The organism is Bradyrhizobium sp. JYMT SZCCT0180 (assembly GCF_018130165.1).
GTDB lineage: Bacteria > Pseudomonadota > Alphaproteobacteria > Rhizobiales > Xanthobacteraceae > Bradyrhizobium.
In genome coordinates this window covers 1-57137 of sequence record NZ_JAFCLZ010000022.1, presented here as the reverse complement: position 1 = coordinate 57137, position 57137 = coordinate 1, and the positions used below count along the sequence as shown (strand labels likewise).

The following is a 57137-nucleotide window of genomic DNA, read 5'->3' as shown; positions in this document are numbered from 1 at the left end:
GCCGCGGGCCCCGATATGCGCTGGTTGGAGCGATAAGCCGTTTGGGAGGCCGAAATATCGCCCAAGGCGGCAAAAAGTCCCGAAAATTAAGGCTTTTCGGCAATGTTTGACGGCTTAAGGGTTGCCGCAGCGGCCCCCCTGCCTTACCTAGAACCTATTCTGCACCGATTGATCGGAACGAGGCTCCAGCGCTCGTTTTGACGCGTTTGCCGCAGATAAGTCTACGCAATCTGCGTAAACTTGATTGCATCGCGATCCGCTGCGCAATTCGCTCGAAACGCCATAGAAGCCATCATGAAATTTCTTGACGAAGCAAAGGTCTATATCCGCTCCGGCGACGGCGGCAACGGCTGCGTGGCGTTCCGCCGCGAGAAGTTCATCGAGTTTGGTGGCCCCTCCGGCGGCAATGGCGGCCGTGGCGGCGACGTCGTCATCGAAGTGGTCGATGGTCTGAACACGCTGATCGACTATCGCTATCAGCAGCACTTCAAGGCGCAGAAGGGCACCAACGGCATGGGCAAGGACCGCCATGGCGCCAACGGCAAGTCGATCGTGCTCAAGGTGCCGGTCGGCACGCAGATCTTCGATGAGGATCGCGAAACGCTGATCCACGACTTCACCACGCTCGGCGAAAAGTTCGTGCTGGCCGAAGGCGGCAATGGCGGCTTCGGCAACGCGCATTTCAAATCCTCCACCAACCGCGCGCCGCGCAACGCCAATCCCGGCCAGGAAGGCGAGGAACGCTGGATCTGGCTGCGGCTGAAACTGATCGCGGACGCCGGCCTCGTCGGCCTGCCCAACGCCGGCAAGTCGACCTTCCTCTCCGTCGTCAGCGCGGCAAAGCCGAAGATCGCGGACTATCCCTTCACCACATTGCATCCGCAGCTCGGCGTCGTGAATGCGCAGGGCCGTGAATTCGTGCTGGCGGATATTCCGGGCCTGATCGAGGGCGCGCATGAAGGCGCCGGCCTCGGCGACCGGTTTCTGGGCCATGTCGAGCGCTGCCGCGTGCTGCTGCATCTGATCGATGCGACCTGCGAACATGCCGGCAAGGCCTACAAGACGGTCCGCACCGAGCTCGATGCCTATGAGGGACATCTCGCCGAGAAGATCGAAATCGTCGCGCTCAACAAGATCGATGCCGTGACGCCGGACGAACTGAAGAAGCAAAAGGACCGGTTGAAGCGCGCGGCGAAGAAGACGCCGCTGCTGATCTCGGCGGTGACCGGCGAAGGCATGCCGGAAGCGCTGAAGGCGCTGGTCGAGGTGATCGGCGAAGCCCCGGTTTCGCTGAAGGCCAAGGGCGGCGCGGCACAGGCCGAGCCCTGGACCCCGGCGACGCCGCAGAGCTGAAGTTTCCGGCACAAGGCGGTTTGCAATCGGCCGTTCGATATTGCAGCATCGGACGATTGAAATCGTACCCTGTGTGAAGCATGCCGCAGCCGAAAAACGTCCTCTGGATCATGTGCGATCAGCTTCGCTATGATTATCTGGGCTGTACCGGCCATCCGACGCTGACGACGCCGAACATCGATGCGATGGCGAAACGCGGCGTGCGCTTTTCAAAAGCCTATGTGCAGTCACCGATCTGCGGCCCCTCGCGGATGTCGTTCTACACCGGCCGCTACATGCGCTCGCACGGCTCGCACTGGAACGGCTGGCCGCTGCGGGTGGGCGAGCCCACGCTCGGCGATCACCTGAACAAGATCGGCGTCCGCAACGTGCTGGTCGGCAAGACCCACATGGCGCCTGACATCGAAGGCCTGAAGGCGCTCGGGATCGCGCCGGATTCCATCATCGGCGTGCATGTGTCGGAATGCGGCTTCGAGCCCTACGAGCGCGACGACGGCCTGCATCCCGATAACCGGCCCCGCCCGCGTTACGACAATTATCTGCGCGAACAGGGATACGAGGCCGCCAACCCCTGGGAGCATTGGGCCAATTCAGGTGCTGATGACGACGGCGCGCTGCAGAACGGCTGGCTTTTGGTGCACGCCGACAAGGCGGCGCGCGTCCCGGAAGAGCATTCCGAAACGCCTTACATGACGCGCCGCGCGATGGATTTTATCACAGAAGCCGAAGCGGACGGACGTCCCTGGTGCCTGCATCTATCGTACATCAAGCCGCATTGGCCCTATATCGCGCCCGAACCCTACGCCAGCATGTACAGCGCCGCTGACATACTGCCCGCGGTGCGCTCGGAGAAGGAGCGCCAGGAAGCCCATCCGGTGTTCGCCGCCTACATGGACATGCGCTACTCCCGCAACATGGCGCGCGACGAGGCCCGGGAAAAAGTCATCCCGACCTATATGGGCCTGATCAAACAGATCGACGACCAGATGGGCGTCTTGATGCAGTTCCTGGAGAGCCGCGGCCTGCTCGACACCACGATGATCGTGTTCACCTCGGACCATGGCGACTATCTCGGCGACCACTGGATGGGCGAGAAGGATCTGTTCCACGATCAATCCGCCAAAATTCCGCTGATCGTGATCGATCCGTCGCGCGAGGCCGACGCGACGCGCGGCACCGTGTGCGACGCGTTGGTCGAAGCGATCGATCTGGCGCCGACCTTCATCGAGTATTTCGGCGGCAAGGCGCCGGATCATATTCTCGAAGGCCGCTCCCTGATGCCGCTGCTGCACGGCGCAGCGCCCGCCGATTGGCGCAAGGTGGTATTTTCAGAATATGACTACTGCATGCAGGACGTTCGGCTGAAGCTGAACCAGCCGATCGAGCAATGCCGCCTGTTCATGGCGTTCGACGGCCGCTGGAAATACGTCCAGGCCTCAGGCTTCCGCCCGATGCTGTACGACCTCGAAAGCGACCCACAGGAATTCGCCGATCGCGGCGAGGACCCCGCATGCGCTGCCGTGATCGCGCGGCTGCAAGCGGCGCTGTTCGACTGGGCGCTGCATCCCAAAATGCACATCACCACGCCCAACGCGAAGATCGCCGCCTACGCGGAGAACCAGCTTCAGGTCAAGAACGGCGTCCTGATCGGCATCTGGGATGAAGCGGAATTGGCCGCGATCCGCAAGCGGATTGCAACGCAGTAGCGCCGGGAGGCTCTCCCATGCATGTCCTCGCTGTCCTGCTTATCGCGCTCGTGACTGCACTGCCCGCCTTCGCCCAGATCGCCCCGACCGAGACGGAAGTGCGCGCCTATAGTGGCCTGCATGCCGCGGCTGCCCGCGGCGACATCGCCAAAATCGAAAAACGCATCGCCACAGGTGAAGCCAAGGAAGCGGTCGACAGCCGGCAGCGAACGCCGCTGCACGTTGCCGTCTACCTGAAAAAGCACGATGCCGCCCGCGCCCTGATCCGGCTCGGCGCCGATCCCAATAAGCTTGAAGCCGACCGTTACGACATCATCACGATCGCGGCAGTTGCCAACGATGTGCCGATGCTTCGAATCGCGATCGAAGGCGGGGGCAACGCAAAGGCCGTCACCAGCCGCTACGACGGCACGGCCCTGATCGCGGCAGCTCATCTTGGCCATGCTGAAGTGGTGCGAATGCTGATCGCCGCCAAGGCGCCGCTGGATCACGTCAACAATCTGAAATGGACCGCGCTGATCGAATCCATCGTGCTTGGCGACGGCGGCAAAAACCACACCGAGACGCTGCGCGCCCTGGTCGAGGCCGGCGCCGACGTGAACATTCCGGACGGCAGTGGCGCGACACCGCTCAAGCTCGCGAAAGGTCGCGGCTATCGCGAGATGGTGGCCATCCTGGAAAGGGCCGGAGCGAAGTGAGGGGCAGTCCTGAACGAATCCTGAGGCCGATATCCGTGCGCCAGCCTCTAATTCGTGATCTTGTAACCCGTCGCCTTCACGATCGGCTGCCAGAATGCAGTGTCAGCCGCGAGCGCCCTGGTCAGATCCTCCGGGGTCGAACCGACCGGAATCAGCGAGACGGCGTTGAGCTTCTCCTTGACGTCAGGTTTTGCCAGCACTTCCGCCGCGGCGGCGCTCAGCTTCTTGGCGAAATCCGGCGAACTGCCTGCCGGCAGCCACATGCCGTACCAGCCGTCAGCCACCAGATCGACGCCGGCCTCCTTCAGGTTCGGCACATCAGGCAGGAAGGGCGAGCGCGCCGGGCCGCTCACCGCCACGATGCGGATGCCGCCGGCCCGATGCTGCGTGATGGTGTCCGAAAGCGTCGTGACGGCGAATGGGATGTGCCCGCCGACGAGATCGGTGATGATCGGCGCCGAGCCGCGATACGCCACACGCGTCATGGAAAGGCCGAGCGCCTTTTCGAGCTGCCATCCCGTGAAATGCGGAATGGTACCGCTCGACGGCACGCCGTAACTGGCTTTCGAGGGATTGGCCTTGATCCAGGCCACCAATTGCTTGAAGTCCGTCACGCCGATCGAGGGGCTCACCACGACAACGAATTCGAAGCGGGCAATCTGTGAGACCGGGATGAAATCCTTCGCGGAGTCGTAGCTCGGCTGGTTCTCCACCATCGGCAGCAGGTACATGGTCGGGCCAGTGGTGACCAGGACGGTGGTGGTGTCGGGAGCGGCGCCCTTCACGGCCCGTATGCCGATCAGCCCATCGCCGCCGGTACGGTTCTCGACGATGACGCTGCGGTCGATCAGCGGCGGAAGATATTGCGCCAGCTGGCGGCACAACATGTCGCCGCTGCCACCGGCCGCGAACGGGAAGATGATCCTCGTCAGGGGACCGGACTGGGCAAACGCCTCACCGGCACCAGCTGCCAACGACCATCCGATGCTTCCCGCCAAAAAACTGCGACGATCCATGACCTTTCCCCCGCAAGATTTGCCCCATTACACCAGACTGCGGCCACCATTGAAACATAGCTCATACGGTGCCGGGTCGCTTGCACCGGCCCCCGTCCTGCTGCAAAACAGCCTCCTTCCACAGCATTCGAAGACCTGATCCATGGCCCGCCCCGCGCTCAAGAATTTTCGCCGTATCGTCGTCAAGGTCGGCTCGTCGCTGCTGATCGATTCAGACGCCGGCGAGGTGCGCTCGTCCTGGCTATCAGCGCTGGCCGCCGATATCGCCAAGCTGCATGGCGAGGGCCGCGACGTGCTGGTGGTCTCGTCGGGCTCGATTGCGCTCGGACGCAGCCGCCTCAAGCTGCCGCGCGGGCCGTTAAAACTGGAGGAAAGCCAGGGCGCGGCGGCGGTCGGACAGATCGCGCTGGCGCGGATCTGGTCGGAAGTGCTCGGCGATCACGGCATCGGGGCCGGCCAGATCCTGGTGACGCTGCAGGACACCGAGGAGCGCCGGCGCTACCTCAATGCCCGCTCGACCATCGCCAAACTGCTGGAATGGCGCGCGGTGCCCGTGATTAATGAGAACGACACCGTCGCCACCAACGAAATCCGCTACGGCGACAATGACCGCCTCGCCGCGCGCGTCGCCACCATGGCGAGCGCCGATCTCTTGATCCTGCTGTCCGATATCGACGGCCTCTACGACGCACCGCCCGGCGCCAATCCCAATGCCAAACTGGTTCCGGTCGTCGAATCCGTCACCTCGGAAATCGAGGCGATGGCGGGGGCTGCCGGATCCGAGCTGTCGCGCGGCGGCATGTACACCAAGATCGAAGCGGCGAAGATCGCAACCACCGCCGGGACGCACATGCTGATCGCCTCGGGCAAGATCGAGCATCCGCTGCAGGCCATCGCCGACGGCGGCCGCTGCACCTGGTTCCTGACGCCGGCCAATCCCGTCACCGCGCGAAAGCGCTGGATCGCGGGATCGCTGGAGCCCAAGGGCACGCTGACCATCGACGCCGGTGCGGTCACTGCACTGCGCGCCGGAAAAAGCCTGCTGCCGGCCGGCGTGATCCGGATCGACGGCCAGTTCGCCCGCGGCGACGCCGTGGTGGTGCGGGGCCCGGATACCCATGAGATCGGCCGCGGGCTTGTGGCCTATGACGCCGAGGACGCCGACAAGATCAAAGGCCGCTCCTCTCCTGATGTGATGGCCATTCTGGGCATCAGCGGCCGGGCCGAGATGATCCACCGCGATGATTTGGTGGTGGGGCCTGCCGGGGCCATTCCGGCCAAATAGGCCAGTGGCCGACTTCTCCGCCCCTCCCCGGCCACCAGCCATGCCGGTTCCGCACCTCGCAAAAGCGGGATTTCCGTGCTAGGACATGGCCTTAACCTGATACCCCCGGAACCACCATGACCGCGCCCCTCAAGGCCATCGACGGCAACGCCGATTTGCCCGCTTTGATGACCGAACTCGCTTCCCGCGCGCGCGCTGCTGCGCGGGTGCTGGCGCTCGCCTCGCCCGAACAGAAAAACCGGGCGCTCGACGCCATTGCGTCCGCGATCCGCAGCCATGCGCCTGATATCCTCGCCGCCAATGCCGATGATGTCGCCGAAGTGGCGGCCGGTGGCGCGACCTCGGCCTTCATCGATCGCCTGACGCTGACGCCGGCCCGGGTCGAGGCGATGGCTGAGGGTGTCGCGACCGTGCGCGGGATTGCCGATCCGATCGGGGCCGTCACCGAAAGCTGGCAGCGCCCCAACGGCATGACCATCCAGCGCGTGCGGGTGCCGCTCGGCGTCATCGCCGTGATCTTCGAAAGCCGTCCCAACGTCGCCGCCGACGCCGGCGTGCTGTGCCTGAAGTCCGGCAACGCCGTGATCCTGCGCGGCGGCTCCGACAGTTTCCGTTCCTGCCGCGCGATCCATGATTGCCTGGTGCAGGGTCTTCGCGAAGCCGGTCTGCCCGAGGCCGCGATCACGCTGGTGCCGACCCGTGATCGCACGGCTGTCGGCCTGCTGCTGACCGGCTTGAACGGCGGCGTCGACGTGATCGTGCCGCGCGGCGGCAAGAGTCTCGTCGCGCGCGTCGAAGCCGAAGCGCGCGTGCCGGTGTTCGCGCATCTCGAAGGCGTCAACCACGTCTATGTCGATCACACCGCCAAGCTCGAAATGGCAAAGTCGATCGTGCTCAATGCCAAGATGCGCCGCCCCGGCGTTTGCGGGGCCGCCGAGACCTTGCTGGTCGATCGGGCCGGCGCGTCAGTCAGCCTGAAGCCGCTGGTCGAAATGCTGATCGATGCCGGCTGCGAAGTGCGCGGCGACGCCGCCGTGCAGCGCGTCGACAGCAGGGTGAAAGCAGCCTCCGACGAGGACTGGGACACCGAATATGAGGACGCGATCATCGCGGCGAAAGTTGTCGATGGGCTCGATGAAGCGATCGCGCATATCCAGAATCACGGCTCGCACCACACCGATGCGATCGTGACGGAAGACGCCGATGCCGCCGAGAAATTCCTGAGCGAGGTCGACTCGGCGATCGTGCTGCACAACGCATCGACGCAATTCGCAGATGGCGGCGAATTCGGCTTCGGCGCCGAGATCGGCATTGCCACCGGCAAATTCCACGCCCGCGGCCCTGTCGGCGCCGAACAACTGACCAGTTTCAAATATCGCGTGCGCGGCACCGGGCAGACGCGACCGTGACCCTGACAACGCTTTCGAGCAAATCCCCGCGCGCGCAGTGGCGGCATTGATGCCGCCGCAATCCGCTTCGCAAGCGATCCCGTTCCACACCAACGGCATGCGCGTCGGCCTGCTCGGCGGCTCGTTCAATCCGCCGCACGCGGCGCACCGCGCCATCAGCCAGTTCGCGCTCAAGCGTCTGAAGCTCGATCGCGTCTGGTGGCTGCTGACACCGGGCAATCCGCTGAAGGATAATGGCGGGCTGCATGGCCTGTCCGAACGCGCCGCCGCTGCGCGCAGGGTCGCCGACGATCCGCGCATCGATATCAGCTGTCTCGAAGCTGTCATCGGCACGCGCTATACTGTCGACACGATCATCCATTTGCGGCGCCGCGTCTCCGGTGTGCATTTCGTCTGGATCATGGGCGCTGATAATCTCGCGCAGTTCCATCGCTGGAAGGATTGGCGGCGCATCGCGTCCGAGGTGCCGATCGCTGTGATCGACCGCCCCCCACAGAGTTTCCGGGCGCTTGCCGCCCCTGCCGCACAGGCGCTGGCGCGGTACCGGGTGCCCGAGAATCAGGCTGCCCGGCTGGCGGAGCAGCGCCCGCCCGCCTGGGCCTTCCTTACCGGCATGAAACTGAACCTGTCTTCGACCGGCCTTCGGAACTCGGACGGAAGCTGGAGGACGAAGTGAGGGTGGGGTCTCACTGGAATGTTGAAACCGTTAACCCCACATGCCTAATATAGCCCGTGGACACCAAGATTCGGCGTTCGCGATACAGTGAAAGGAATGGTCCCTGGCCACATCTGTATTGTCCAAGTCTGTTTTGCCCAAGGTTTCCAAGACTTCTGCTGCAAAGCCAAAAACCGCGCGCAAAACATCGACCAAAGCTGCGGCCTTGAAGGCGCAACCCGACGCCGACAAGACGCTGAATATGATCCTCTCCCGCCTCGACGATATGAAGGCGGAAGAAACGGTCACCATCGACCTTCGCGGCAAATCGGCTTTTTCCGACTACATGATCGTCACCACGGGCCGGGCCAACCGGCACGTCGGCGCGATCGCGGAAAACGTCACCAAGGCCCTGAAGGAAACCGGCATCAAAGGCATTCATGTCGAGGGCTTGCCCAATTGCGACTGGGTGCTGATCGATTCCGGCGATGTGGTCGTGCACGTATTCAGACCCGAGGTGCGCGAATTCTACAATCTGGAAAGGTTGTGGACGCAAAACCCGGCGGCGGCTGAGGCGATCTGAGTTTTTGAGCCGATGCGAATCGGCTGCAGCGCATGTCGCGTGCGCGCGCCGTTGGCGCGCGAGTAAACGATTTGACGCTTTTTCGGCGCGGCATGCTTTGAATGAAGATCGTCGTCGTTTCAATCGGCCGGCTGAAACAGGGCCCGGAGCGGGAACTGGCCGAACGCTATCGCGAGCGCTTCGAGGACATCGGCCGCAAGCTCGGCTTTCGCGGCCTCGAGATTCATGAAATTCCGGAAAGCCGCGCGCGCGACGCCGCGACCCGGATCGCCGAAGAGGCGGCTGCGATTGCAGCGCTGATCCCGGAGAAATGCGTGCTGGTGGCGCTCGACGAACGCGGCAAGAGCATCGACAGCGCAAGCTTCGCCCAGCAGCTCGGCCGCTGGCGGGATGAGGCGGTCGCCAACACAATTTTCACAATCGGCGGCGCGGACGGACTTTCGCCCGATTTGCAGCGCAGAGCCAAACTGCGCATTGCGTTCGGCTCGGCGACCTGGCCGCATCAAATGGTCCGCGTCATGCTGCTGGAACAGATTTACCGGGCCGCGACTATTCTGTCGGGCCATCCCTATCACCGCGCTTAGGCACGGTAGCGTGAATAGAGAGCGCTGAATAACTGGATGCACACAACACGGGACATTCAAGTACGCCCTGACGCCATCGGCCATGATGGTCCGTTGGCGTCGCGTGTTCCGCTTTGCGTCGTGCTGTTGTCCGCAAGCCTGATCGGTCTTTCGCTTTCGCCGGCAGCCGCGCAGGTGACGGCGCCCGCGCAGCCGGCGCCATCCCAACAAGCGCCTGCCCAACAATTGCCTGCCCAGCAAGCCGCCGCGCCCTCCCCCGAAGCCATCAAGGAACGCGAGCAGGAACTGGAAGCCGCGCGCGAGCAGCAGAAGAAGGCCGCCGAGCTGCAGCAGAAGCTGAGAGCTGATATCGCAGCGATCGGGCAGGACCGCAGCAAGCTCAATGCGCAGCTGATCGACATCGCCGCCCAGGTGCGCGGCGTGGAAACGCGCATCGGCGACGCCGAAGCGCGGCTGCGGCCGCTCGACAGCCGTGAGCAGCAGATTCGCAGCTCCCTCGACTCGCGCCGCACCGAGATCATCGAGGTTCTGGCGGCGCTGCAGCGTGCCGGACGGCGCACACCGCCGGCGCTGCTGATCCGCCCGGAGGACGCGCTGCAATCGCTCCGCACCGCCATGCTGCTCGGAGCTGTTGTGCCCGAACTGCGCGGCCGTGCGGAGAGGTTGGCCAACGATCTCGGCGAACTCGTCGCGCTCCGCAAGACCATCGCCACCGAGCGCGATGCGCTGGCGCTCGACCGTGACAAGTTGAAAGACGATCAGATCCGGATGGCGGCGCTGGTCGAGGAGCGGCAGCGCAAGCAGAGCGCGATCGAAAAGGACATGGATGCGGAAGCCGCCCGCGCCATCTCGCTGTCCAAACAGGTCGACAGTTTGCAGGGCCTGATCGCCAAACTGGAGCAGGACCTGAAAAGCGCCGCCAAGGCGGCCGCCACCGCCAGCCTGAAGGGGGCGCCGGTGCCCCCCGGCGGCAAGCCCAATCTGGGGGCTTTGAAGGATCCCGCCCGGCTCAGCCCGGCGATCGCCTTTGCCTCCGCCAAGGGATTGTTCGCCCTGCCGGTCAATGGCCGCAAGATTCGCGATTTTGGCGGTTCCGACGGCGCGGGTGGCGTCGAAAAGGGCATTTCCTTGGCAGCCCGGGCCGGTGGCCAGGTCACAACCCCGTGTGACGGCTGGGTTGTTTACGCCGGGCCGTTCCGCAGCTACGGACAACTCTTGATCCTCAATGCCGGTGGCGGGTATCATGTCCTGATCGCCGGGATGGAGCGCATTTCGGTTAACATCGGCCAGTTTGTACTTACGGGGGAACCGGTCGCCACCATGGGATCGACATCCCAGGTTGCATCGATTCTCGCCACCACCGCGAGTCAGCCCGTGCTCTATGTTGAGTTCCGTAAGGACGGCACTCCAATCGATTCAGGCCCATGGTGGGCCGCAAATGAAGGCGAAAAGGTTCGCGGATGATGCGCAAGACTTCAGTAATTCTCCTCAGCGCCGCCACCGGCGCAGCATTGACGCTCTTCGTGACGCAGCCCCGTTCTGTGCTGATGGGATCGGTCGCGCGTGCGGCGACCTCGGACACCTATCGCCAGCTCAATCTGTTCGGCGATGTGTTCGAGCGCGTGCGCAGCGACTACGTCGAGAAGCCGGACGATTCCAAGCTGGTCGAGTCCGCCATCTCGGGCATGCTGGCCGGTCTCGATCCGCATTCCAGCTACATGGACGCCAAGAGCTTCCGCGACATGCAGGTGCAGACCCGCGGTGAGTTCGGCGGCCTCGGTATCGAAGTCACGATGGAAGACGGCCTGATCAAGGTCGTGTCCCCGATCGACGACACGCCGGCGTCGAAGGCCGGCATCATGGCCAACGACATCATCACCAATCTCGACGACGAAGCCGTGCAGGGTCTCACCCTCAACCAGGCCGTCGAGAAGATGCGCGGGCCGGTCAACACCAAGATCCGGCTCAAGATCATCCGCAAGGGCCAGGACAATCCGATCGAAGTCACGCTGGTGCGCGACAATATCCGCGTCCGTTCGGTGCGCGCCCGCGTCGAACAGGACGACATCGCCTATATCCGCATCACGACCTTCAACGAACAGACCACCGAGGGCCTCAAGCGCGAGATCGGCAATCTGACGAATCAGATCGGCGCCGACAAGCTGAAGGGCTTCATCATCGACATGCGCAACAACCCCGGCGGCTTGCTGGAGGAAGCGGTGACGGTTTCCGACACCTTCCTCGAGCGCGGCGAGATCGTCTCGACCCGCGGCCGCAATGCCGAGGAAACCCAGCGCCGCGCCGCGCATGTCGGCGACCTGACAAAGGGCAAGCCGGTGATCGTGCTGATCAACGGTGGCTCCGCCTCCGCTTCCGAAATCGTGGCGGGCGCGCTGCAGGACCACAAGCGCGCGACGCTGATCGGTACCCGCTCGTTCGGCAAGGGCTCGGTCCAGACCATCATCCCGCTCGGCAGCGGCAACGGCGCGCTGCGTCTGACCACCGCGCGCTATTACACGCCGTCGGGCAAATCGATCCAGGCCAAAGGCATCGTTCCCGATATCGAGGTGCTGCAGGACGTTCCTGACGAGCTGAAGTCGCGTACCGACACCAAGGGCGAAGCCTCGCTGCGCGGCCATCTGAAGAACGACGGCGACGAGAAGACCGGCTCGCAATCCTACGTGCCGCCGGACGCCAAGGACGACAAGGCGCTGAAGACCGCGGCCGACCTGCTGCACGGCATCAAGTCCACCGCGGCGCCGGCGACCGGCGACAAGGCGGCGATCGACAAGCCCGCCACCAAGGCGGCGAACTGATCGAACCACGCCAATTCCCGTGAAAAGGGCGGCCTTCGGGCCGCCCTTTTTTGTTGCCGGTGCCAGATCCTTGTTTCAACGCGTTTTCTACCGCAGATAAGTCTACGCAATCTGCGCACGCTTGATTGCTATGCGAACCGGGTCCCACTTCGCTCGAAAACGCTATATCCCCGCGCCATCCCGGGGTGGACCGCTTTCGAGCGGGTCGCGAGCGCTCGAATCAGGTCCATCGTGGTATCGTCGGCGTGGTTGATTCGGGGAGGTTCATGACGGAAACGGCCGACGAGCTGAGCACGCCGCTCGGACAGGACACCAAGCGCAAGAAGCGCCGGTTCCGGCTGCCGTTCACCGCGATGCAGGCGCTGGCCGTGCTGCTTGGCCTGTTCCTGGTCGGCTTTGCCTCTATCGCCCTGTTTACGGACAATCCCTTTGGCGGCGAGCCGGTCGCGCACGTCGCCATGCGCAAGACGCCGGTGGCTGACGAGAAAGCCACCGCAGCCGCGTCCGGTCCCGCCGGGCAGGCTGCGACATCCGCGCCCAAACAGGCTGCGGCCGGCGAGAACAAGACCGTCACCATCATCGACGGATCCAGCGGCAAGCGGCAGGACGTCGTGATCGGCGGCGATGCCGGCAACAAGAACGATGCGGAGACAGCGCCCGCAACCGCGATGGCCGGCATCGATCCGCGCCTGTTGGAGAAGTCGCGCTACGGCATGATCCCGGTGGTTGCCGACGGCCTGAAGCCATTTACGGTCTATGCCGCCGACGCCGACCGCGCCAAGGCCGCCAAAATGCCGGTGGTCGCCATCGTCGTCGGGGGCCTCGGTGTCGGCGCCGCCAAGACGGTTGATGCCATCATGAAGTTGCCGCCCGCCGTGACGCTGGCGTTCACGCCCTACGGGGCCGACCCGACGAAACTCGCCGAGCGCGCGCGGGCGCAACGCCACGAGATCCTGCTGCAGGTTCCGATGGAGCCGTTCGATTATCCCGACAACGATCCCGGCCCGCAGACCCTGCTGACGACGCTGGCGCCCGAGCAGAATATTGACCGCCTATATTGGCATATGAGCCGTATCCAGGGCTATGCGGGGATCGCCAATTTCATGGGCGCGCGCTTCGTGGCGACGGACGCCGTGATGCAGCCGATCATCCGCGAGGCGGCCAAGCGCGGCCTCGGCTATCTCGATGACGGCTCCACCCCGCGCAGCGCCGCCCCCGCATTGGCGGCGGGGCAGGCGATGCCCTTCACCAAGGCCGATTTCACCATCGACGCGGTGCCGACCTCGGCCGAAATCGACCGGACGCTGCTCAAGCTCGAAACCCTGGCCAAGGAACGCGGCCTGGCCGTCGGCGTAGCCTCTGCCCTACCGATTTCGATCGAACGGCTCGCCGCCTGGATCAAGACGCTCGAGACCCGCGGCATCCTGCTTGTGCCATTGACAACGGCGATGCTGAAATCAAAATCAGGCTAGGGATCAACCTGATGGCGCCGATCCGGCATTGCCGGATTGCGCCGCCCGATCGCTCGAATTGTGTGTAGGAAACCTGCAAGGAAAAACGACGGAATGGCGCGCTACGAAGACCTGCCTTACCGGACATGCGTCGGCATGATGCTGATCAACGCAGCGGGGCTGGTCTTCATCGGTCGTCGCGCCGGCGGCATCGAGCATGTCGACGAAACGCACGTCTGGCAGATGCCGCAAGGCGGCGTCGATCCCGGCGAGGACACCTGGGCGGCGGCAAAGCGCGAACTCTATGAGGAAACCAGCGTTCGATCGGTGGAGAAACTCGGCGAGGTCGCCGACTGGCTGATCTACGACATTCCGCGCACCGTGGCCGGCCGCACATGGAAGGGCCGGTACCGCGGGCAGCGCCAGAAATGGTTTGCGGTCCGCTTCACCGGCAAGGACAGCGAGATCAATGTCGCGAGCCCCGGCGGCGGCCATAAGGCCGAATTCATCAGCTGGCGCTGGGAACCGATGAAGAATCTTCCGAGCCTGATCGTGCCGTTCAAGCGGCCGGTCTATGAGCGCGTGGTGAAGGAATTTTCCGGCCTCGCGGGCTTGTAGTTGTCTAGTTTTGACGCGTTTTCTCAACGCGAACCAGTGCCCACTTCGCTCGAGAACGCCATGTCAGACAAACCCTACCGCCCCAATGTCGGGATCGCCTTGTTCAACGCCGCCGGTCAGGTGCTGATCGGCCGGCGCTTCCGCGACGATGGACCCGAGATCATCCTCCCCGGCCTCGAATGGCAGATGCCGCAGGGCGGCATCGACGCCGACGAGAACCCGCGCGATGCCGTGATGCGCGAACTCTGGGAGGAGACCGGCGCGGTCAGCGCCGAGCATCTCGGTGAAACCGACTGGATGACGTACGAATTTCCGCCCTATGACGGCCCTCCCTCGCATCGCCTTGCCAAGTTTCGCGGCCAGCGGCAGAAATGGTTCGCGCTGCGCTACACCGGGCGCGATGACGAGATCGACCCGCTGACACCGCGCAACGGGCAGCCGGCCGAATTCGACCAATGGCGCTGGGAACGGCTCGACCGCGTCGCCGGTCTCGTGGTGCCGTTTCGGCGCGAGGTGTACATGGCCGTCGCCACGGCGTTCGCTCGATTTGCAGCCACGCCTACTTGAGAAAGTGCCGATGCCTATCCGTGCAATATTTTTCGACGTTGGCGAGACGCTGATCGACGAAACGCGCCTGCTGCACGGCTGGGCCGACACCATGGGCGTCGATCGGGCCGAGTTTCTGACCGTGCTCGACGATATCATCGCCAAAGGCGAAAATTACCGCCTGATCTTCGAGCGGCTGCGGCCGGGTTTTGACGTCCGCGCCGCCGCCGCCGAGCGCAAGCGAACCGGAACTGATTTCAGGATTGAAGCGCGCGATCTCTATGCCGACGCCAGGCCGTGCCTGTCCGAACTGACGCAAGACGGCTGGTTTGTCGGTATCGCCGGCAATCAACCGCCCACGGCCAAGGCCGCGCTCGAATCGTTCGGGCTGGAGGCCAGATTGATCACGACATCGGCGGAACTCGGCGTCGACAAGCCTTCGCTTGATTTCTATCGCAAAACGCTCGCGATGACTGACCTTGATCCAGCGGAAGTGCTCTATGTCGGTGACCGTCTCGATAACGACGTCATTCCGGCACGGAATTTTGGCATGAAGACCGCCTTACTTGAGCGCGGGCCGTGGGGTCGCAACCATGTGCGCTGGCCCGATGCCGCGCTCGCCGATTTCATACTGAAAGATCTGGCCGGATTGCCGGCCTTGTTGCGTGGGATGAAGCGCCAAGGCTGATATAAGCCGCTAGTTGGGCCCGACCGTAAACGGCCCGACCGCGACCACGCGACAATCGCTGTCGCGCTTGGCACAGTCGCTGAGGGCTTCGTTGACTGCGGCTTGCTCACTGGCTTGCTTCAATCCCAGACCAGGCCGCCTGGCGGCGCCTACCGCGACCGCGCTCCATCCACTCGCGGCATCGGCAAGTCTGCGCGCAGCCTCGTCGCGCGCTTCAGGTGCGATCAGCGTCGTGTCTGCGGCCTTGAAGAAACCGGTAACCTTCATGGTTGCCGGAACTGGAATGATGAACGTGTCGTTCAGCGCTACGATCATGCAGGGAACGCCGGCGATGGCGCCACACGATTCCAGAGTCCGTCGCGCCGCCTCCTCGACCGTATCCACACCAAGGGTCATGTAGTATTGACCGACGCCGGGACCGACTGCCAGCATCTTGGTCTTACGGGCCGGCACATAGATATTTTCAATCCGCGCCTTGCCGGGCTCACGCGTCAACGGCATCTCCTTTGAGGAAAATGGCCGTTCGATTGTCTGGTCGTGTTTGATCCAGGGCGGCGGCGGCATGGGCGGCTTGCCGTGCGCATAAACGACTTTGTTGCCGACAGCATAGAGTTCGCATTTTCGCGGTGACGAAGCGCTGTCCGCGCGCTTCTGGCATTGCTCGACCGCCATGCCTTTTGCCACGTCTTCACTCGCCTGCCCCGTGACGAAGGCGTTGAATCCGCTGAAGTTAAGCGCGACCGCCTTGAAGTCGTTGCCCGGCACGTACTCCTTTTCGAGCACCGCGCGAATTCGCTCACCGACAAACGGCACGGCAGCGATTGCGAGGGTCTCACCAGACGGCGAAGAAGGCGATGGAGATGATGGTGCAGCCGCCGGCGAGACAGACGCTGGCGCCGGCGCCGCGCTCACACGGCTGCTCGCTACTTGCGGCGCCTGTTTCGCCGCCATGTTCTCAAGCTTGGTGAAATACAGAAAGCCGCCGACGCCGATCGCGGCCAAACCGACCAGGGTGACCGCAGCTGGCCACATCCAGTTTGGCGCACCGTGATCCGAAGCCTTGATCGGCTTCTTGACCTGCGGCGTCGAGTAGGAGCCATCCTCGCGCCGCATCGCCACCATGAAGGCATGCACCGGGGTTGGGATGTTCTTCACTTCCTGCGCGCCGATATCGGCGAACTGCACCGACAATTTGTTAGCGACCTGCTCGTGCACCGCGCGCGAGACGCAGATGCCACCGACCTCGGCGAGGCCCTCGAGCCGTGCGGCGATGTTGACGCCTTCGCCCAGCAGGTCGCCGTCGCGCTCGACCACATCGCCGATCGTGATGCCGATGCGAAACGACATCTGCCGGCTCGGCGGATACGCCATGTTGCGGGTGCGCAGGCTTTCCTGAATATCGATGGCGCAGCGTACGGCTTCCACCGCGCTCGGGAATTCGGCAAGCACCGCGTCCCCCGCGGTATTGAAAATGCGGCCACCGTATTTGGCGATGAAATCGTCGGTCACCTGACGATAGGACGCGAGCCGCCGCAGCGTTTCCTCTTCGTCCTCGGACATCAGGCGGCTGTAGCCGGCAATATCGGCCGCAAAAATCGCCGCGATCTTGCGCTTCATTAAAAAACAGCCCCGGACCACGTTCTGGTACGGGAGAATGCCGTCAGAAGTTCCCGGGCGCAACTGTAGCGGTTCCGGGCACAGCCGGGACGGCTCGCGAAAGAAATACAGCCGCAAAAAGTTCAGCGCCCGTCACGGTGTGACGAGCGCTGGTGTTTTTCAGGGGCCTTCATTGCGCCCCGGAGCGGACCCCGGGGCTTAATGCATCGCCGTGGAGCCGAGCTGATGCTCGATGCTCTTGAAGTGATCGAGCCGCTCGATCGCGTGGTCGAGTTCGGAGCCTTCCTTCTCGGCGAGCTTGGCTTCCATCTCGGCAATCGTCTCGGCAAACTGGGCCCGATCGATGTCCTGAATCGAGGTGGCAACATCGGCCAGCACGGTGAGGCCCTTCTCCGACATTTCGGCGAGACCGCCGAGCACGATAATCTTCTGATGCGTGCCGCCGGAGGTGATGGTCAGGATGCCGGGACGGACCGCGGCCACAACCGGCGCATGGCCGGCCAGCACGCCGAAATCGCCTTCCACGCCGGGGACGTCAACCTGATCGACCTCGCCGGAGAAGGAGAGTTTTTCGGGGGAAACCAGATCGAAGTGGAACGTGGCCATGGATCTTTCCGTTCTTTTCCGCTGTCACCCGCGGGCTTGACCCGCGGGTCCATCAAGAGAATTTTCTTGGCGATGGATTGCCGGGTCATTGGTGTGAAGACGCGCTTCGCACTTTTGGCCGGCAATGACGAAGTAACTTAAGCGGCTTCAGCAGCCAGCTTCTTGCCCTTCTCGACGGCTTCTTCGATGTTGCCGACCATGTAGAACGCTGCTTCCGGCAGGTGGTCGTACTTGCCTTCGCACAGGCCGCGGAAGCCCTTGATGGTATCGGCGAGGTCGACGAACTTGCCGGGCGAGCCGGTGAACACTTCGGCGACATGGAACGGCTGCGACAGGAAGCGCTCGATCTTGCGGGCGCGGGCAACCGCGATCTTGTCCTCTTCGGAGAGTTCGTCCATGCCGAGAATGGCGATGATGTCCTGCAGCGACTTGTAGCGCTGCAACACCTGCTGAACCATGCGCGCGGTCTCATAGTGCTCCTGGCCGACGACCAGCGGAGACAGCATGCGCGAGGTCGAGTCGAGCGGATCCACCGCCGGATAGATGCCCTTTTCCGAAATCGCGCGGTTCAACACCGTGGTCGCGTCCAAATGGGCGAACGAGGTTGCGGGCGCCGGGTCGGTCAAGTCGTCGGCCGGCACGTAGATCGCCTGCACCGAGGTGATCGAGCCCTTGTGGGTGGTGGTGATGCGCTCCTGCAGCGCGCCCATGTCGGTGGCGAGCGTCGGCTGATAACCCACCGCCGAAGGAATACGACCCAAGAGCGCCGACACTTCGGAGCCTGCCTGGGTGAAGCGGAAGATGTTGTCGACGAAGAACAGCACGTCCTGGCCCTGGTCACGGAAATGCTCGGCGACGGTCAGACCGGTGAGGCCGACGCGGGCACGGGCGCCCGGGGGTTCGTTCATCTGACCGAACACCAGCGCGCATTTCGACTTCACGTTCGGATCGGGATTGTGCGGATCGGCGTTGACCTTGGATTCGATGAACTCGTGATAGAGGTCGTTGCCTTCGCGGGTGCGCTCGCCGACGCCGGCGAACACCGAATAGCCGCCGTGCGCCTTCGCGACGTTGTTGATCAGTTCCTGAATCAGCACGGTCTTGCCGACGCCGGCGCCGCCGAACAGGCCGATCTTGCCGCCCTTGGCGTAGGGCGCCAAGAGGTCGACGACCTTGATGCCGGTGACGAGAATTTCAGCTTCGGTGGACTGGTCGGTATAGCTCGGCGCTTCCGCATGGATCGGACGCAGGCCTTCCGACACCATCGGACCGGCTTCATCGATCGGCTCTCCGATCACGTTCATGATGCGGCCGAGCGTGCCGGCGCCGACGGGAACGCGGATCGGCGCGCCGGTGTCGGTGACTTCCTGGCCGCGAACCAGACCTTCGGTGGTGTCCATCGCGATGGTGCGCACGGTCGATTCGCCGAGATGCTGCGCCACTTCGAGCACCAGGCGGTTGCCGCCGTTCTTGGTTTCGATGGCGTTCAGAATGGCGGGCAGATGCCCTTCGAACTGCACGTCGACGACGGCGCCGATCACCTGGGTGACGTGTCCGGTCTGGTTTGCTGCTTCGGCCATAAAACTCTCTCCTTCGAATTCTTGTCTTTCGGAAGTCAGGGTGTCGCGCGAATGGCTAGAGAGCCTCGGCGCCGGAGATGATTTCGATCAGCTCCTTGGTGATCTGGGCCTGACGGGTGCGGTTGTAGATAAGGGTCTGCTTGCGGATCATGTCGCCGGCGTTGCGGGTGGCGTTGTCCATCGCGCTCATCTGCGCGCCGTAGAACGAGGCGTTGTTTTCCAGCAGCGCGCGGAAAATCTGCACCGCGAGATTGCGCGGCAACAGGCGCGTCAGGATCTCGTCTTCTTCCGGCTCATATTCGTAGGACGTGGACGGACCGGCATTCGCGGCCGGCGCTTCCACCACCAGCGGAATGATCTGCTGCGCGGTCGGGATCTGGGAGATCACGGACTTGAAGCGCGAATAGAACAGCGTGCAGACGTCGAATTCGCTGGCATCGAAACGCGCCAGAACCTTCTTGGCGATATCTTCGGCATTGATGAAGCCGAGCTGACGCACCGATTTCAGGTCGAGATGTTCGACGATCTGCTTGTCGAACTGGCGGCGGAGCTGCTCGTAGCCCTTGCGGCCGACGCAGAAGAACTTGACCTCTTTGCCCTGGGCGATCAGCGACAACGCGCGTTCGCGCGCCAGACGCACGATCGACGAATTGAATGCGCCCGACAGACCGCGCTCGCCGGTGCAAACCAGCAGCAGGTGAACCTGATCGTTACCGGTACCGGCCAGCAGCGCCGGCGCGCCGGGCGAACCCGCGGCGGCGGTTGCGATGTTGGAGATCACCGCGTCCATCTTTTCCGCGTAGGGCCGCGCCGCTTCGGCGGCGGTCTGCGCGCGGCGCAGCTTGGAGGCCGCGACCATCTGCATGGCCTTGGTGATCTTCTGCGTCGCCTTGGTCGAGGCGATGCGGACCCGCATGTCTTTCAGTGAAGCCATTCTTAGTTCACCCTTGCGACCTGCTTTTCAGCCCGGCCGCGAACCCCTCGTTGGTCATGCCCGGCCTCGTGCCGGGCATCCACGTCTTGTCTTTTCTCCACGCCAAAAGACGTGGATGGCCGGGACGAGCCCGGCCATGACGGATTATGCAAGCGTCTTGGAGAAACTCTCGACAACCGCCTTCAGCTTGCCCGCAGTTTCGTCGCTGAGATCGCGGCTTTCGCGGATGCTGTTGAGGATTTCGACGTTCTTGCCGCGCAGCAGCGACAGCAGGCCGTCTTCGAAAGGACGCACCTTGTTGAGCGGAAGCGCATCGAGATAGCCGTTGGTGCCGGCCCAGATCACGCAGACCTGCTCTTCCATCTTCAGCGGCGAGAACTGCGGCTGCTTCAGGAGTTCGGTCAGGCGCGAACCGCGGTTCAGCAGGCGCTGTGTCGAGGCGTCGAGGTCGGAACCGAACTGCGCGAACGCCGCCATTTCGCGGTACTGCGCCAGCTCACCCTTGATCTTGCCGGCGACCTTTTTCATCGCCTTGGTCTGCGCCGACGATCCGACGCGCGACACCGACAGACCGACGTTCACTGCGGGACGGATGCCCTGGAAGAACAGATCGGTTTCCAGGAAGATCTGACCGTCGGTAATCGAAATCACGTTGGTCGGAATGTAGGCCGACACGTCGTTGGCCTGGGTTTCAATGACCGGCAGAGCGGTCAGCGAGCCCGAGCCCTGGTCCTTGTTGAGCTTGGCGGCGCGCTCGAGCAGGCGGGAATGCAGGTAGAACACGTCGCCGGGATAGGCTTCGCGGCCCGGCGGACGGCGCAGCAGCAGCGACATCTGACGGTAGGCGACGGCCTGCTTGGACAAATCGTCATAGATGATGACGGCGTGCATGCCGTTGTCGCGGAAATATTCGCCCATCGTGCAGCCGGTGAACGGCGCGATGTACTGCATCGGCGCCGGGTCGGACGCGGTAGCGGCGACCACGATCGAATATTCCAGCGCGCCCTGCTCTTCGAGCACCTTCACGAACTGGGCGACGGTGGAGCGCTTCTGGCCGATCGCGACATAGACGCAATACAGCTTGATGTTCTCGTCCGGCTGCGCGTTGAGCGGCTTCTGGTTCAGAATGGTGTCGAGCGCGATCGCGGTCTTGCCGGTCTGGCGGTCGCCGATGATCAGTTCGCGCTGGCCACGGCCGACCGGGATCAGTGCATCGATCGCTTTGAGGCCGGTCGCCATCGGCTCGTTGACCGACTTGCGCGGAATGATGCCGGGCGCCTTGACGTCGACGCGCTTGCGTTCGGTGGCCTGGATCGGACCTTTGCCGTCGATCGGGTTGCCGAGCGCGTCGACGACGCGGCCGAGCAGGCCCTTGCCGACGGGCGTATCGACGATGGCGCGGGTGCGCTTGACGGTCTGGCCTTCCTTGATCTCGCGGTCGGCGCCGAAGATCACGATACCGACGTTGTCGGTTTCGAGGTTGAGCGCCATGCCGCGGGTACCGTTCTCGAACTCGACCATCTCACCGGCCTGGACGTTGTCGAGGCCGTAGACGCGGGCAATGCCGTCGCCGACGGACAACACCTGTCCGACTTCGGTAACTTCAGCCTCCTGGCCGAAATTCTTGATCTGGTCCTTGAGGATCGCGGAAATTTCCGCGGCGCGGATGTCCATCAGCCTGCCTCTTTCATCGCGTGCTTGATCGAATTGAGTTTGGTGCGAAGCGAACTATCCACCATGCGGCTGCCGAGCTTGACCACCAGGCCGCCGATAATAGAGGGATCGACTTTCACGTTGAGCGCGACGTCCTTGCCCGTCACTGACTTCAGTGCGGTCTTGAGAGCGTCGAGATTCTTGTCGCTGAGCGCTTCGGCGACGGTGACGTCTGCCGTAGCTTCGCCCTTGAACTTCGCCACCAGCGCGCGGAAGGCGCGGATCACGTCGCCGACGGCGAACAGCCGGCGATTGGCGGTCAGGACTTTGAGGAATTTGGCAGAAGTGCCCGAAATTCCGGCCTTGTCGAGTATAGCGGTGAGCGCCTTCGACTGCGCATCTGCCGAGAATACCGGACTGCGGACCAGGCGCTTCAAATCAGCGCTGTCGGCCAGCATGGCCTCGAATCTATCGAGATCGGCTTTTACCGCGTCGATCGATTTCTCGTCGCGCGCCAACTCGAACAAGGCCGTTGCATAACGGCCTGACACTCCCGAAACGGACGGATCTTCAGCAGCCACAGAGACGCTCTTTTTTGCTGTCAAACTCGCAAGGGAAAAACCGTCGCCACGGAAGCGGCGCCTAGCGATCCAAGCCCTTGGAATTCAAGCGGGACTTCGATTTTCGACCGGCACGAGAGGTGCCGGGATCGTTAAAATCGCGGCTTTGCTAACATAGCAAGCGCGCAGGTGCAACATGACGGCGCGCGCGGGCGATGCCTTGTCGCACGACTATTTTAGTTGGCCTCTAATCCAATTTTCCAAGGTCAGTTTCCAAAGCCAATTTTTTTGCGCCAGTTCGCTGCGAACAGCCATCACGATTTTGCTGCCACGAACCCGCGCCGGCACGGCGCGTCAGCGACAAGCTCAAATGTTCCGCCCGTATTTGCATGGGCGCCATGTATCTCCGGAACAACCCGAATCCGGTTCCCCACCGTTTACTTGCCGTAACGCCATGAACACTAACGAACACTTAACTCATCAGTAATTCCAAGTATTGGAATGGTTAAAAATTCGTTAAAGCAATGCATTAATAACGGGAATTCGACTAGTTGATCTAGGTAACAAGATATGTCAGCCGGAGCGAAACGAGGATTACTGCCCAATTCATGCCTCATTGCCTGATCAAACGGCCATCTCACACACGGGAACGGGGGTTCCACTTGTCACATATGTGGCAATACTGTCTGAGGGATTATTTTGATGTTGATTACCAAGAACCTGCTGCCGGGAACTATCATCCGGTCGCGTACGGCGTTTGCTTTGATCGCGGCAACAGTCCTGGTCGGCGGCAGCATTACCGAAGCTTCGGCCAAATCCAGGCACCACCGCCATCACCACCACCACGCTCAAAAGGCGAAGAGCAACTGGCAGGACGCCAACGCCTCGATCGGCTCGGGCTCCGGGCGCAGCTTCTCGGGCATGGCTTCCTTTTACGGCAATGAATCCGGCAGCAAGACCGCGTCCGGCCAGCGCTTCAACCAGAACGCCATGACCGCGGCCCACCGCAGCCTGCCGTTCGGCACCAAGCTCCGGGTGACCCATGGCGGCCGCAGCGTCATCGTCACCATCAACGACCGCGGCCCGTTCATTAAGGGGCGCGTGCTCGACCTTTCGACCGGCGCTGCCAGCGCGGTCGGACTGACCCGCGCCAAGGGCATCGGTCGCATCACCGCCGAGGTCGTCTCCTAAGCACTGATCGAGCGCCGTTTCCGGTTCAACAGACTAGGTAAGCGTTGCGTAGCGTAACGGTCGCGGAATCTTTCACGCACCGATAAGGGCCTGCCGTCGCAAATGACGGCAGGCTTTTTATTTGGCAGCGCCCGACTTGCTACCTCGCCCACGCGGCGCGCAGCCACTCTGGCCACCACGGTGGCAGGAGGATCGTGCTAGGTTTCCGAAGGCAACAATCGCACAGCCCTCCGCAGCCCTTGAACCAGCACTGACGAGATCGATCATGAGCCAGATCAAAACCGTGGAACAACTGAGAAGCGTTCTTCCCGAACCACGGGCGACCACCAAGGCCAAGATCGCTCCCTATCTCGACGAACAGGCGATCGACTTCCTGCAAACCTGCCCGTTTGGGCTGATGGCCACGGCCGGTCGCGACGGGCCGATCGAGGTCTCTCCGAAAGGCGACGAGCCCGGCTTTGTCCGCGTCGAAAATGAAACAACGGTTCTGCTTCCGGAACGGGCGGGCAACAACCTTGCGTTCGGCCTGCAGAACATCATCGAGACCGGCCGGATCGGGATGATTTTCCTGCGACCCCGGACCGGCGAGACGCTGCGGCTCTCGGGCCGGGCCGAGATCTTTGACGACGCCGAACTGCTGGCGACACTTGGCAAGGAAGGCCGTCCGGCGCTGCTGGCGATCCGGATCCACATCGAACGCTGCTATTTCCACTGCGCCCGCTCGGTGCTCCGGTCGAAGCTCTGGCAACCCGAGCATTGGCCGGAGCCCAAGCGTATCTCGTTCGGAAAAGTCTTCGCGGCGAGGGCCGGCGCCGACGAGGATCAGGCGGCGAAAATCGACGCCTTTGTCGAGCAGGGATACACGACCAATCTGTGGTCGAATGGTTGATGCGCGATCTTCAGGTGATGAAAGCTTTTACAATCTCGAGGTTCTTCGATGCGCAATTGCGCATCTGAGGTTCGCGCTTGGCGCGCCCCCAATTGCCGCCGTTTCCACGCTATTGCGTGACGGTAGGCCAACTTCTCCTAATACTCATTCGCCATTGCGAAAGAAATTCTTTGCGTCCATTGGAAGCGATCACCATCACGCTTCGCAAAATCGGTTCGATGTAGCCAATCCATTGCGTCTCGATAGAGCGCCGGCGGTTCAAACCAGGGATTTGTGTAGTCGGGCGGATTCCACCAAGGCAATGTCGGAGCGAATTGACAAGCAATTTGAACGAATGCGCGAATGACTACTTTAGCCCTCGGATCGTCTGCGCTCATCGTGCGCGCCAGAAAATCCGGCATTTCATCAACTGCATGAGCAAAAAGCCAATATGAGCGGCCGTTAGCGTGAGGTGTTAGGACGAGGATGCCGACCGAAGCCAGAGCTTCCTCAACCTCAGCGAAAGCGACCATATCAGTGTCGTGAACACCAAGGCCCACAATGCGTTCGAAGCGCTTCTTCCCATGATTGTAGTAACCAAGACAGCGGTTAGCTAACGCGGCAGCCAGATGCCCGCAAAGCCTCCCCTCTGGATTGTCATCACGTCCGGTATTCACTGCCCTCTCACTTCCCGACGATTTCGCTGCGCCATTTCATCGCCATATGTCGAGCACGTCGTTCGCGGTCCGGTACGCCAGGGCGGCCTCACAAAAAGCTCTGCGGATCGACGTCGACCTCGAGCTTGAGATTGCCTTTTGTCTTCGGACCCGCCGCGAGCCATTCGCGCAAATAGTCCGACAGATCGACGTTGCGCAGCGATTTCACCAATAGCCGGAAGCGATAGCGGCCCTTGATGACGGCCAACGGCGCTTCGGCAGGGCCCAGCACCTGGATGCGCTCGTCGATCGGCGCGATGGCGGCAAGCTTGCGCGCAAAACCTTCGGCGGTCGGCCGGTCGCCGGCGGAAATGATCAGGCTGGCGAGCCGGCCGAAGGGCGGATAGCCCGATCGTTCGCGCTGATCGATTTCAGTCGCATAGAACGCCTCGCGATCGCTTGCGACCAGCGCCTTCATCACGGGATGATCGGGCTGATGGGTCTGCAGGTAACCGATGCCGCGACCCTGATCGCGCCCGGCGCGGCCGATCACCTGGTTGAGCAATTGAAACGTCCGCTCGGCAGCGCGCGGATCGCCATTGCTCAGGCCCAGATCCGCATCGACGACACCAACCAGATTGAGCCGCGGAAAATTATGTCCCTTCGCCACCAATTGCGTGCCGATGATGATGTCGACGCGGCCCTCGGCGATTTCGTTCAGTTCGCTGCGCATGGTTTCGATCGAGGTGATCAGGTCGCTCGACAGCACCATGGTGCGCGCGTTCGGGAACAACTGCGCGGCCTCCTCCTGCAGGCGTTCGACACCGGGGCCGATGGCAGCCAGCGATTCCTCGGCCGCGCAGTGCGGACAGATGTTCGGGCGCGGCATCGAGAAGCCGCAATGGTGACAGACCAGCCGCTGGCGAAAGCGATGATCCACCAGCCAGGCGTCGCAGATCGTGCAGGAGAAGCGGTGCCCGCAGGCGCGGCACAAGGTCAGCGGCGCGTAGCCGCGGCGATTGAGGAACAACAGCGCCTGCTCGCGCTTCTCGATCGCCTGCCCGATGTAATCGGCAAGCCGCGGCGAGACGAAGCGGCCGCGCGGCGGCGGTTCGCGGCGCAAATCGATCGCCTCGATATGCGGCATATGCTGGCCGCCGAAACGCGACGGCAGCGCAACGCGCTGATAGCGCCCCTTGCGCGCGTTGACTTCGGTCTCGATCGACGGCGTGGCCGAAGCCAGGATGATCGGGATTTTCGCGATATGTGCGCGCACCACTGCCATGTCGCGGGCGTGATAATGCGCGCCGTCATCCTGCTTGTAGGCCTGGTCGTGCTCCTCATCGACGATGATCAGGCCCAAATCCGCATAGGGCAGAAACAATGCCGAGCGCGCGCCGACCACGACCGGCGCTTCGCCGGCTGCGATCGCCGCCCAGTTGCGGGCGCGGGTGCGCGGCGTCAGCTCGGAATGCCATTCCAAGGGACGCACCCCAAAACGCTGCGCGAAGCGGTCGAGGAATTGCCCTGTCAGTGCGATCTCCGGCATCAGGATCAGCGTCTGCTTGCCGCGGCGGATGATTTCGGCGATCGCCTCGAAATAGACTTCGGTCTTGCCCGACCCGGTGACGCCGTCGAGCAAAGCGACGTGAAAGCTGCCACTCGCCGCCAGCGCCCGCATTGCATCGACGGCCGTGCGCTGCTGCCGGGAAAATTCAGGCTGGGCAAACGACGGATCGGGCGCCGGCGGCGCCAGCGGCGGCGGCATCGCCTCGATCTGCAGCGTACCCTCATCGACCAGCCCGTCGATCACGCCCGAACTGACGCCAGCCTCCCGGGCGGCTTCGGACTTGCCGTGCAGCAGGCCATCCGACAGCACGTCAATCACCCGCCGCCGCGCCGGCGTCAGGCGCCGTGGCGGCTCACCGACCAGCCGCACGCCAAGCCGCATCCGCTCGGGGCCGAGATTTTCACCCATCCGCAAGCTCATGCGCAGCACCATGCCGCGCGCCGAGAGCGTGTAATTGGCGACCCAGTCGACGAGCGAGCGCAGTTCCTGCTTCAGCGGCGGCACGTCGAGCTTTTCGCCGACATCCTTCAGGCGGTTATGCAGGCGCGGATCGGGATTGGCGTTCTCCGCCCACACCACCGCCACCACCTCGCGCGGCCCCAGCGGCACGCAGACGACGTCGCCGGGCTTCAGCTCCATGCCGCGCGGCACGCGATACGAATAGGCCTGATTGAGCGCAACCGGCACCAGCACATCAACGACGCGCGTCGATGTGGCGGAGGAACTGGTGCTGCGCGTCGAATGGTCCATCGGGAATCAGGCTTAAGGGGTGCAGGGACTCAAGTTAAGAGGCGCTCAAGTTAAGGGCGCGCGGTCGCGAGGACCAGTGGCACCGGCGCTGGTGGGGGCAAGTTAGCGAACGGTAAACGAAAGAGGTGCGATATAATCAGGAGAATCAGGGCGCCCATAGTCCATGACCAAGCCTGTTCCGTCACTTCAACCGATCGAACTCGATTGCGCCGACGCGACGCTGGCGCTGGAGATGACGCGCTGGCTGTCGCATCTGCGCGCCGAACGGCGGCTGTCGCCCAAGACGCTGGAGGCCTACGCCCGTGACCTCCGCCAATGCCTGATTTTCCTCGCCGAGCACTGGGGGCGAAAAGTTACGCTCAAGGGGTTTGCAGCGCTGGAAGCCAGCGACATCAGGGCCTTCATGGCGATGCGCCGCGCCGACGACATCGGAGGCCGCTCGCTGATGCGGGCGCTGGCGGGGCTGCGCTCGTTCGGTCGTTTTCTGGAGCGCGAAGGCAAGGGCAAGGTCGGCGCGCTCTCGGCGATCCGTGCGCCGAAAATCGGCAAGAGCCTGCCGAAGCCGATCCAGATGGCGGCCGCCAAGCGTTTTGCCGATGCTGACGAGCGCGCCGGCGAGGATCGCGACCCCTGGATCTGGGCGCGAGACGCCGCCGTGATGGCGCTGCTGTACGGCTCGGGCCTGCGCATCTCCGAGGCGCTGGGGCTGAAAAAGCGCGACGTTCCGCGGCCAGGCGAAGGCGACGTCATCATCGTGACCGGCAAGGGCAACAAGACCCGCATGGTACCGGTGCTGCAAAACGTGCTGGCGCTGATCGCCGATTACACCGCCGTCTGCCCGCATCAGCTTAACCCGGAGGGACCGATTTTCGTCGGCGCACGCGGCGGGCCGCTCAGCCCGCGAATCATCCAGCTCACCATGGAGCGGCTGCGGGGCGCGCTCGGCCTGCCCGACAGCGCGACGCCGCATGCTCTGCGGCATTCATTCGCCACCCACCTGCTGTCACGCGGCGGCGATCTGCGCGCGATCCAGGAATTGCTCGGCCACGCCTCGCTCTCGACCACGCAGATCTATACCGGCATCGACAGCGAGCGGCTGCTGGAAGTGTACAAGACCGCGCACCCGCGCGCCTGAACGCCGGCCGCGCTCTGACATACTATCGTCACATCGTGCACTTCCCCTGCCCGCCCCTTGCGCTGGCCGAATGGTTCCGGCAATCGTAAGCAGGTCACCTGGCAGGAGGGAATCATGGGCGCACATGAAAGTATGGAGCATGCGGAGCACGCCGAGCACGCTTCCAGCTCCAACAAGAGAATCGCATTGCTGATCGCCGTCATTGCGCTGTTTCTTGCGCTGTCGGAGACTCTCGGCAAGGGCGCACAGACCGAATCGATCAGCAAGAATGTCGAGGCGTCGAACCTCTGGGCGTTCTTCCAGGCCAAGAGCATCCGCCGCACCACGGTTCAGGCCACCGCCGAGCACGCCAAGCTGAGCCTCGGGGTCACCACTGATCCGGCCGCAAAGGCGGCGCTGCAAAAGCAGATCGACGACTGGACCAAGACGGCGGCGCGCTATCGCTCGGAGCCGGAAACCGGCGAGGGCTCGGAAGAACTCATGAAGCGCGCCAAGCATGCCGAACATTTGCGCGACGAGGCGATGGCCAAGTACCATCACTACGAAGTCGCCTCGGCCGCGTTCCAGATCGGCATCGTGCTGGCATCGGCGACCATCATCACCGGCATGATCGTGCTGGCCTGGGGTTCCGCCCTGCTCGCCGTGATCGGAATTGGCTTCACCTTTATCGGCCTGTTCGCGCCGCATCTCGTGCACTTGATGTAGCTTGCCCGCCTCTCCCATCGGGAGAGGCGGAGCCGGCGCTAGCGCGCTTCGTGCACGCGTTTGCGAAAGCGCTGAATCAGCCTCAGCATCCGGCCTGACCAGCCCTCGCCGTCGCCGCGCAGCATCTCGGCGATCCGGCGCTTGACCGGCTCCACCAATGCAGCCGCCCTGGCGCGCAGCATCATGATGAACTCATAGATCTTCTTGAACCACTGCATCTTCAGCAGCTTCGGCCGCGTCACATCGAAGATGAAGGCAGTGACGCCGACGCCGACGAATTTTCCGAGAACGATGACGACGATCGCGCTGATCCAATATTCATTCGCCAGCAGCCACAGCCCGACCAGTTTGAGCGGAAACAGCGGGATCACCGGCACCGCGAATACGATCAACGTCATCGCCGGCGACAGCGTAGCGACACGCTCGGACAGCCATCGCTTAAACGCGCGGAATGGAATCCACGCAACGACGCGCTCGACGATCGGCTCGAGATGATCCCACAGCCATGCTTCGATCAGGAAGATGACCGCAAGCAGAATCCATAACGGCTTAAGTAGACGGCGCAACATCCGGGTCATCTCGACCCGACGTGTGCCGGGTATCAATCACATATGGATGGCCCGTTTGCCGACCGCAAGCGCGGCTTCCTTGATGGCCTCGGAGCGGGTCGGATGCGCGTGGCAGGTCCGAGCCAGATCCTCGGCGGAACCGCCGAACTCCATCAGAACAGCGGCTTCATGGATCATTTCGCCGGCTTCACGGCCGATGATGTGCACGCCGAGCACGCGATCGGTCTTCGCATCTGCGAGAATCTTCACAAAGCCGTCCGTGGTCTGGTTGACCTTGGAGCGGCCGTTGGCGGTGAAGGGGAATTTGCCCGACGTGTAAGCCACGCCCGCCAGCTTTAGCTCTTCCTCGGTCTTGCCGACCGATGACACTTCCGGCGTGGTATACACAACGCCCGGGATCACGTCGTAGTTCACATGCCCGGCTTGCCCGGCAATGATTTCGGCGCACGCCACGCCTTCATCCTCGGCCTTGTGCGCCAGCATCGGACCGGCCACCACGTCGCCGATCGCATAGACGCCCTTCACGCTGGTCGAGAAATGCGCATCGATCTCGACGCGGCCGCGATTGTCGATGATGATACCGGCCTCCTTCAGGCCAAGACCGTCGGTGTACGGCACACGGCCGATACAGACCAGCACCACATCGGCTTCGATGGCCTCGGCTGCACCGCCGGCCGCCGGCTCGACCTTGACTGACAGCGTCTTGCCTGACGTGTCGACGCCGGTGACCTTGGCGCCGAGCTTGAACGCAAAGCCCTGCTTTTCGAGAATGCGCTGGAATTGTTTTGCCACTTCGCCGTCCGTGCCGGGCAGGATGCGATCGAGGAATTCCACCACGGTGACTTTCGCCCCTAACCGGTGCCACACCGAGCCGAGTTCGAGACCGATCACGCCGGCGCCGACGATCAGCAGGTGTGAGGGCACCTTCTCAAGCGACAGCGCGCCGGTCGACGACACGATGCGCTTCTCGTCGATCTCGATGCCCTTCAGCCGCGCGATGTCGGAGCCGGTAGCGATCACGATGTTTTTGGTCTCGACCGTCTGTGCCTTGCCTTCACTGCCGGTCACTTCGACCTTGCCGGCGCCAAGAATCTTGCCCGTGCCGCTGATGACGTCGATCTTGTTCTTCTTCATCAGGAACTCGACGCCCTTGACGTTGCCGTCGATGCCCTGCTGCTTGAAGTTCATCATCGAAGGCAGGTCGAGCTTCGGCGTCGAAACGCTGACGCCCATTTTTGCAAAGGAGTGCCCGGCTTCCTCGAACATCTCGGATGCATGCAAGAGCGCCTTCGACGGCATGCACCCGACGTTGAGACAGGTGCCGCCGAGCGTCGCATTCTTCTCGACCACGGCCACCTTCATGCCGAGTTGCGCGGCGCGCACCGCGCAGACATATCCGCCCGGACCGGTGCCGATGACGACGAGATCGTAAGAAGCCATGATTGAAGTCCCGTAACTGAATTCTATGACAAGGTATTAGCGGCCGCCCGATACATCGAGGATGGCGCTGGTGACGTACGAAGCGTCGTCCGACATCAGCCAGACGATGGCATTGGCGATTTCTTCCGCGGTGCCGACGCGCTTCATCGGCACCATGTGCGCAAGACGATGGGCACGATCGGGCTCGCCGCCGGCCGCATGAATTTCGGTATCGATCAGTCCGGGCCGGATCGCAGCGACGCGTATCCCCTCGCCGGCGACTTCATGGCCGAGGCCGACCGTGAACGAATCCACGGCGCCCTTCGACGCCGCATAATCGACATACGTATTGGGCGCTCCGAGTCTCGCCGCCACCGAGGAAAGATTGACGATAACGCCGCCCTTGCCGCCATGCTTGGTCGACATGCGCTTCACGGCCTCGCGCGCGCACAAGATGGACCCGGTAACGTTGACCGCCATCACGCGCTGGATGCGCTCGGCCGACATCTCGTCGACGCGCACACCGCTCTGACCGACAATACCGCCGTTGTTGACGAGCGCCCCTAACGTACCGAACTGATCGGCCGCCTTGAACAGCGCGAGGATGTCGCTTTCCTCGGCAACGTCGCATTTGACAGCGACGGCCTTGCCGTTCTTGCGCTCGATTTCGGTAACGACTTCGTTCGCCGCCGCCTCGTTACTGGCGTAACCGACGACGACCCGAAAACCGCGGGCCGCCGCGGCAATCGCGGTAGCGCGGCCGATGCCGCGGCTACCGCCGGTGATGACAACAACTTTATCCATCCGCAGCCCCCAACTACCAACGTATCGATCTGAGTAACTTTTCCTGGTGCTCGCAAGCTGCGCGAATGCCGTCCGCAGGAAGCTCCGTAGCGCCATCACCCTTAGGCCAGAACAATTGACCGCCGATCCGATCCAATTCGATCTTGAAGAAATCTTCCTTGGTACGAATGTTCTGCCAGATGGCCCTATCCATAACCGAGCGCAGGTCTAGAACGCCTTCGTACCCATCATCGAACACAACATGTAGAACACCAAACATAACCGGCTCCGCACTGACGATAAGTGGGAATCCTGCTTCGCCCTTGTCGTTAGTCTGATGTACTTCCATCCATAGACGTCCGTCACAAATCCAGCACCAGCCGCGCCGGATCTTCCAGGCTCTCCTTGACGCGGACCAGGAAGGTCACCGCTTCCTTGCCGTCAATGACACGGTGATCGTAGGACAGTGCCAGATACATCATCGGGCGGATCTCGATCTTGCCGCCGATCGCCATCGGCCGCTCCTGGATCTTGTGCATTCCCAAAATGGCGGACTGCGGCGCGTTCAGGATCGGCGTCGACATCAGCGAACCGTAGATGCCGCCATTGGTGATGGTGAAGGTGCCGCCCTGCATCTCGTCGATCTTGAGCTGGCCGTCGCGGGCGCGGCGGCCGAAATCGGCGATGCTCTTTTCGATGTCGGAGATCGACTTGTGGTCGCAGTCGCGCACCACGGGCACGACGAGGCCCTTGTCGGTGCCGACGGCGACGCCGACATGGTAGTAATTCTTGAAGATCAGATCGGTGCCGTCGATCTCGGCATTGACGGCCGGAATGTCCTTGAGCGCCTGCACGCAGGCCTTGGTGAAGAAGCCCATGAAGCCGAGCTTGGTACCGTGCTTCTTCTCGAACACGTCCTTGTACTGTGTCCGCATCGCCATGATGTGGCTCATGTCGACCTCGTTGAAGGTCGTGAGCATCGCCGCGGTGTTCTGCACGTCCTTCAGGCGGCGCGCGATGGTCTGGCGCAGCCGCGTCATCTTCACGCGCTCTTCGCGCGCGGCATCGTCGGCGGGCGACGGTGCGCGCACCTGCACGGCGGCGGCGGGCTGATTGACCGGAGTCGGCGCCGAAGCGGCCTTCTCGATCGCAGCCAGCATGTCGCCCTTGGTGACGCGGCCATCCTTGCCGGAGCCGGGCACGGTCGCGGCATCGACGCCGCTTTCGGCGGAGAGTTTGCGCACCGACGGCGCGAGCGGCGCGTCCGCAGGTGCGGCCTTTGGCGCCGCAGCAGGTGCGGCGGCAGCGGCGGGCGGCGGTGCAGCCGGCGCAGCTGCCTTTGCGGGAGCGGCCGCCGGCCTGGCGCCTGCCGCGCCGTCATTGATCTGTCCGAGCAGCGCGCCGACGGCGACGGTTTCGCCGTCCTTGGCGGCGATCTCGCCCAGCACGCCCGCTGAAGGCGCCGGGACTTCGATGGTGACCTTGTCGGTCTCGAGCTCCACCAAAGGCTCGTCCACCGCCACGGCGTCGCCGGCCTTCTTGAACCAGCGGCCAATGGTGGCCTCCGTCACGGACTCGCCGAGCGTCGGAACGCGAATATCAGTCATGGTCTGTTTTCCTCAATAACCAAGCGGTCAAAAATCGTAACCGCCATCCCCGCCTTCCGCCTTCGCTCGTTGAGCTACGGCGGACAGGTCGCGGGGCATGACGGTTGAATGGTGGTCTAGCCTAGCGCGTCATCCAGCAGCGCCTTGAGCTGCGCCAGATGCTTCGACATCAAACCGGTGGCCGTGGCCGCCGCCGCCGCGCGGCCGGCGTAACGCGGACGCCTGTTCGGCGCGTGGATCTGGTTCAGCACCCATTCGAGATAGGGCTCGATGAAGTGCCAGGCACCCATGTTGCGCGGCTCTTCCTGGCACCAGACGACCTCCGCGTTCTTGAAGCGGGCGAGTTCGTGCACCAGCGCCTTGAGCGGCACCGGATAGAGCTGCTCGACGCGCATCAGGTAGATGTCGTCGATGCCGCGCTTCTCGCGCTCCTCGTAGAGATCGTAATAGACCTTGCCCGAGCACAGCACGATGCGGCGGATCTTGTCGTCGTCCACCAGCTTGATCTTCTCGTCCGGCAGCATCTGGGCGTCATCGTAGAGGATGCGGTGGAACGTGGCGTCCTTGCCGAGCTCGTCGAGCCGCGACACCGCCCGCTTGTGGCGCAGCAGCGATTTCGGCGTCATCAGGATCAGCGGTTTACGGATTTCGCGATGCAGCTGACGCCGCAGCACGTGGAAGTAATTCGCCGGCGTGGTGGGATAGACCACCTGCATGTTGTCTTCGGCACACATCTGCAGGAAGCGTTCGAGCCGCGCCGAGGAGTGCTCCGGTCCCTGACCTTCATAGCCATGCGGCAACAGGCAGACGAGACCCGACATGCGCAGCCATTTGCGTTCGCCCGAGGAGATGAACTGGTCGAACAGCACCTGCGCCCCGTTGGCGAAGTCGCCGAACTGGGCTTCCCACATCGCCAGCGCGTTCGGCTCGGCCAGTGAATAGCCGTACTCGAAGCCAAGCACCGCCTCTTCCGAAAGCAGCGAGTTGATCACCTCGTAGTGGCCCTGATCGGGGCCGAGGTGATTGAACGGCGTGTAACGGCTCTCATCCTCCTGGTCGATCAGCACCGAATGACGCTGCGAGAAGGTGCCGCGCTCGGAGTCCTGTCCGGACAGGCGGACGTGCCGGCCTTCCTGCATCAGCGTGCAAAACGCCAGCGCCTCACCGGTCGCCCAGTCGATACCGACGCCATTGTCGATCGCCTTGGCGCGATTTTCGAGGTAGCGCTGTACGGTGCGGTGAACGCGGAAACCGTCGGGCACCTTGGTGATCTTGCGGCCGATATCCTTCAGGATCGCCGTATCGACGCCGGTAACGCCGCGGCGGGCGTCCTCTTCCTGATCGGCGGACTTGAAGCCGGACCATTTGCCGTCGAGCCAGTCAGCCTTGTTGGGCTTGTAGCCCGAGCCGGCCTCGAGCTCGGCATCGAGCCGCGCACGCCAGTCTGCCTTGGCCTTTTCGACCTCGCCCTCGGTCAGCACGCCGTCAGCGATCAGCCGCTTGGAATAAAGCTCGACCGTGCCGGGATGCGTTGCGATCTTCTTGTACATCACCGGCTGGGTGAACATCGGCTCGTCGCCTTCGTTGTGGCCATGCCTGCGGTAGCAGAACATGTCGATCACGACGGGCTTGTGGAATTTCTGCCGGAATTCGATCGCGACCTTGGCCGCGAACACCACGGCCTCCGGATCGTCGCCGTTCACATGGAAGATCGGCGCGTCGATCATCTTCGCCACGTCGGACGGATAGGGCGAGGAGCGCGAGTAGCGCGGATAGGTGGTGAAGCCGATCTGGTTGTTGACGATGAAGTGCAGCGAACCGCCGGTGCGGTAGCCCTTCAGGTCGGACAGGCCGAAGCATTCGGCGACCACGCCCTGGCCGGCAAAAGCCGCGTCGCCATGCATCAACAGCGGCAGCACGGAAATGCGCATGTCCGGCGGATCGCCGTGCTGGTCCTGCTTGGCGCGCACCTTGCCGAGCACGACGGGATCGACGATTTCCAGATGCGACGGGTTGGCGGTCAGCGACAGATGGATCCTGTTGTTGTCGAACTCGCGGTCCGACGAGGCGCCGAGGTGATATTTGACGTCGCCGGAGCCTTCGACCGCGTCGGGGTTGGCGGAGCCGCCCTTGAATTCATGGAACAGCGCGCGGTGCGGCTTGCCCATCACCTGGGTCAGCACGTTGAGGCGGCCGCGATGCGGCATGCCGAGCACGATCTCCTTAACGCCGAGATTGCCGCCGCGCTTGATGATCTGCTCCAGCGCCGGGATCAGCGATTCAGCTCCGTCGAGGCCGAAGCGCTTGGTGCCGGTGAATTTGATGTCGCAGAACTTCTCAAAGCCTTCGGCTTCGATCAGCTTGTTCAGAATCGCGCGCCGGCCTTCGGGGGTGAAGCTGATTTCCTTGTCCGGCCCTTCGATGCGTTCCTGGATCCAGGCCTTCTGCGCCGCGTTGCTGATGTGCATGAACTCGACCCCGAGCGTCTGGCAGTAGGTGCGCTCGCAGATCGCGACGATTTCGCGAAGCGTGCCGTATTCCAGACCGAGCACGTGATCGAGGAAGATCTTGCGGTCGAAATCGGCCTCGGCAAAACCGTAGGTGCGCGGATCAAGCTCCTCGCGGTCACGCTGGGCCTCGATACCGAGCGGATCGAGCTTGGCGTGGAAATGACCGCGCATGCGATAGGCGCGGATCAGCATCAGGGCGCGAACCGAATCGCGCGTCGCCTGGTTGATGTCGGCCGACGCCACTTCGGCGCCCTTGGCAAAGGCCTTGTTCTCGGCCTTGGCCGCCAGCTTGGCGCCAACAGCCTTTTCGACATGCGCCCAGTTGCCGTCCAGCGCGGAGGTCAGCTCGTCGCGCGGCGTCAAAGGCCAGTTGTCGCGGCCCCAGGAGGCGCCCTCGGCGTTCTTCTGGACGTCGGCCGGGGTGTCTTTCAGGCTCTTGAAGAATTCCTGCCAGTCGGGATCGACCGAAGCGGGGTCCTGCTCGTAGCGGGCGTAGAGATCGTCGATGTAGGTGGCGTTGGTGCCCTGCAAAAAGGAGGAGAGGGCAAATGCGGCATTCGCGTCCTGGCGAGACATGGTGGCGTCCTGGTAATTTTTGGCTTCGCGCGTGGAAAACGGCGCTTTGGCCGGTCCGGAGGCCCGGACCAGCGAGGTAAAGCACCTTTACCCTATTTAGCGCGAAACTTCCCGCCCAAAAGAACCAAGAATTGAATTAGGACTTCAATTTTTCGGCAAGGGTATGTCCAAGCCTTGCCGGCGACGGAGAGACCGTGATTCCGGCCGATTCCATCGCTGTGGTCTTGGAACCGGCGTCGCCCTTGCCGCCGGAGATGATCGCGCCGGCATGGCCCATGCGGCGGCCGGGAGGGGCGGTGACGCCGGCGATGAAGCCGACCATCGGCTTGCTTCGGCCCCGCTTGGCCTCGTCCTTGATGAACTGGGCGGCGTCCTCCTCGGCGGAACCGCCGATCTCACCGATCATAATGATCGAGGTGGTCTTGGGGTCGGCCAGGAACATTTCCAGCACGTCGATGAATTCGGTGCCCTTGACCGGGTCGCCGCCGATGCCGACCGCCGTGGTCTGGCCGAGGCCTTCCTGGGTGGTCTGGAACACGGCTTCATAGGTCAGCGTACCCGAGCGCGACACGATGCCGACACTGCCGGGCTTGAAGATATTGGCCGGCATGATGCCGATCTTGCATTCGCCCGCGGTCATGACGCCCGGGCAGTTCGGTCCGATCAGGCGGGACTTCGACCCCGACAGCGAACGCTTGACGCGGACCATGTCGAGCACCGGAATGCCTTCGGTGATGCACACGATCAGCGGAATTTCCGCATCGATCGCCTCGCAGATCGCATCAGCCGCCCCCGGCGGCGGCACATAGATGACGGACGCATCGGCGCCGGTCTTCTCGCGCGCTTCGGCGACCGTGTCGAACACCGGCAGACCCAGATGCGTCGCACCGCCTTTGCCCGGCGAGGTACCGCCGACCATCTTGGTGCCGTACGCGATCGCGGCTTCGGAATGGAACGTGCCGTTCTTACCGGTAAAACCCTGGCAGATGACTTTGGTATTCTTGTCGATCAGAACGGACATGATGGATGTTACTTCCCTGGATGATCGGAAACGGGATCAGTGGATTCGCCGATACGTGCCGGTGAGCACGTCGGCCCATCCTTCGGCATCAGGCGAGAACTGGATTTTCATGGTGTAGTTGTTGTCGTCGACGACTTCATAGACGTGGCGCGCATTGCCGCGCAGCGAGCCGCGCACGAGGATCAGCGTCTTGCCGGTCCAGCCGCCGGAGGCCGGCGCCGGTGAGTAGTAGCCAAGCGAATCGTGCCAGAACAATTTGTAGTGCCGGTCCTCGCGGTCGTAGGTGAAGACGCCATGGGTGGCGAAGCTTTCCTTGCCGTCGCGCATCTGGACCGCGTCCTGGATCAGATAGAAGCCGTTGAGATCCATGCGCGCCTTGATATGCGCGGTGGCGGGACCGCCCGCGTTCCAGCGCGAGGGATAGACCATCTCTTCGCCGCTCCACTCGCCGGCAAACACGGCGAGCTTGCGGTGTTCCTCCAGGGCAGTCGGTGCGGCGAGACGGTCAGCCATCGCTAGCCTCCCTTGACGGCATTCACGATTTTCTGCGCGGCATCGTCGAGATCATCGGCGGGCAGCACGTTGAGGCCGGATTCGCGGATGATCTTCTTGCCGGCGTCGACATTGGTGCCTTCGAGGCGAACCACCAGCGGCACCTTCAAACCGACTTCCTTGACAGCCGCGACCACGCCCTCGGCGATGATGTCGCATTTCATGATGCCGCCGAAGATGTTGACGAGGATGCCCTTCACGTTCGGATCGGCGGTGATGATCTTGAATGCGGCCGCAACCTTTTCCTTGCTCGCGCCGCCGCCGACGTCGAGGAAGTTGGCGGGCTCCATGCCGTAGAGCTTGATGATGTCCATCGTCGCCATCGCGAGACCGGCGCCGTTGACCATGCAGCCGATGGTGCCGTCGAGCGTGACGTAGTTGAGATCGTATTTCGACGCTTCGATTTCCTTGGCGTCCTCTTCGGTCTCGTCGCGCAATGCCGCGACTTCCGGATGCCGGTACATCGCGTTGTCGTCGAACGCCACCTTGGCGTCGAGCACGCGCAAATCGCCCTGCTTGGTGACGACGAGCGGATTGATTTCCAGCATCGCCATGTCCTTGGCGGTGAAGGCTTTGTAGAGCTGTGCGACCAGCTTCTCGGCCTGCTTGGCAAGATCGCCGGAAAGTTTCAGCGCCTTCGCCACGGTGCGGCCGTGATGCGCCATGATGCCGGTGGCCGGATCGACCGAGAAGGTGATGATCTTCTCAGGCGTGTTGTGCGCGACGTCCTCGATATTGACGCCGCCTTCGGTCGAGACCACGAACGAGACTTCTGAGGTTTCGCGATCGACCAGGATCGAGAGATAGAACTCCTTGTCGATGTCGGAGCCTTCTTCGATGTAGAGGCGGTTGACCTGCTTGCCGTGGGCGCCGGTCTGGATCGTGACGAGCGTCGCGCCCAGCATCTGCTGGGCGAACTCGTTGACCTCGGCGACCGATTTGGCGATGCGGACACCGCCCTTGTCGCCCGCGGAAGCTTCCTTGAACTTGCCCTTGCCGCGGCCGCCGGCGTGGATCTGGCTTTTGACCACCCAGATCGGGCCGGGAAGCGCCTTGGCCGCAGCCTCCGAATCCGAGGCCTTCAAGACAGGCACACCGCGCGAAATCGGCACCCCGAATTCACTGAGCAACGCCTTGGCCTGGTATTCATGGATATTCATCTGGACGCTCCCCAAACCTTATGCGGCAAGTTCTACAGCCCGCCGGTATTGGTAGTTGGCATACCATATACCAAAGGAACTGCAACCCCGAAAATGCTTTCGCCCCGTTTCCAGGGCGAAAGCTCAACAAAATCAACGACCGAGCAGATCAGGCGCGATTTTCTTGCAGGCGTCGACCAGGCCCTGCACGGCGCCGACCGACTTGTCGAAGGCTTCGCGGTCCTTGCCGGCCAGCTCGATCTCGACGATGCGCTCGACACCCTTCGAGCCGATCACGACGGGCACGCCGACATACATGTCCTTCACGCCATATTCGCCGTTGAGATAGGCGGCGCAGGGCAGCACGCGCTTCTTGTCCTTCAGATAGCTCTCGGCCATCGCGATCGCGGAAGCCGCCGGGGCGTAGAAGGCCGAACCGGTCTTCAGCAGGTTGACGATCTCGGCACCGCCATTGCGGGTGCGATCGACGATCTCGTCGATCCGCGCCTGCGAGGTCCAGCCCATCTTGACGAGGTCGGGCAGCGGAATGCCGGCCACGGTGGAGTAGCGGGTCAGCGGCACCATGGTGTCGCCATGGCCGCCGAGCACGAAGGCGGTGACGTCTTCGACCGAGACGTTGAACTCGTCGGCGAGGAAATAGCGGAACCGCGAGGAATCCAGCACGCCGGCCATGCCGACGACCTTCTTGTGCGGCATGCCAGAGGCCTTCTGCAGCGCCCACACCATCGCGTCCAGCGGGTTGGTGATGCAGATGACGAAGGCATCGGGGGCGTACTTCTTGATGCCGGCGCCGACCTGCTCCATGACCTTGAGGTTGATGCTGAGGAGATCGTCGCGGCTCATGCCGGGCTTGCGCGGCACGCCGGCGGTGACGATGCAGACCTTGGCATTGTCGAGCGCCTCATAGGAATTGGCGCCGGTGAGATGCGCATCGAAACCGTCGACCGGCGACGACTGCGCAATGTCGAGCGCCTTGCCCTGCGGCACGCCCTCGGCGATGTCGAACATGACGACGTCGCCGAGCTCCTTCAGGCCAATGAGGTGAGCCAGCGTTCCGCCGATCTGACCGGAGCCAATCAAAGCAATCTTGTCGCGCGCCATGGGAAATTTGTCCTTCTGAGACGTAGAGGAGGATGGAGAGTGAACTGGGAGGCTGGTTATCCCTTTCGAATGATACGTTCAAGTCGCGGCGTGCCCAATTGTAGGCCTTGCCTTCATTTCGATCAGGTATGCCACCGGCGTTCCCAACCGTCATTGCGAGGCGCACCATCTATCCCTGTTCGGAAAGGGTGGGTTGCTTCGCGGAGCCTGTCATCGGGCGCGCATTCGCGCGACCCGTTGGCTCGCAATGACGCCGGAGCGACCTACGTCTCGACCAGCCCGGTGCTGGAGCCGCTCGCGGCTGAATCCTTCCGCCCGTGCGGGAGCGCCAGGTAGGATTCGGAACTCATTTCGATCAGCCGCGACGAGGTCCGCTTGAACTCGTTGGCCTCGTTGCCGTCGGTTGCCAGATACAGCGACACCGGATCGGCGTCCGCCGACGCCATCAACTTCACGGCATTGTCATAGAGCGTATCGATCAGCGAGATGAAACGCTTGGCGGCGTTGCGCTCGGCGTAGTCCATAACCGGAATGCGGTCGACGAGGATGGTGTGATAGTCGTGCGCCAGCCGAAGATAGTCCGACGCCGCCAGCGGCTGTTCGCAGAGCTCAGTGAAGGTAAAGCGGGCGACGCCGTGCGACGAACAGGGCACCCGCAGGATGCGGCCCTTGATTGCGATATCGCGCGTCTTGCAGGGCGCGTTGCCGGTCATCTTGCGCCAGGCCTTGTCGAGCGCGTCACCGGCGACGTCATCCGCCGGCACCAGCCACATCTTCACGCCGGCGAGTTTTTCCAGCCGGAAATCGGTGCGTGCATCGAGCCGCAACACGTCCATGTGATCGGATATCTGCGCGATGAAAGGCAAGAACAGCGCGCGGTTCAGTCCACCCTTGTAGAGGTCGTCGGGCGCCACGTTCGAGGTGGCGACGACGACGGTGCCGAGTTCGAACAGCTTTGTGAACAGCCGTCCCAGGATCATGGCGTCGGCAATATCGGTGACGTGGAATTCGTCGAAGCACAGCAGCCACGCCTCCTCGAAGATCGCGTTCGCGGTCAGCGCGATCACATCGCCGTCGGCGATTGCGCCACGCGCGATCTCCTGCCGGTAGCCGTAGATCCGTTCGTGCACCTCGGCCATGAATTCGTGGAAATGCGCGCGGCGCTTGTGCTCGATGGCGCTCTGCTGAAAGAACAGATCCATCAGCATGGTCTTGCCGCGGCCAACCTCGCCATGGACGTAAAGCCCGCGCGGCGGCGGCTCGTCCTTGTCGCCGAACAGCCGGCCGAGCAGGCTTTGCTTACGCCGCGGCTTGTAGCTGGACAACCGGTCTTCCAGCGCCGCAAAGGCGTCCGCAGCGCGGGCCTGCGCCGGGTCGGCCTCGATCGCGCCGGAGGTGACCAGGCCCTGATAATGGGCGCGGAACGAGGTGGGTGAGGCGGTCGACAGCATGGCCCACCTTACGGCCCCAAGCGTGCGAAAATTGCAAGCCGTGAATTGGTGGTGGGGGTATGCGCGGCCCGTGTCCCGGACGCCCGCCACAAAGATTGGTCGTCATCCCCGCGCAGGCGGGGATCCAGTACGCCGCAGCTTCTCGACTTAAGCACTGCGGTCTCTGGAATACTGGATCGTCCGCCTTCGCGGACGATGACAGCTATGGACTTGGCGAATGGGCCTCCTCACGCGCTCAGTGCGTAGGAATCCTCGACCACATAGGGGCCGCCGCCGGTGGAGGCGCGCGACGAGAACAGCACGAAGCGCGAGGCCATGAAGGTGCGGCTCGGGAAATAGCCGCGCACCGACAGATAGTCGGCGACATCCTGGCTCGAGGCGTCGTGCAGCCGCGCCAGCGTCACGTGGGGGGTGAATTTGCGTCCCTCGGGATCGAGTCCCATCCGCTGCATCATCCGTTCGAGTTCGGCCTGCAATTCGATCAGCGGCCGGCTCGGCTCGACGGACGCCACCACCGCCCGCGGCTTGCGCCCGCCGAAACTTTGCAGGCCTTGCACCTTGACCTCGAACGGTTTGCGGTTGACCCGAAACAACATCGAGGCGATTTCATTCGCCGACATGCCGTCGATGTCGCCGATGAAACGCAAGGTGACGTGATAATTTTCGGGATCGATCCAGCGTGCGCCCGGAAGGCCGCCACGCAAATTGGAAAGGGTCTGGCCAATCTCGGCCGGAATTTCCAGTCCAGCAAACAAACGCGGCATCGCTTGACTCCCGATGCTGAAACCCGATGACGAATCACCGATCACCAATTTCTACCTGAGTTATATGACCCTGCGAAGCAGCCGGCGCCACTGGACCGGAAAGCTACGGGGAAAACTATCGGGCAGGGTTATTCACTGCTGTATTTTCAGCTGCGTTGCGCAGAGATCGCGCCAAGAAATGCCTCGACACTGGGCAGAATATTTTTCACGATGATGTCGACGCCTTCAGCGGTCGGATGCAATCCGTCCGGCTGGTTGAGCTTGGCCTCGGCGGCGACGCCTTCCAGAAAAAACGGATAGAGCGGCACGCCGAAGGATTTCGAAAGCTCCGGGTAGATCGCGTTGAAGCGGGCCGCATACTCGCTGCCATAATTCGGCGGCGCCAGCATCCCGCACAGCAGGACGGCGATCTTGCGGGCTTTCAGCCGGGTCAGGATATCGGTGAGCGCGGCGCGGGTAGCAGTCGGGTCGGTGCCGCGCAAGGCATCGTTGGCGCCGAGCTCGAGGATCACGGCCTCGGTTCCTTCCGGCACCGACCAGTCGAGCCGGTCGCGGCCGCCGGAGGTGGTGTCGCCGGACACCCCGGCATTGATCATATCGACCTTTATCCCCTTGGCTTCCAACGCCTTTTGCAGGCGGACGGGGAACGCCCCGGTCGCCGCCAGGCCATAGCCGGCGCTCAGGGAATCGCCGAGCACTACCATCTTGATAGGCCTTATCGGGGCAGTGACCGGGGTCTGCGCAAAAACCGTCTGTGTCGTCATCAAGGCCATAATCAACACGAGTATGTGCACGAACATGCCTATCCGGCCCTCGACCCCGGCGGCGGAATTGCCATATGACCGATCCATGGACAGTCTCATCGAACCCTCTTCACTAACCGGCCTGGAGCCGGACACTATTTCCATTTCCAACGTCAATCTCTCGCTCGGCACGGGCGCGGCACGCGTTCATATCCTGAAAGATATCAGCCTTCGTGTGGCACAGGGCGAAGCGATCGGCCTGATCGGACCGTCAGGTTCAGGGAAGTCGACCTTGCTGATGGTGATGGCGGGGTTGGAGCGGCCTGACAGCGGAGAGGTGGTGGTGTCAGGCACGCCGTTCAATGCCCTCGACGAGGACGCCCTCGCCCGCTTCCGCGGCCGCCAGGTCGGCATCGTGTTCCAGTCGTTCCATCTGATCCCGACCATGACGGCGCTGGAAAACGTCGCGGTGCCGCTGGAGCTCGCCGGCAATCCCGATGCGGCCAAGCGCGCCGAGCAGGAGCTGAGTTCGGTCGGCCTCGGCGATCGGCTGCATCATTATCCGACGCAGCTCTCCGGCGGCGAGCAGCAGCGCGTCGCGCTGGCCCGCGCGCTGGCGCCGGATCCTGCGATCCTCGTCGCGGACGAACCGACCGGCAATCTCGACGAGGCGACCGGCAAGCAGATCGTCGACCTGCTCTTCACCAAGCATTCCGAGCGCGGCATGACCCTGGTGCTGGTGACGCACGACACCTCGCTGGCGCAACGCTGCGACCGCGTGGTGCGGCTGCGCTCGGGCCGCATCGACGGACAATCCACTTCATGACCATAGCGTCGGAAGCCGCTGGCGGCAGCCGCGCGTCATCACTGGCGCTGCGCTACGCGCTTCGCGAAATGCGCAGCGGCCTGCGCGGCTTTTACGTCTTCATCGCCTGCATCGCGCTCGGCGTGATGGCGATCGCCGGCGTCGGCTCGGTCGCGGCCAGCCTCAGCGACGGCCTGAGCCGGGAGGGCCGCACCTTGCTCGGCGGCGACGTCGCATTCTCGCTGATCCAGCGCGAAGCCACACCAGAGGAAGTCGCCTTCCTGCGCGCCCGCGGCGAGATTTCGGTCGCGGCCGCCTTGCGCGTCATGGCCCGCAGCGGCGACGGCAGGCTGGCGCTGGTCGAACTCAAGGCGGTGGACGGCAAGTACCCGATGCTCGGGGAGTTGACGCTTGATCCCAAGATGCCGGTTGCGGACTTGCTGGCCGAGCGCGACGGCGTATTCGGCGCGGCGGTGGATTCCGTGCTGCTGGCGCGGCTCGATCTCAGGATTGGCGACCGCATCAGCATCGGCAACGCCAACTACCAGATCCGCAGCGTGGTCAGCGCCGAACCGGACAAGCTCGCCGGCAATGTCGGGCTCGGCCCGCGCGTCCTGGTCAGCGAGACCAGCCTGCGCGCGACCGGATTGCTGCAGCCCGGCAGCCTGGTGCGCTGGATCTACCGGCTGAAATTGCCTGATAATGCGGCCGACGAACGCGCCGCGACCCAGCTGATCGACAGCGTGCGGGCCGCGTTGCCGGAGGCCGGCTGGTGGATCCGCAGCCGCGCCAACGCCTCGCCGCAACTCGAACGCACCATCAGCCGTTTCACCCAGTTCCTGACGCTGGTCGGCCTCGCCGCCCTGCTGGTCGGCGGTGTCGGCGTCGCCAACGCCGTCAAGAGCCATATCGACCGCCGCCGTGACGTCATCGCCTCGTTCAAGGCGCTCGGCGCCACCGGCCGCGACGTTTTCACGATCTACCTGACCCAGGTGGTCGTGCTCGCCGGGATCGGCTCCATCATCGGGCTCGTCGCCGGGGCGGCCCTGCCGTTCGTCATCGTCGGCCTGTTCGGCAAGCTGCTGCCGCTGCCGGTGATCCCCGCGCTGCATCTCGACGAACTCGCCCTGTCCTTCATCTACGGCCTGCTGACCGCGCTCGCGTTCGGGCTGTGGCCGCTCGGACGGGTGCACGACGTGCCGGTGGCGGCGTTGTTCCGCGAGGAAGTCGCCCGCGAATGGCACCGTCCGCGCTGGCGATACCTCGCCTTGATGGCCGTCGTGATCGCGCTTTTGATCGCGGTCGCCATCGGCCTTGCCTACGACAAGCGCATCGCGGCCGTGTTCGTCGCCTCGTCGGTCGCGGTGTTCGCGCTGCTGCGCGGCGTCGCCGCCGGCCTGATGGCGCTGGCGCGCCGGCTGCCGCGATCCGATATCACCATGCTGCGGCTGGCGATTGCCAACATCTACCGTCCCGGCGCGCTGACACCCTCGGTCGTGATGTCGCTGGGCCTTGGCCTCGCCGTCCTCGTCACCATCACCCAGATCGACGGCAACCTGCGCCGGCAGTTCCTGGCGGCGCTGCCGGACCGCGCGCCCTCGTTCTACTTCATCGACATCCCGACCTCGGAAGCCGATCGCTTCGGCGCGTTTCTCAAGCAGACAGCGCCGCAATCGACGGTGGAGGATGTCCCGATGCTGCGCGGACGCATCGTAGCAGCCCGGGGCGTCAAGGCCGACGAGCTCAAGCCAACGCGCGATACCGAATGGGTGCTGCAGAGCGACCGCGGCCTGACCTATACGGCGGACATCCCCAAGGGTTCGAAAGTCGTCGAGGGCGACTGGTGGAGTGCGGACTATCGCGGGCCGCCGCTGGTCTCGATGGAGAAGAAGATCGCCGACGGAATGAAGCTCAAGATCGGCGACGAGATCGTCGTCAATGTGCTGGGCCGCGACATTCCGGCGAAGATCGCCAATCTACGCAACGTCGACTGGCAGGGCCTCGGCATCAATTTCGTGCTGGTGTTCTCGCCCAACGCCTTCAAGGGCGCTCCGCACACCCATGTCGCGACCCTGTCCGAGGCGCACCCGGATCCGGCCGGCGACGCCCGGATCATCAAGCAGGTGGCCGACGCGTTCCCGATGGTGACCAGCGTGCGGGTCCGCGAGGCGCTGGACACGATCGGCACCGTCGTCACCAATCTCACGCTCGCGATCCGCGGCGCCAGCGCCGTGACGCTGATTTCGGCCATCCTGGTGCTGGGCGGCGCGCTCGCCGCCGGCCATCGCCACCGGGTCTATGACGCCGTGATCCTGAAGACCCTGGGCGCGACGCGGGTGCGGCTGCTCGGCGCTTACGCGCTGGAATACCTGATGATCGGCCTGGCCACGGCGGTGTTCGGCGTGATCGCAGGCTCGGTTGCGGCCTGGCTGATCGTGACGCGGCTGATGACGCTGAGCTTCATATGGCAGGCCGGCAGCGCTGCCGGCGTTGTCGCCGCGGCCCTGATCGTCACGGTAGGCCTCGGACTCGCCGGCACGTTGCTGGCCCTGAACCAGAAGCCGGCCAGCGTGTTGCGAAATTTGTGACAATTTGTAGCGGCGGCAAGGCCGCGTTAACGCTGCTTTTGCTGGAAAATAGCTATCGAGAGCGACATTCAGCCGCGCGTGGAAGCTTGCAGCGAATGTGTTAGTTTCCCACATACCAGCCTGGGACAGAGGCCGGTTTGATGACACCGAATTAATGTCAGCAAATCGCGGCCTTTGGGCTAGATATTCGAACCGGCGACGCAAACCCCTTGCGATCCGCCGGGCAACCAACGGGAATTCGACCATGTCGGACCTAGACCGTAACTACGCTTCTCCTTTCGGCCGGGCCGCCGGACGCGTCGATGCCGCGGCCGTCGATGCCGGTCTGCGCGCATACATGCTGCGCATCTACAATTACATGTCGATCGGCCTGGCCATCACCGGTCTGGCGGCGCTCGGCGTCTACATGATGGCGGTGACCCCGGATCAGTCGGCCGGCGTCGCCAAGTTCGGCAGGGAGTTCCTGACGCCGTTCGGCTACGCGATGTATGTCAGCCCGCTGAAGTGGCTGTTTATCCTCGCGCCGCTGGTCATGGTGTTCGCGATCTCGTTTGGCATCAACCGGCTGAGGCCCGCGACGGCGCAATTGCTGTTCTGGGCGTTCGCGGCGCTGATGGGCGTCTCGCTGTCGTCGATCTTCCTGGTGTACACCCACACCTCGATCGTGCGGGTGTTCTTCATCACGGCGGCGACCTTCGGCGCGCTGAGCCTCTACGGCTACACCACCAAACGTGACATGAGCGGCATGGCGTCGTTCCTGTTCATGGGCCTGATCGGCATCATCATCGCGAGCCTGGTCAACATGTTCCTCGGCAGCTCGATGCTGCAGTTCATCATCTCGGTGGTGGGCGTGCTGGTGTTCGCGGGCCTCACCGCCTATGACACCCAGCGGCTGAAGAACGACTACATCTACGGCTATGCCTCGCAGGGCGGTGACATTGCGGAAAAGGCGGCGATTACCGGCGCACTTTCGCTCTACCTGAACTTCATCAACCTGTTCACGCTGCTGCTGCAGCTGCTTGGCCAGCGCGACTAGCGCTCCAGCCCAGCCAAAGAATTGAAGCCCCGGCCTCGCGGCCGGGGCTTTTCTTTTGCGACCAGCAAAAATAATCTGTCACCCATGTCTACGCCCGATATCAGGCCCGCCACCGAGGCCGACCTCCCCTTCGTCACCGAAATCTACGAGCACGCGGTGCGCTACGGCACCGCGACATTCGAGCTGATCCCGCCCGATCTCACCGAGATGACCCGGCGGTTCCGTGCGCTGATGGATGGGGGATTCCCGTATTTCGTCGCCGCGGTCGAAGGCCGGGTGATCGGATATGCCTATGCAGGCCCCTACCGCCCTCGGCCGGCCTATCGCTTCACGGTGGAGAACTCGGTCTATCTGCAGCCGGCGACCCATCGCCGCGGCATCGGCCTGTTGCTGCTGCAGCGGCTGATCGCCGAATGCGAAGCGCGCGGCTACCGGCAAATGATCGCCGTCATCGGCGATTCCGCCAACGCCGGCTCGATCGGCGTCCACACCAGGACCGGCTTCCAGATGATCGGGACGCACCCCTGCGTCGGTCTCAAGTTCGGACGCTGGCTGGACACGGTGATGATGCAGCGCGCACTCGGCGAAGGCGCCACGACGGTCCCCGCGGATTCGAAAGCTTCGTAGCCCGGATGGAGCCAACGGGTCGCGCGAATGGCGCCCGATGATAAGCTCCGCGCAATCCGGGAATAGAAGCGACTGCGGCCCCCCGGATTTCGCTTCGCTTCATCCGGGCTACAGGACCGCGCTACACAACCGCCAGCTTGCGATCGATCACCAGTAGTACGCGCTCAAGCTCATGGCCGCGGCGCAGGATCAGCCCGGTCGCTGAGATCACGCTGTACATGCCCTGCTTGCGCGCCAGCCGCGGATCCTTCTCGATGCGATAGATCGGGACTTCGGAGGCGCGGCGGAACACCGAGAACACCGCGCGGTCCTTCAGGAAGTCGATGGCATAATCGCGCCACTCGCCATCGGCGACCATGCGGCCGTACAGATTGAGGATGCGATTGAGCTCCAGGCGATTGAACGTAACGCTATTCGGAAGCGGACTTGCAGTGGCGGTGCGCGCCACCGCGCGACTCCCGCTCGGATCAGTGTCCTCCGACATCGAACTCATCGAGCGCCTCCTGTCGTCTCGGGCATAATCTTATTCCGAAAAACCGGTCCCTGGTTTGCGCTGACGCGGCCCTTCGGGTCGGGATCATGACAATGACATGATCGCGCTAACCGCCGGGCACCGCAAGGCCCTTTGAAATTGCGGCGGAAAACCGCGACGGGCCGTCCGGCAGCACCGGAAATACCGAGTCACGGGAACGTTAGAGGAATCATATTGCTGCCCCACTTCCGCCCATCGCCCGCCCCGCTGGCTTGCGACAAGTGAATCCTGCGTTGACCCGGTCCTTTCGGTTCCGGATTCCTCAGCCCCCAGCCCCCCGGGGCCGTCGGGATCGGGTCTGTTCGCAGGGGAGCTTTCTCCCGCACTGGGCCAACGAGAGTTGGTCCTTTTTCTTTTGGGGGGTGCGTTCGTCATTCGGGAACGCGCCATCGTAGCGCGCCACACAATCCGCGGTCGTCCTTCGCGAAAGCGGGGGACCCAGTACGCCGCGGCGGCGAGATGTATTGCTGGCTTCCCGGCGTACTGGATCGCCCGAAGCGCAGACAAGTCTACGTAGTCTGCGCAACGCAGACTACTATGTCGGGCGACGACAGCTTGGGTGGCGCACGAAAATTCGAAATCAGCGCAGCGGCGTGTAGGCCGCGCCCAGCATCGGGCCTGGCTTTTCGCGATTGCCGTCCTGGACATAGACGACCGCGGCATCCACGCCATCGCGGGAGATGTTTTCAAGCGGAACGGTCCAGCTTCCGGAATTGCCGTTCCAGTCCCCGACCTTCAGGATGTTGCGCACCACATTGTAGTAGGTGACCTGGCGGCCGCGGTTTTCGCCGCGCCCGATCGAGATCGGCACCGCCTTCGAGACCGAGCAAATCCAGACTTCGCCCTGCGATGAAGTCGGCGCGTTGCTCGCCGCCACCGACACGTTGATGTGCTTGCCGGACAACGTCATCGTCACCGGCACCGACATCACGCCGGTGGCCTTCTGGGTGTGCTGGATTGCGCTGTCGATGCCTGCACGATCACTGCCGACCACCTTCGCCGAACCGTTGACGATGACCTGCGGCGTGTAGACGTCGCGATCGCCACGCATTTGCGAATAGGCTTTCTGACGCGCGCTGAAGCGCGAGTCCGCCAGCGTATCCTTCCAGCCCAGATAATCCCAATATTCGATCGGCATGCTGAGCGCGATCACGTTGGGGTCCTTGGCAAGCTCGCCAATGATCTCGTCGGCCGGCGGGCACGACGAGCAGCCTTGCGAGGTGAACAGCTCGACGACCGCGCGCGGGTCGGCATGAGCGGGACGGATAATCGCGACAATGGCACAGACGCCAAGCGCACTCGACCATCGCGAAATCGAACTATTGGCCATCATCGCTGTCATACTGCGAACCGGTCCTGGCGATTTCTATCCGTATTTGTACGGGGCATGATTTTCTATCCCTAAGCGCGCACCCCAGACGCAAGAAAGCGGCCTTTTCATAGGCCGCCTTCTTCCCGGTCGCTACTCACGTAGCAGTGAGGCACCGATCACAAATCCGCGTTTCAAGGCGTTTTCAAGCGAAGTGGATAAACGTTCGCGTGAAGAAAACGCCTCAAAACACAACTCAAGCCGCAAGCTTGCGCAGCACATAGTGCAGAATACCGCCGTTGCGGTAGTAGTCGAGCTCGTCGAGCGTATCGATGCGGCAGAGCAGCGAAACGCGCTGCAGCGAACCGTCGCCGGACACGATTTCCGCGGTCAGCTTCTGGCGCGGCTTCAAATCGCCCTGCAGGCCGCGGATCGTCACCTTCTCGTCGCCCTTCAGCCCGATCGACGTCCAGGACTGGCCGTCCTCGAAGGTCAGCGGCAGCACTCCCATGCCGACGAGGTTGGAGCGATGGATGCGCTCGAAGCTTTGGCAGATCACCGCGCGGACCCCGAGCAGCCTGGTGCCCTTCGCCGCCCAGTCGCGCGACGAGCCGTTGCCGTATTCGGCGCCGGCGAACACCACCAGCGGCACCTGCTCGGCCTGGTACTTCATCGCCGCGTCGTAGATCGACATCTGCTCGCCGTCGGGCCAATGTTTTGTCAATCCGCCTTCCGGAATGTTTCCATCAGCGCCTTTGAGCATGAAGTTCTTGATGCGGATATTCGCGAAAGTACCGCGCATCATGATCTCATGATTGCCGCGCCGCGTGCCGTACTGGTTGAAGTCGGCCGGACGCACCTGATGCTCCGACAGATATTTTCCGGCCGGAGAGGTCAGCTTGATCGAACCGGCCGGCGAGATGTGGTCGGTGGTGATCTTGTCGCCGAACATCGCCAGAATCCGCGCATCGATCACGTCGACGATCGGTTCCGGCTCTTTCTTCATGCCTTCGAAATAGGGCGGGTTCTGCACATAGGTCGAGCTCATGTTCCAGCGATAGGTCTCGCTCTCGACCGTCTTGATCTTGCGCCAGTTGGTGTCGCCCTTGAACACGTCGGCGTAGCGCTTCTTGAAGATCGTCGCGGTGACGAACTTCTTCATATAGGCGTTGATTTCCTTGGTGGTCGGCCAGATGTCCTTCAGGAACACCGGCTTGCCGTCCTTGCCTTCGCCGATCGGCTCGACCGAAAGATCCTTGGTCACGGTGCCGGCCAGCGCATAGGCGACGACCAGCGGCGGCGAGGCGAGATAATTCGCCTGCACGTCCGGCGACACGCGGCCTTCGAAGTTGCGGTTACCCGACAACACGGCGGCGGCGACGATGCCATTGTCGTTGATCGACTTCGAAATATCCTCCGGCAGCGGGCCGGAATTGCCGATGCAGGTGGTGCAGCCGAAGCCGACCAGGTTGAAGCCGACCTTGTCGAGATCGAGTTGCAGTCCGGAGTTGGACAGATATTCCGCGACCACTTGGCTGCCCGGCGCCAGCGAGGTCTTGACCCATGGCTTGGCCTTCAGGCCCTTGGCGGCGGCGTTGCGGGCCAAGAGGCCCGCGCCGATCAGCACGCTCGGATTTGACGTGTTGGTGCACGAGGTGATCGCGGCGATCACGACGTCGCCATGGCCGAGATCGAAATTGCGGTTCTCGACGGCGTAGCGATGCGAGGCATCCGCCGCCTTCTTGTATTCGGTGGTCATCGCCGCGGAGAAGCCGCTGGCCACCGCCGGAAGCGCCACGCGGCCTTCGGGGCGCTTCGGTCCGGCCATCGAGGGCACCACGTCGGCAAGATCGAGCGTCAGCGTTTCCGTGAACACCGGATCTGCGGATTTGGCGGTGCGGAACAGGCCCTGCGCCTTGGCGTAGGCCGCGACCAGTTTCACACGGTCCGCCTTGCGGCCCGAGGTTTTCAGATAATCGATGGTCGCGGCATCGACCGGGAAGAAGCCGCAGGTCGCGCCATATTCCGGCGCCATGTTGCCGATCGTCGCCTTGTCGGCGACCGACAGATAATCGAGGCCGGGGCCGTAGAATTCGACGAACTTTCCGACCACGCCCTGCTTGCGCAGCATCTGCGTCACGGTCAGCACCAGGTCGGTGGCGGTGACGCCTTCCTTCATCTGGCCCTTGAGCTTGAAGCCGATCACTTCGGGCAGCAGCATCGACTGCGGCTGGCCGAGCATCGCAGCTTCCGCCTCGATGCCGCCAACGCCCCAGCCCAGCACGGCCAGACCGTTGACCATCGTGGTGTGCGAATCGGTGCCGACCAGCGTGTCGGGATAGGCGACTTCGAACGTGCCGGTCTTCCTGCCGACCGTCATCTTCTCCTTGCGGGTCCACACCGTCTGGGCGAGGTATTCGAGATTGACCTGGTGGCAGATGCCGGTACCGGGCGGCACCACCGAGAAATTCGTGAACGCCTTCTGGCCCCACTTCAGGAACTCGTAGCGTTCCTGGTTCTGCTTGTATTCCTCGACCACGTTCTTGCCGAACGCCTTGTTGTCACCGAAGAAGTTGACGATCACGCTGTGATCGATGACGAGATCGACCGGCACCAGCGGATTGATCTTTTCGGCATCGCCGCCGAGCGCCTGCATCGCGTTGCGCATCGCGGCCAGATCGACCACCGCCGGCACGCCGGTGAAATCCTGCATCAGCACGCGTGCGGGGCGAAACGAGATTTCATGCTCGAGCTTGCGGGTCTTCAGCCATTTCGACACCGCGATGATGTCGGCCTTCTTGACCGTACGATCGTCTTCAAAACGAAGCAGGTTTTCCAGCAGCACCTTCATCGAATAGGGAAGCTTGGAAATTCCCTTCAGACCGTTCTTCTCGGCGGCGGGCAGGCTGTAATACACGTAGGTCTTGCCACCGACCTTGAGGGTCTTGCGGCATTTGAAGCTGTCGAGCGAGGTCATGTCAGGAAATCCCAATTCTCAGTTATACCCGGCAAAGGGTATTTAAACACCGTCAGCGCGGTCGGCTTACCGGCTTGCGGCCGCCGGTTGTGTGCTGCATCAAGTTCCGGGCTTATAGAATCTTTCTAGATGCGCCGCCACAACCACGATCGTGCTGCAGCATTGCGCGACCCAAAAATTCTGATGCGGTACCCCAAGGTTTTCTGAAGGGCCGTAACGAGGCAAGATGCGGCTCACAGGACGTCAGATCGATTGTGTGCGGGGTGGGCGCGCGGTGTTTTCCGGGCTCGATTTCGAGGCCGCATCCAGCCACGCGCTCGCCGTCATCGGTCCCAACGGGTCCGGCAAGACGTCGCTGCTGCGGCTGATCGCGGGCTTGCTGGTGCCGGCAGGCGGATCGGTGGCGCTGGAAGGCGGCGCGGACGAGCTGACGCTGCCCGAGCAGGCCCATTATCTCGGCCATCGCGACGCACTGAAACCCGCGCTCAGCGTGCTTGAAAACCTGTCGTTCTGGCGGGATTTCCTGGGCGGGGACGCCAGCGATCCCCATGAATGCCTCGCCAAAGTGGGGCTCGCGCACGCCACGCATTTGCCGGCGGCGTATCTGTCGGCCGGCCAACGGCGGCGGTTGTCGATCGGCCGGCTGCTCGCGGTGCGGCGGCCGGTCTGGCTGCTGGACGAGCCGACCTCGGCGCTCGATGCCGCGGGACAGGATCTGTTCGCCGGCCTGATGCAGGGCCACCTCGCGCGCGGCGGCATCATCGTCGCGGCCACCCACGCGCCGTTGGGGATTGAGGCAGGCGAATTGCGGATGGGAGGGAGCGCATGACCGCCCTTGCCGCGCTGATTCGGCGCGATATCAGGATCGCGCTGCGTGTCGGTGGCGGCGCGCTGATCGGCGTGCTGTTCTTCCTCACCGTCACCGTGCTGATGCCGTTTGCACTCGGGCCCGACCTGGCGCTGCTGACGCGACTCGGGCCCTCCATTCTCTGGCTCGGCGCGCTGCTGGCCAGTCTGCTCACGCTCGACCGCCTGTTCACGTCAGACCACGAGGACGGCTCGCTCGATCTGATCGTGATGGGCCGGATGCCGCTGGAACTGGCCTGTGCTGCGAAGGCGCTGGCGCACTGGCTCGCCGCCGGGCTGCCGCTGATCTTGGCTACCCCCGTGCTTGGGCTGATGCTCAATCTCGACGCCACCGCGACCTCGGCCGTGGCGCTGACACTGCTGGTGGGAACGCCGGCACTGACTTTTATCGGCATGATCGGCGCCGCGCTGGCGGTAACGCTGCATCGCGGCGGGTTGCTGCTCGCGGTGCTGGTGCTGCCGCTGTCGATCCCGGTGCTGATTTTCGGCGTCGCAGCGTCGCAGGCCGCCATATCGGGACCGCTGCCGTTTGGAACACCGTTTTCGATCCTGTGCGCGATCTCGCTGGTCAGTTTCGTGATCGGACCGTTTGCCGCAGCCGCCAGCCTGCGGCACGGGCTGGACTAGATAACCTGATGCATGCCGATCAACACTTGATGGAACAGAACAAGCCGCATTGCCTGCCCCGCCGCCGACGATTATCAGGATGCCCATGACGCTGATCGACCTCGCCAACCCCACCAAATTCCTGTCGCTGACGGGGCGCATATTGCCGTGGCTGGCGGGCGCGACTGCGATCCTGCTCATGATCGGCTTCTATCAGGCGGCGATGGCGCCCGACGATTACCAGCAAGGCGCCACCGTCAAGATCATGTTTATCCACGTGCCCAACGCGTGGCTGTCGATGTTCGTGTGGGGCGTCATGAGCCTTGCGGCGCTGGGCACGCTGGTGTGGCGGCATCCCCTTGCCGACGTCGCTGCGAAAGCCGCCGCCCCGATCGGCGCCGCCTTCACATTTCTCGCGCTGGTCACGGGCTCGCTGTGGGGCCGGCCGATGTGGGGCACCTATTGGCAATGGGATGCGCGGCTCACCTCGGTGCTGATCCTGTTCCTGATGTATCTCGGCCTGATCGCGCTGTGGCGCGCGGTGGACGATCCGTCGCGCGCGGCGCGGGCGGCGGCGATCCTCACACTGGTCGGCGCGCTCAATCTGCCGATCATCAAATTCTCGGTCGACTGGTGGAACACGCTGCATCAGCCGGCCTCGGTGCTGCGGATGGGCGGCTCCACGCTCGACCGCGCCTTCCTGATTCCGTTGCTGGTGATGGCGGTTGGATTTTCGCTGCTGTTCGTCACGCTGCATCTGGCGGCGATGCGCAACGAGATCCTTCGCCGCCGCGTGCGCAGCTTGCAGATCATGCAAGCCAGCCAACAGGCCGCGTGACGCGATGGCGCTCGGTCCCTATGCCTCCTTCATCGTGACGTCCTACGCGCTGGTCGCCGCTGTTGTCGCGATCCTGATCGCCTGGATCGCCATCGATTTTCGCCGCCAGAAGGCGCGCCTGCGCGAGCTCGAGGCCAGCGGCATCACCAGGCGCTCCGGCCGCAGTGCGGCGGACATAAGATGAGCGGGCCCGCGGCATCTGACGCACCGCGGCAAAGCCGGCGCTGGCTGGTGACGTTGCCACTGATCGGCTTCATGGCGGTGGCCGGGCTTTTTCTGATGCGGCTGCACGGCGGCGACCCTTCCAAAATTCCATCCGCCCTGATCGGCCGCCCGGCGCCGCAAACCGCGCTGCCGGCGCTGGCAGGCCTGGTCGACAACGGCGTCGCTATTCCCGGGCTCGACCCGGCGGCGTTCAAGGGCAAGGTCAGCGTCGTCAACGTCTGGGCGTCCTGGTGCGTACCATGTCATGACGAGATGCCGCTGCTCACCGCGCTGGCCAAGGACAAGCGGCTGCAGATCGTCGGCATCAACTACAAGGATTCGCCCGACAACGCCCGCCGCTTCCTCGGCCGCTACGGCAACCCCTTCAGCATGGTCGGCGCCGACAGCAATGGCCGCGGCTCGATCGAATGGGGCGTCTATGGCGTGCCCGAGACCTTTGTGGTCGGCCGCGAAGGCACCATCGTCTACAAACTGGTCGGGCCGATCACGCCGGCCAATGTCGATACCGTGCTGAAGGCAGAGATCGAGAAGGTGCTGAAGGCGGGGAGTTAACTCCAGCCGTCATTCCGGGGCGCGCCTTGGCGCGAGCCCGGAATCCATTTGTCGATGCGACTTGCGGCCTGATGGATTCCGGGCTCTCGCTTCGCTCGCCCCGGAATGACGAGGCCAAATAATTTCCGGCTTTTATCTGCCGTTCATTTGCCGGCCATGGCGCCGCCACGAATTCGAAGCTAGCTTGAAGGCGTTACTTAAACCGCCCTGGGAGGGACACTTCTATGCGTCATTTCACGCTCGCTTCTCTTCTCGCAACTGCGCTCACGGTCGGCCTGATGGCGGCAACCCCGTCGATGGCCCAGACCGCGCAGCCCGCGCCCGCGACCAAATCCGACAGCAAGATGGCTCCCGCGCCGAAGGCCCAGGAGTCGAAGATGGCGCCGGCCCCGAAGGCCGAGTTGCTCGACATCAATTCAGCGACCGCCGACCAGCTCGAGGCGTTGGCGGGGATCGGCAAGGCCTATTCCGCCAAGATCATCGCGGGCCGCCCCTACAAGGGCAAGGACGATCTGGTGCACAAGAACATCGTCCCGCAGGCGACCTACGACAAGATCAAGGACCACGTGATCGCCAAGCAGAAGAGCTGATCGTTCTTTCTCCCCGCTTGCGGCAGGGGAATCGCATATGGATTTGGCTCTGCTATTGCATTGAAGGGTAAGACGGATTCTGAAGGAGGCTCCCTG

The 57137-nt window shown here is 63.3% G+C and carries 53 protein-coding genes; 28 read left to right on the top strand and 25 right to left on the bottom strand.

Annotated features, from left to right (window positions below; all coding sequences use genetic code 11):
• Positions 1-294 precede the first annotated feature (294 nt).
• From obgE to JQ641_RS28630, 3 genes are all read left to right on the top strand, one after another.
• On the top strand, positions 295-1353 hold the full coding sequence (gene obgE / locus JQ641_RS28640; protein ID WP_192739051.1) for a GTPase ObgE: 1059 nt from the start codon (positions 295-297) through the stop codon (positions 1351-1353).
• An 80-nt stretch (positions 1354-1433) separates the two neighbouring features.
• Positions 1434-3059, top strand: coding sequence for an alkaline phosphatase family protein (locus JQ641_RS28635; protein ID WP_211999218.1), 1626 nt, complete (start codon positions 1434-1436; stop codon positions 3057-3059).
• Positions 3060-3076: 17 nt separating this feature from the next.
• Positions 3077-3757: an ankyrin repeat domain-containing protein gene (locus tag JQ641_RS28630; RefSeq protein ID WP_211999217.1), complete on the top strand. Its 681-nt coding sequence runs from the start codon at positions 3077-3079 to the stop codon at positions 3755-3757.
• A gap of 47 nt (positions 3758-3804) precedes the next feature.
• Here the strand turns inward: JQ641_RS28630 and JQ641_RS28625 are convergent, their stop codons facing one another.
• Entirely contained in the window at positions 3805-4773 is a 969-nt protein-coding gene (locus JQ641_RS28625) for a Bug family tripartite tricarboxylate transporter substrate binding protein (protein ID WP_211999216.1), read from the bottom strand.
• Positions 4774-4915: 142 nt separating this feature from the next.
• On the opposite strand from JQ641_RS28625, the gene proB reads away from it, so the two are divergent.
• From proB to JQ641_RS28570, 11 genes are all read left to right on the top strand, one after another.
• A complete protein-coding gene (proB, locus tag JQ641_RS28620; protein ID WP_211999215.1) occupies positions 4916-6058 on the top strand; it encodes a glutamate 5-kinase in 1143 nt (380 codons plus the stop codon).
• A gap of 116 nt (positions 6059-6174) precedes the next feature.
• Positions 6175-7467 carry a glutamate-5-semialdehyde dehydrogenase gene (locus JQ641_RS28615; protein ID WP_211999214.1) on the top strand — a complete coding sequence of 431 codons (1293 nt, stop codon included), beginning with the start codon at positions 6175-6177 and terminating at the stop codon, positions 7465-7467.
• 49 nt (positions 7468-7516) lie between these two features.
• Complete coding sequence (locus JQ641_RS28610; protein ID WP_211999213.1) at positions 7517-8143, top strand: nicotinate-nucleotide adenylyltransferase; 627 nt, start codon at positions 7517-7519, stop codon at positions 8141-8143.
• A gap of 205 nt (positions 8144-8348) precedes the next feature.
• Entirely contained in the window at positions 8349-8705 is a 357-nt protein-coding gene (rsfS, locus tag JQ641_RS28605; RefSeq protein WP_192739152.1) for a ribosome silencing factor, read from the top strand.
• Positions 8706-8806: 101 nt separating this feature from the next.
• Complete coding sequence (gene rlmH, locus JQ641_RS28600) at positions 8807-9289, top strand: 23S rRNA (pseudouridine(1915)-N(3))-methyltransferase RlmH (RefSeq protein ID WP_211999212.1); 483 nt, start codon at positions 8807-8809, stop codon at positions 9287-9289.
• Positions 9290-9382: 93 nt separating this feature from the next.
• Positions 9383-10753 carry a murein hydrolase activator EnvC family protein gene (locus tag JQ641_RS28595; protein ID WP_249150784.1) on the top strand — a complete coding sequence of 457 codons (1371 nt, stop codon included), beginning with the start codon at positions 9383-9385 and terminating at the stop codon, positions 10751-10753.
• Positions 10750-12105, top strand: coding sequence for a S41 family peptidase (locus JQ641_RS28590; RefSeq protein ID WP_192739042.1), 1356 nt, complete (start codon positions 10750-10752; stop codon positions 12103-12105). The genes JQ641_RS28595 and JQ641_RS28590 overlap by 4 nt, the downstream gene beginning before the upstream one ends.
• A 266-nt stretch (positions 12106-12371) precedes the next feature.
• Positions 12372-13577 (top strand): divergent polysaccharide deacetylase family protein, encoded by a 1206-nt coding sequence (locus JQ641_RS28585; protein WP_211999211.1) that lies wholly within the window; start codon positions 12372-12374, stop codon positions 13575-13577.
• A 93-nt stretch (positions 13578-13670) separates the two neighbouring features.
• Positions 13671-14174 carry an RNA pyrophosphohydrolase gene (locus JQ641_RS28580; RefSeq protein WP_211999210.1) on the top strand — a complete coding sequence of 168 codons (504 nt, stop codon included), beginning with the start codon at positions 13671-13673 and terminating at the stop codon, positions 14172-14174.
• 60 nt (positions 14175-14234) lie between these two features.
• Positions 14235-14741, top strand: a complete 507-nt coding sequence (locus tag JQ641_RS28575) for an RNA pyrophosphohydrolase (RefSeq protein WP_211999209.1) — start codon at positions 14235-14237, stop codon at positions 14739-14741.
• Between the two features lie 10 nt (positions 14742-14751).
• Complete coding sequence (locus JQ641_RS28570) at positions 14752-15408, top strand: HAD family hydrolase (RefSeq protein ID WP_211999208.1); 657 nt, start codon at positions 14752-14754, stop codon at positions 15406-15408.
• 9 nt (positions 15409-15417) lie between these two features.
• On the opposite strand, the gene JQ641_RS28565 is transcribed toward JQ641_RS28570, so the two are convergent.
• The 6 genes from JQ641_RS28565 to JQ641_RS28540 all read right to left on the bottom strand — a co-directional run bounded on the left by JQ641_RS28565 (position 15418) and on the right by JQ641_RS28540 (position 22379).
• A complete protein-coding gene (locus JQ641_RS28565) occupies positions 15418-17025 on the bottom strand; it encodes an adenylate/guanylate cyclase domain-containing protein (RefSeq protein ID WP_211999207.1) in 1608 nt (535 codons plus the stop codon).
• 198 nt (positions 17026-17223) lie between these two features.
• Entirely contained in the window at positions 17224-17631 is a 408-nt protein-coding gene (locus JQ641_RS28560) for a F0F1 ATP synthase subunit epsilon (RefSeq protein WP_211999206.1), read from the bottom strand.
• Positions 17632-17768: 137 nt separating this feature from the next.
• Positions 17769-19211 carry a F0F1 ATP synthase subunit beta gene (gene atpD, locus JQ641_RS28555; RefSeq protein WP_211999205.1) on the bottom strand — a complete coding sequence of 481 codons (1443 nt, stop codon included), beginning with the start codon at positions 19209-19211 and terminating at the stop codon, positions 17769-17771.
• 55 nt (positions 19212-19266) lie between these two features.
• Positions 19267-20145, bottom strand: coding sequence for a F0F1 ATP synthase subunit gamma (locus JQ641_RS28550; protein WP_211999204.1), 879 nt, complete (start codon positions 20143-20145; stop codon positions 19267-19269).
• A 144-nt stretch (positions 20146-20289) separates the two neighbouring features.
• Complete coding sequence (atpA, locus tag JQ641_RS28545; RefSeq protein ID WP_211999203.1) at positions 20290-21819, bottom strand: F0F1 ATP synthase subunit alpha; 1530 nt, start codon at positions 21817-21819, stop codon at positions 20290-20292.
• On the bottom strand, positions 21819-22379 hold the full coding sequence (locus tag JQ641_RS28540; RefSeq protein WP_192739033.1) for a F0F1 ATP synthase subunit delta: 561 nt from the start codon (positions 22377-22379) through the stop codon (positions 21819-21821). Before JQ641_RS28540 ends, atpA begins: the two co-directional genes overlap by 1 nt.
• Before the next feature lie 681 nt (positions 22380-23060).
• Between JQ641_RS28540 and JQ641_RS28535 the strand changes: the two genes are divergently transcribed.
• Positions 23061-23549, top strand: coding sequence for a septal ring lytic transglycosylase RlpA family protein (locus JQ641_RS28535; RefSeq protein ID WP_211999202.1), 489 nt, complete (start codon positions 23061-23063; stop codon positions 23547-23549).
• A gap of 265 nt (positions 23550-23814) precedes the next feature.
• On the top strand, positions 23815-24438 hold the full coding sequence (locus tag JQ641_RS28530; RefSeq protein ID WP_211999201.1) for an MSMEG_1061 family FMN-dependent PPOX-type flavoprotein: 624 nt from the start codon (positions 23815-23817) through the stop codon (positions 24436-24438).
• A 137-nt stretch (positions 24439-24575) separates the two neighbouring features.
• Here JQ641_RS28530 and JQ641_RS28525 read toward each other — a convergent pair whose 3' ends face one another.
• Positions 24576-25094, bottom strand: coding sequence for a hypothetical protein (locus tag JQ641_RS28525; protein WP_211999200.1), 519 nt, complete (start codon positions 25092-25094; stop codon positions 24576-24578).
• An 88-nt stretch (positions 25095-25182) separates the two neighbouring features.
• Positions 25183-27393, bottom strand: coding sequence for a primosomal protein N' (locus JQ641_RS28520; protein WP_211999199.1), 2211 nt, complete (start codon positions 27391-27393; stop codon positions 25183-25185).
• A 163-nt stretch (positions 27394-27556) separates the two neighbouring features.
• Between JQ641_RS28520 and JQ641_RS28515 the strand changes: the two genes are divergently transcribed.
• On the top strand, positions 27557-28528 hold the full coding sequence (locus JQ641_RS28515; RefSeq protein ID WP_211999198.1) for a tyrosine recombinase XerC: 972 nt from the start codon (positions 27557-27559) through the stop codon (positions 28526-28528).
• 114 nt (positions 28529-28642) lie between these two features.
• Entirely contained in the window at positions 28643-29233 is a 591-nt protein-coding gene (locus JQ641_RS28510; protein ID WP_211999197.1) for a DUF4337 domain-containing protein, read from the top strand.
• Positions 29234-29271: 38 nt separating this feature from the next.
• Here JQ641_RS28510 and JQ641_RS28505 read toward each other — a convergent pair whose 3' ends face one another.
• The 13 genes from JQ641_RS28505 to JQ641_RS28445 form a co-directional block, all read right to left on the bottom strand.
• Positions 29272-29802, bottom strand: a complete 531-nt coding sequence (locus JQ641_RS28505) for a hypothetical protein (protein WP_211999295.1) — start codon at positions 29800-29802, stop codon at positions 29272-29274.
• Between the two features lie 36 nt (positions 29803-29838).
• Positions 29839-31242: a dihydrolipoyl dehydrogenase gene (gene lpdA / locus JQ641_RS28500; protein ID WP_211999196.1), complete on the bottom strand. Its 1404-nt coding sequence runs from the start codon at positions 31240-31242 to the stop codon at positions 29839-29841.
• A gap of 36 nt (positions 31243-31278) precedes the next feature.
• Positions 31279-32025: an SDR family oxidoreductase gene (locus tag JQ641_RS28495; RefSeq protein ID WP_211999195.1), complete on the bottom strand. Its 747-nt coding sequence runs from the start codon at positions 32023-32025 to the stop codon at positions 31279-31281.
• Between the two features lie 13 nt (positions 32026-32038).
• Positions 32039-32353: a DUF2442 domain-containing protein gene (locus tag JQ641_RS28490; RefSeq protein ID WP_211999194.1), complete on the bottom strand. Its 315-nt coding sequence runs from the start codon at positions 32351-32353 to the stop codon at positions 32039-32041.
• Positions 32354-32366: 13 nt separating this feature from the next.
• A complete protein-coding gene (odhB, locus tag JQ641_RS28485; protein WP_211999193.1) occupies positions 32367-33611 on the bottom strand; it encodes a 2-oxoglutarate dehydrogenase complex dihydrolipoyllysine-residue succinyltransferase in 1245 nt (414 codons plus the stop codon).
• Between the two features lie 116 nt (positions 33612-33727).
• The gene (locus JQ641_RS28480; protein WP_211999192.1) at positions 33728-36697 is read right to left on the bottom strand and encodes a 2-oxoglutarate dehydrogenase E1 component; all 2970 of its coding nucleotides are present in this window, start codon (positions 36695-36697) and stop codon (positions 33728-33730) included.
• Between the two features lie 136 nt (positions 36698-36833).
• Complete coding sequence (sucD, locus tag JQ641_RS28475) at positions 36834-37718, bottom strand: succinate--CoA ligase subunit alpha (protein ID WP_211999191.1); 885 nt, start codon at positions 37716-37718, stop codon at positions 36834-36836.
• 36 nt (positions 37719-37754) lie between these two features.
• The gene (locus JQ641_RS28470; protein ID WP_211999190.1) at positions 37755-38231 is read right to left on the bottom strand and encodes a DUF1579 family protein; all 477 of its coding nucleotides are present in this window, start codon (positions 38229-38231) and stop codon (positions 37755-37757) included.
• Between the two features lie 2 nt (positions 38232-38233).
• Entirely contained in the window at positions 38234-39430 is a 1197-nt protein-coding gene (sucC, locus tag JQ641_RS28465; RefSeq protein WP_211999189.1) for an ADP-forming succinate--CoA ligase subunit beta, read from the bottom strand.
• Positions 39431-39562: 132 nt separating this feature from the next.
• Positions 39563-40531 (bottom strand): malate dehydrogenase, encoded by a 969-nt coding sequence (gene mdh, locus JQ641_RS28460; RefSeq protein ID WP_192739019.1) that lies wholly within the window; start codon positions 40529-40531, stop codon positions 39563-39565.
• Positions 40532-40794: 263 nt separating this feature from the next.
• Entirely contained in the window at positions 40795-41982 is a 1188-nt protein-coding gene (zapE, locus tag JQ641_RS28455) for a cell division protein ZapE (RefSeq protein ID WP_211999188.1), read from the bottom strand.
• A 227-nt stretch (positions 41983-42209) separates the two neighbouring features.
• Positions 42210-42746, bottom strand: coding sequence for an RNA 2',3'-cyclic phosphodiesterase (thpR, locus tag JQ641_RS28450; protein ID WP_192739017.1), 537 nt, complete (start codon positions 42744-42746; stop codon positions 42210-42212).
• Positions 42747-42892: 146 nt separating this feature from the next.
• Complete coding sequence (locus JQ641_RS28445) at positions 42893-43540, bottom strand: arylesterase (protein ID WP_502755008.1); 648 nt, start codon at positions 43538-43540, stop codon at positions 42893-42895.
• Positions 43541-43595: 55 nt separating this feature from the next.
• Between JQ641_RS28445 and JQ641_RS28440 the strand changes: the two genes are divergently transcribed.
• The 4 genes from JQ641_RS28440 to JQ641_RS28425 all read left to right on the top strand — a co-directional run bounded on the left by JQ641_RS28440 (position 43596) and on the right by JQ641_RS28425 (position 48545).
• A complete protein-coding gene (locus JQ641_RS28440; protein WP_211999186.1) occupies positions 43596-44315 on the top strand; it encodes an ABC transporter ATP-binding protein in 720 nt (239 codons plus the stop codon).
• The gene (locus JQ641_RS28435; protein WP_211999185.1) at positions 44312-46882 is read left to right on the top strand and encodes an ABC transporter permease; all 2571 of its coding nucleotides are present in this window, start codon (positions 44312-44314) and stop codon (positions 46880-46882) included. The genes JQ641_RS28440 and JQ641_RS28435 overlap by 4 nt, the downstream gene beginning before the upstream one ends.
• A 244-nt stretch (positions 46883-47126) precedes the next feature.
• Positions 47127-47918, top strand: coding sequence for a Bax inhibitor-1/YccA family protein (locus JQ641_RS28430; RefSeq protein WP_192739013.1), 792 nt, complete (start codon positions 47127-47129; stop codon positions 47916-47918).
• An 84-nt stretch (positions 47919-48002) separates the two neighbouring features.
• On the top strand, positions 48003-48545 hold the full coding sequence (locus JQ641_RS28425; protein WP_211999184.1) for a GNAT family N-acetyltransferase: 543 nt from the start codon (positions 48003-48005) through the stop codon (positions 48543-48545).
• A gap of 121 nt (positions 48546-48666) precedes the next feature.
• On the opposite strand, the gene JQ641_RS28420 is transcribed toward JQ641_RS28425, so the two are convergent.
• The 3 genes from JQ641_RS28420 to acnA all read right to left on the bottom strand — a co-directional run bounded on the left by JQ641_RS28420 (position 48667) and on the right by acnA (position 53363).
• Complete coding sequence (locus JQ641_RS28420; protein ID WP_211999183.1) at positions 48667-49038, bottom strand: DUF2794 domain-containing protein; 372 nt, start codon at positions 49036-49038, stop codon at positions 48667-48669.
• Between the two features lie 619 nt (positions 49039-49657).
• A complete protein-coding gene (locus JQ641_RS28415) occupies positions 49658-50419 on the bottom strand; it encodes a DUF1223 domain-containing protein (RefSeq protein WP_211999182.1) in 762 nt (253 codons plus the stop codon).
• 223 nt (positions 50420-50642) lie between these two features.
• Entirely contained in the window at positions 50643-53363 is a 2721-nt protein-coding gene (acnA, locus tag JQ641_RS28410) for an aconitate hydratase AcnA (protein ID WP_211999181.1), read from the bottom strand.
• Between the two features lie 226 nt (positions 53364-53589).
• Here acnA and ccmA point away from each other — a divergent pair, with 226 nt between their 5' ends.
• The 6 genes from ccmA to JQ641_RS28380 all read left to right on the top strand — a co-directional run bounded on the left by ccmA (position 53590) and on the right by JQ641_RS28380 (position 57041).
• Complete coding sequence (ccmA, locus tag JQ641_RS28405) at positions 53590-54192, top strand: heme ABC exporter ATP-binding protein CcmA (RefSeq protein WP_211999180.1); 603 nt, start codon at positions 53590-53592, stop codon at positions 54190-54192.
• Positions 54189-54857 (top strand): heme exporter protein CcmB, encoded by a 669-nt coding sequence (gene ccmB, locus JQ641_RS28400; RefSeq protein WP_211999179.1) that lies wholly within the window; start codon positions 54189-54191, stop codon positions 54855-54857. The genes ccmA and ccmB overlap by 4 nt, the downstream gene beginning before the upstream one ends.
• Positions 54858-54942: 85 nt before the next feature.
• Entirely contained in the window at positions 54943-55674 is a 732-nt protein-coding gene (locus JQ641_RS28395) for a heme ABC transporter permease (protein ID WP_283815228.1), read from the top strand.
• Between the two features lie 4 nt (positions 55675-55678).
• The gene (ccmD, locus tag JQ641_RS28390; protein ID WP_192739315.1) at positions 55679-55858 is read left to right on the top strand and encodes a heme exporter protein CcmD; all 180 of its coding nucleotides are present in this window, start codon (positions 55679-55681) and stop codon (positions 55856-55858) included.
• Positions 55855-56451 (top strand): DsbE family thiol:disulfide interchange protein, encoded by a 597-nt coding sequence (locus tag JQ641_RS28385; protein WP_211999177.1) that lies wholly within the window; start codon positions 55855-55857, stop codon positions 56449-56451. Before ccmD ends, JQ641_RS28385 begins: the two co-directional genes overlap by 4 nt.
• A 224-nt stretch (positions 56452-56675) precedes the next feature.
• On the top strand, positions 56676-57041 hold the full coding sequence (locus JQ641_RS28380) for a ComEA family DNA-binding protein (RefSeq protein ID WP_211999176.1): 366 nt from the start codon (positions 56676-56678) through the stop codon (positions 57039-57041).
• Positions 57042-57137: the final 96 nt, after the last annotated feature.

What these genes read in the sequence shown, in the direction of transcription:
- atpA (WP_211999203.1), bottom strand. Translation starts at nt 21,819, where the DNA reads ATGGACATCCGCGCCGCGGAAATTTCCGCGATCCTCAAGGACCAGATC.
- JQ641_RS28385 (WP_211999177.1), top strand. Translation starts at nt 55,855, where the DNA reads ATGAGCGGGCCCGCGGCATCTGACGCACCGCGGCAAAGCCGGCGCTGG.
- JQ641_RS28565 (WP_211999207.1), bottom strand. Translation starts at nt 17,025, where the DNA reads ATGAAGCGCAAGATCGCGGCGATTTTTGCGGCCGATATTGCCGGCTAC.
- JQ641_RS28440 (WP_211999186.1), top strand. Translation starts at nt 43,596, where the DNA reads ATGGACAGTCTCATCGAACCCTCTTCACTAACCGGCCTGGAGCCGGAC.
- JQ641_RS28380 (WP_211999176.1), top strand. Translation starts at nt 56,676, where the DNA reads ATGCGTCATTTCACGCTCGCTTCTCTTCTCGCAACTGCGCTCACGGTC.
- JQ641_RS28550 (WP_211999204.1), bottom strand. Translation starts at nt 20,145, where the DNA reads ATGGCTTCACTGAAAGACATGCGGGTCCGCATCGCCTCGACCAAGGCG.
- JQ641_RS28570 (WP_211999208.1), top strand. Translation starts at nt 14,752, where the DNA reads ATGCCTATCCGTGCAATATTTTTCGACGTTGGCGAGACGCTGATCGAC.
- acnA (WP_211999181.1), bottom strand. Translation starts at nt 53,363, where the DNA reads ATGACCTCGCTCGACAGCTTCAAATGCCGCAAGACCCTCAAGGTCGGT.
- JQ641_RS28575 (WP_211999209.1), top strand. Translation starts at nt 14,235, where the DNA reads ATGTCAGACAAACCCTACCGCCCCAATGTCGGGATCGCCTTGTTCAAC.
- JQ641_RS28635 (WP_211999218.1), top strand. Translation starts at nt 1,434, where the DNA reads ATGCCGCAGCCGAAAAACGTCCTCTGGATCATGTGCGATCAGCTTCGC.
- atpD (WP_211999205.1), bottom strand. Translation starts at nt 19,211, where the DNA reads ATGGCCGAAGCAGCAAACCAGACCGGACACGTCACCCAGGTGATCGGC.
- JQ641_RS28520 (WP_211999199.1), bottom strand. Translation starts at nt 27,393, where the DNA reads ATGGACCATTCGACGCGCAGCACCAGTTCCTCCGCCACATCGACGCGC.
- ccmD (WP_192739315.1), top strand. Translation starts at nt 55,679, where the DNA reads ATGGCGCTCGGTCCCTATGCCTCCTTCATCGTGACGTCCTACGCGCTG.
- JQ641_RS28515 (WP_211999198.1), top strand. Translation starts at nt 27,557, where the DNA reads ATGACCAAGCCTGTTCCGTCACTTCAACCGATCGAACTCGATTGCGCC.
- JQ641_RS28420 (WP_211999183.1), bottom strand. Translation starts at nt 49,038, where the DNA reads ATGAGTTCGATGTCGGAGGACACTGATCCGAGCGGGAGTCGCGCGGTG.
- zapE (WP_211999188.1), bottom strand. Translation starts at nt 41,982, where the DNA reads ATGCTGTCGACCGCCTCACCCACCTCGTTCCGCGCCCATTATCAGGGC.
- JQ641_RS28590 (WP_192739042.1), top strand. Translation starts at nt 10,750, where the DNA reads ATGATGCGCAAGACTTCAGTAATTCTCCTCAGCGCCGCCACCGGCGCA.
- JQ641_RS28535 (WP_211999202.1), top strand. Translation starts at nt 23,061, where the DNA reads ATGTTGATTACCAAGAACCTGCTGCCGGGAACTATCATCCGGTCGCGT.
- JQ641_RS28470 (WP_211999190.1), bottom strand. Translation starts at nt 38,231, where the DNA reads ATGGCTGACCGTCTCGCCGCACCGACTGCCCTGGAGGAACACCGCAAG.
- JQ641_RS28580 (WP_211999210.1), top strand. Translation starts at nt 13,671, where the DNA reads ATGGCGCGCTACGAAGACCTGCCTTACCGGACATGCGTCGGCATGATG.
- JQ641_RS28395 (WP_283815228.1), top strand. Translation starts at nt 54,943, where the DNA reads ATGACGCTGATCGACCTCGCCAACCCCACCAAATTCCTGTCGCTGACG.
- obgE (WP_192739051.1), top strand. Translation starts at nt 295, where the DNA reads ATGAAATTTCTTGACGAAGCAAAGGTCTATATCCGCTCCGGCGACGGC.
- odhB (WP_211999193.1), bottom strand. Translation starts at nt 33,611, where the DNA reads ATGACTGATATTCGCGTTCCGACGCTCGGCGAGTCCGTGACGGAGGCC.
- sucC (WP_211999189.1), bottom strand. Translation starts at nt 39,430, where the DNA reads ATGAATATCCATGAATACCAGGCCAAGGCGTTGCTCAGTGAATTCGGG.
- JQ641_RS28615 (WP_211999214.1), top strand. Translation starts at nt 6,175, where the DNA reads ATGACCGCGCCCCTCAAGGCCATCGACGGCAACGCCGATTTGCCCGCT.
- rlmH (WP_211999212.1), top strand. Translation starts at nt 8,807, where the DNA reads ATGAAGATCGTCGTCGTTTCAATCGGCCGGCTGAAACAGGGCCCGGAG.
- ccmA (WP_211999180.1), top strand. Translation starts at nt 53,590, where the DNA reads ATGCGGCTCACAGGACGTCAGATCGATTGTGTGCGGGGTGGGCGCGCG.
- JQ641_RS28560 (WP_211999206.1), bottom strand. Translation starts at nt 17,631, where the DNA reads ATGGCCACGTTCCACTTCGATCTGGTTTCCCCCGAAAAACTCTCCTTC.
- ccmB (WP_211999179.1), top strand. Translation starts at nt 54,189, where the DNA reads ATGACCGCCCTTGCCGCGCTGATTCGGCGCGATATCAGGATCGCGCTG.
- JQ641_RS28625 (WP_211999216.1), bottom strand. Translation starts at nt 4,773, where the DNA reads ATGGATCGTCGCAGTTTTTTGGCGGGAAGCATCGGATGGTCGTTGGCA.
- lpdA (WP_211999196.1), bottom strand. Translation starts at nt 31,242, where the DNA reads ATGGCTTCTTACGATCTCGTCGTCATCGGCACCGGTCCGGGCGGATAT.
- proB (WP_211999215.1), top strand. Translation starts at nt 4,916, where the DNA reads ATGGCCCGCCCCGCGCTCAAGAATTTTCGCCGTATCGTCGTCAAGGTC.
- JQ641_RS28495 (WP_211999195.1), bottom strand. Translation starts at nt 32,025, where the DNA reads ATGGATAAAGTTGTTGTCATCACCGGCGGTAGCCGCGGCATCGGCCGC.
- JQ641_RS28425 (WP_211999184.1), top strand. Translation starts at nt 48,003, where the DNA reads ATGTCTACGCCCGATATCAGGCCCGCCACCGAGGCCGACCTCCCCTTC.
- mdh (WP_192739019.1), bottom strand. Translation starts at nt 40,531, where the DNA reads ATGGCGCGCGACAAGATTGCTTTGATTGGCTCCGGTCAGATCGGCGGA.
- JQ641_RS28610 (WP_211999213.1), top strand. Translation starts at nt 7,517, where the DNA reads ATGCCGCCGCAATCCGCTTCGCAAGCGATCCCGTTCCACACCAACGGC.
- JQ641_RS28435 (WP_211999185.1), top strand. Translation starts at nt 44,312, where the DNA reads ATGACCATAGCGTCGGAAGCCGCTGGCGGCAGCCGCGCGTCATCACTG.
- JQ641_RS28415 (WP_211999182.1), bottom strand. Translation starts at nt 50,419, where the DNA reads ATGACAGCGATGATGGCCAATAGTTCGATTTCGCGATGGTCGAGTGCG.
- JQ641_RS28585 (WP_211999211.1), top strand. Translation starts at nt 12,372, where the DNA reads ATGACGGAAACGGCCGACGAGCTGAGCACGCCGCTCGGACAGGACACC.
- JQ641_RS28480 (WP_211999192.1), bottom strand. Translation starts at nt 36,697, where the DNA reads ATGTCTCGCCAGGACGCGAATGCCGCATTTGCCCTCTCCTCCTTTTTG.
- JQ641_RS28510 (WP_211999197.1), top strand. Translation starts at nt 28,643, where the DNA reads ATGGGCGCACATGAAAGTATGGAGCATGCGGAGCACGCCGAGCACGCT.
- sucD (WP_211999191.1), bottom strand. Translation starts at nt 37,718, where the DNA reads ATGTCCGTTCTGATCGACAAGAATACCAAAGTCATCTGCCAGGGTTTT.
- JQ641_RS28430 (WP_192739013.1), top strand. Translation starts at nt 47,127, where the DNA reads ATGTCGGACCTAGACCGTAACTACGCTTCTCCTTTCGGCCGGGCCGCC.
- JQ641_RS28630 (WP_211999217.1), top strand. Translation starts at nt 3,077, where the DNA reads ATGCATGTCCTCGCTGTCCTGCTTATCGCGCTCGTGACTGCACTGCCC.
- thpR (WP_192739017.1), bottom strand. Translation starts at nt 42,746, where the DNA reads ATGCCGCGTTTGTTTGCTGGACTGGAAATTCCGGCCGAGATTGGCCAG.
- JQ641_RS28530 (WP_211999201.1), top strand. Translation starts at nt 23,815, where the DNA reads ATGAGCCAGATCAAAACCGTGGAACAACTGAGAAGCGTTCTTCCCGAA.
- JQ641_RS28490 (WP_211999194.1), bottom strand. Translation starts at nt 32,353, where the DNA reads ATGGAAGTACATCAGACTAACGACAAGGGCGAAGCAGGATTCCCACTT.
- JQ641_RS28505 (WP_211999295.1), bottom strand. Translation starts at nt 29,802, where the DNA reads ATGTTGCGCCGTCTACTTAAGCCGTTATGGATTCTGCTTGCGGTCATC.